Annotated in this window: 52 protein-coding genes (2 of these 52 only partly in view); 28 read left to right on the top strand and 24 right to left on the bottom strand. The window is 70.8% G+C overall.

What is annotated here, in order from left to right:
• A protein-coding gene (locus ACFYZA_RS10585) for a TolB family protein (RefSeq protein WP_388489178.1) crosses the window boundary here: on the top strand, positions 1–312 show its 3' end. The gene continues 714 nt to the left of window position 1, outside the view; only the last 312 of its 1,026 coding nucleotides appear in the window; the start codon falls outside the window, past its left edge; the stop codon is at positions 310–312.
• A gap of 71 nt (positions 313–383) precedes the next feature.
• On the opposite strand, the gene ACFYZA_RS10580 is transcribed toward ACFYZA_RS10585, so the two are convergent.
• On the bottom strand, positions 384–743 hold the full coding sequence (locus tag ACFYZA_RS10580) for a 5-carboxymethyl-2-hydroxymuconate Delta-isomerase (protein WP_388489175.1): 360 nt from the start codon (positions 741–743) through the stop codon (positions 384–386).
• Positions 673–1,245: an ABATE domain-containing protein gene (locus tag ACFYZA_RS10575; protein ID WP_388489439.1), complete on the bottom strand. Its 573-nt coding sequence runs from the start codon at positions 1,243–1,245 to the stop codon at positions 673–675. Before ACFYZA_RS10575 ends, ACFYZA_RS10580 begins: the two co-directional genes overlap by 71 nt.
• Before the next feature lie 144 nt (positions 1,246–1,389).
• Here ACFYZA_RS10575 and ACFYZA_RS10570 point away from each other — a divergent pair, with 144 nt between their 5' ends.
• From ACFYZA_RS10570 to ACFYZA_RS10560, 3 genes are all read left to right on the top strand, one after another.
• Positions 1,390–1,767, top strand: coding sequence for an aminotransferase class V-fold PLP-dependent enzyme (locus ACFYZA_RS10570; protein ID WP_388489172.1), 378 nt, complete (start codon positions 1,390–1,392; stop codon positions 1,765–1,767).
• A gap of 315 nt (positions 1,768–2,082) precedes the next feature.
• Positions 2,083–2,859: a serine/threonine protein kinase gene (locus ACFYZA_RS10565; protein ID WP_388489170.1), complete on the top strand. Its 777-nt coding sequence runs from the start codon at positions 2,083–2,085 to the stop codon at positions 2,857–2,859.
• A gap of 15 nt (positions 2,860–2,874) precedes the next feature.
• The gene (locus ACFYZA_RS10560) at positions 2,875–4,602 is read left to right on the top strand and encodes a DUF262 domain-containing protein (RefSeq protein WP_388489167.1); all 1,728 of its coding nucleotides are present in this window, start codon (positions 2,875–2,877) and stop codon (positions 4,600–4,602) included.
• Positions 4,603–5,779: 1,177 nt separating this feature from the next.
• Here the strand turns inward: ACFYZA_RS10560 and ACFYZA_RS10555 are convergent.
• From ACFYZA_RS10555 to ACFYZA_RS10540, 4 genes are all read right to left on the bottom strand, one after another.
• Entirely contained in the window at positions 5,780–6,022 is a 243-nt protein-coding gene (locus ACFYZA_RS10555) for a hypothetical protein (RefSeq protein ID WP_388489164.1), read from the bottom strand.
• 47 nt (positions 6,023–6,069) lie between these two features.
• On the bottom strand, positions 6,070–6,588 hold the full coding sequence (locus ACFYZA_RS10550) for a ParB N-terminal domain-containing protein (RefSeq protein WP_388489161.1): 519 nt from the start codon (positions 6,586–6,588) through the stop codon (positions 6,070–6,072).
• 402 nt (positions 6,589–6,990) lie between these two features.
• A complete protein-coding gene (locus ACFYZA_RS10545; RefSeq protein WP_388489158.1) occupies positions 6,991–7,383 on the bottom strand; it encodes a hypothetical protein in 393 nt (130 codons plus the stop codon).
• Between the two features lie 449 nt (positions 7,384–7,832).
• Complete coding sequence (locus ACFYZA_RS10540) at positions 7,833–9,194, bottom strand: glutamine synthetase family protein (RefSeq protein ID WP_382600025.1); 1,362 nt, start codon at positions 9,192–9,194, stop codon at positions 7,833–7,835.
• Between the two features lie 261 nt (positions 9,195–9,455).
• On the opposite strand from ACFYZA_RS10540, the gene ACFYZA_RS10535 reads away from it, so the two are divergent.
• The 5 genes from ACFYZA_RS10535 (at position 9,456) to ACFYZA_RS10515 (ending at position 15,390) form a co-directional block, all read left to right on the top strand.
• A complete protein-coding gene (locus ACFYZA_RS10535; RefSeq protein WP_388489155.1) occupies positions 9,456–11,432 on the top strand; it encodes an amino acid transporter in 1,977 nt (658 codons plus the stop codon).
• Between the two features lie 156 nt (positions 11,433–11,588).
• Complete coding sequence (locus tag ACFYZA_RS10530) at positions 11,589–11,909, top strand: hypothetical protein (RefSeq protein WP_388489152.1); 321 nt, start codon at positions 11,589–11,591, stop codon at positions 11,907–11,909.
• A 69-nt stretch (positions 11,910–11,978) separates the two neighbouring features.
• Positions 11,979–12,656 carry a DUF3105 domain-containing protein gene (locus tag ACFYZA_RS10525; protein WP_382600031.1) on the top strand — a complete coding sequence of 226 codons (678 nt, stop codon included), beginning with the start codon at positions 11,979–11,981 and terminating at the stop codon, positions 12,654–12,656.
• Positions 12,657–12,697: 41 nt separating this feature from the next.
• Positions 12,698–13,294 carry a DUF305 domain-containing protein gene (locus ACFYZA_RS10520; protein WP_388489436.1) on the top strand — a complete coding sequence of 199 codons (597 nt, stop codon included), beginning with the start codon at positions 12,698–12,700 and terminating at the stop codon, positions 13,292–13,294.
• Between the two features lie 176 nt (positions 13,295–13,470).
• Positions 13,471–15,390 carry a protease pro-enzyme activation domain-containing protein gene (locus ACFYZA_RS10515; RefSeq protein WP_388489149.1) on the top strand — a complete coding sequence of 640 codons (1,920 nt, stop codon included), beginning with the start codon at positions 13,471–13,473 and terminating at the stop codon, positions 15,388–15,390.
• A gap of 269 nt (positions 15,391–15,659) precedes the next feature.
• Here the strand turns inward: ACFYZA_RS10515 and ACFYZA_RS10510 are convergent, their stop codons facing one another.
• The 3 genes from ACFYZA_RS10510 to ACFYZA_RS10500 are packed head-to-tail and all read right to left on the bottom strand — an operon-like array spanning position 15,660 to position 18,638.
• Positions 15,660–16,487 (bottom strand): alpha/beta fold hydrolase, encoded by an 828-nt coding sequence (locus ACFYZA_RS10510; RefSeq protein ID WP_388489433.1) that lies wholly within the window; start codon positions 16,485–16,487, stop codon positions 15,660–15,662.
• Positions 16,478–17,170, bottom strand: a complete 693-nt coding sequence (locus tag ACFYZA_RS10505) for a DUF998 domain-containing protein (protein ID WP_382597873.1) — start codon at positions 17,168–17,170, stop codon at positions 16,478–16,480. Before ACFYZA_RS10505 ends, ACFYZA_RS10510 begins: the two co-directional genes overlap by 10 nt.
• 13 nt (positions 17,171–17,183) lie before the next feature.
• Complete coding sequence (locus tag ACFYZA_RS10500) at positions 17,184–18,638, bottom strand: APC family permease (protein WP_382597875.1); 1,455 nt, start codon at positions 18,636–18,638, stop codon at positions 17,184–17,186.
• 285 nt (positions 18,639–18,923) lie between these two features.
• On the opposite strand from ACFYZA_RS10500, the gene ACFYZA_RS10495 reads away from it, so the two are divergent.
• A complete protein-coding gene (locus ACFYZA_RS10495) occupies positions 18,924–20,675 on the top strand; it encodes an NAD+ synthase (RefSeq protein ID WP_382597878.1) in 1,752 nt (583 codons plus the stop codon).
• A 40-nt stretch (positions 20,676–20,715) separates the two neighbouring features.
• Here ACFYZA_RS10495 and ACFYZA_RS10490 read toward each other — a convergent pair whose 3' ends face one another.
• The 3 genes from ACFYZA_RS10490 to ACFYZA_RS10480 all read right to left on the bottom strand — a co-directional run bounded on the left by ACFYZA_RS10490 (position 20,716) and on the right by ACFYZA_RS10480 (position 24,202).
• Positions 20,716–21,738, bottom strand: coding sequence for an endonuclease/exonuclease/phosphatase family protein (locus tag ACFYZA_RS10490; protein ID WP_382597880.1), 1,023 nt, complete (start codon positions 21,736–21,738; stop codon positions 20,716–20,718).
• 183 nt (positions 21,739–21,921) lie between these two features.
• A complete protein-coding gene (locus ACFYZA_RS10485) occupies positions 21,922–22,533 on the bottom strand; it encodes a TetR/AcrR family transcriptional regulator (protein ID WP_382597968.1) in 612 nt (203 codons plus the stop codon).
• A 61-nt stretch (positions 22,534–22,594) separates the two neighbouring features.
• Positions 22,595–24,202, bottom strand: coding sequence for an MFS transporter (locus ACFYZA_RS10480; RefSeq protein ID WP_388489145.1), 1,608 nt, complete (start codon positions 24,200–24,202; stop codon positions 22,595–22,597).
• A 197-nt stretch (positions 24,203–24,399) separates the two neighbouring features.
• On the opposite strand from ACFYZA_RS10480, the gene panB reads away from it, so the two are divergent.
• From panB to ACFYZA_RS10465, 3 genes are all read left to right on the top strand, one after another.
• On the top strand, positions 24,400–25,272 hold the full coding sequence (gene panB, locus ACFYZA_RS10475; RefSeq protein WP_382597884.1) for a 3-methyl-2-oxobutanoate hydroxymethyltransferase: 873 nt from the start codon (positions 24,400–24,402) through the stop codon (positions 25,270–25,272).
• 233 nt (positions 25,273–25,505) lie between these two features.
• Positions 25,506–26,549: an ATP-binding cassette domain-containing protein gene (locus ACFYZA_RS10470; RefSeq protein ID WP_382597886.1), complete on the top strand. Its 1,044-nt coding sequence runs from the start codon at positions 25,506–25,508 to the stop codon at positions 26,547–26,549.
• A complete protein-coding gene (locus ACFYZA_RS10465; RefSeq protein WP_382597888.1) occupies positions 26,546–27,400 on the top strand; it encodes an ABC transporter permease in 855 nt (284 codons plus the stop codon). The genes ACFYZA_RS10470 and ACFYZA_RS10465 overlap by 4 nt, the downstream gene beginning before the upstream one ends.
• 13 nt (positions 27,401–27,413) lie before the next feature.
• Here the strand turns inward: ACFYZA_RS10465 and ACFYZA_RS10460 are convergent, their stop codons facing one another.
• Complete coding sequence (locus ACFYZA_RS10460) at positions 27,414–30,713, bottom strand: BTAD domain-containing putative transcriptional regulator (RefSeq protein WP_388489141.1); 3,300 nt, start codon at positions 30,711–30,713, stop codon at positions 27,414–27,416.
• A gap of 139 nt (positions 30,714–30,852) precedes the next feature.
• Here ACFYZA_RS10460 and ACFYZA_RS10455 point away from each other — a divergent pair, with 139 nt between their 5' ends.
• A complete protein-coding gene (locus ACFYZA_RS10455) occupies positions 30,853–31,656 on the top strand; it encodes a site-2 protease family protein (RefSeq protein ID WP_382597892.1) in 804 nt (267 codons plus the stop codon).
• Here ACFYZA_RS10455 and ACFYZA_RS10450 read toward each other — a convergent pair.
• Positions 31,640–31,828: a hypothetical protein gene (locus ACFYZA_RS10450; RefSeq protein ID WP_382597894.1), complete on the bottom strand. Its 189-nt coding sequence runs from the start codon at positions 31,826–31,828 to the stop codon at positions 31,640–31,642. The genes ACFYZA_RS10455 and ACFYZA_RS10450 overlap by 17 nt on opposite strands.
• Positions 31,829–32,014: 186 nt before the next feature.
• On the bottom strand, positions 32,015–32,728 hold the full coding sequence (gene npdG / locus ACFYZA_RS10445) for an NADPH-dependent F420 reductase (RefSeq protein WP_388489137.1): 714 nt from the start codon (positions 32,726–32,728) through the stop codon (positions 32,015–32,017).
• Positions 32,729–32,823: 95 nt separating this feature from the next.
• Here npdG and ACFYZA_RS10440 point away from each other — a divergent pair, with 95 nt between their 5' ends.
• Together ACFYZA_RS10440 and ACFYZA_RS10435 are read left to right on the top strand one after the other, a co-directional pair.
• Positions 32,824–33,426, top strand: coding sequence for a hypothetical protein (locus ACFYZA_RS10440; RefSeq protein ID WP_382597970.1), 603 nt, complete (start codon positions 32,824–32,826; stop codon positions 33,424–33,426).
• A 135-nt stretch (positions 33,427–33,561) separates the two neighbouring features.
• Positions 33,562–34,842: an MFS transporter gene (locus tag ACFYZA_RS10435; RefSeq protein WP_388489134.1), complete on the top strand. Its 1,281-nt coding sequence runs from the start codon at positions 33,562–33,564 to the stop codon at positions 34,840–34,842.
• A gap of 43 nt (positions 34,843–34,885) precedes the next feature.
• Here ACFYZA_RS10435 and ACFYZA_RS10430 read toward each other — a convergent pair whose 3' ends face one another.
• Positions 34,886–35,116: a hypothetical protein gene (locus ACFYZA_RS10430; protein WP_382597901.1), complete on the bottom strand. Its 231-nt coding sequence runs from the start codon at positions 35,114–35,116 to the stop codon at positions 34,886–34,888.
• 92 nt (positions 35,117–35,208) lie between these two features.
• On the opposite strand from ACFYZA_RS10430, the gene map reads away from it, so the two are divergent.
• Complete coding sequence (map, locus tag ACFYZA_RS10425) at positions 35,209–36,078, top strand: type I methionyl aminopeptidase (protein WP_382597903.1); 870 nt, start codon at positions 35,209–35,211, stop codon at positions 36,076–36,078.
• Between the two features lie 207 nt (positions 36,079–36,285).
• Complete coding sequence (locus tag ACFYZA_RS10420; RefSeq protein WP_388489130.1) at positions 36,286–36,948, top strand: heme oxygenase (biliverdin-producing); 663 nt, start codon at positions 36,286–36,288, stop codon at positions 36,946–36,948.
• A 192-nt stretch (positions 36,949–37,140) separates the two neighbouring features.
• Here the strand turns inward: ACFYZA_RS10420 and ACFYZA_RS10415 are convergent, their stop codons facing one another.
• The 3 genes from ACFYZA_RS10415 to ACFYZA_RS10405 all read right to left on the bottom strand — a co-directional run bounded on the left by ACFYZA_RS10415 (position 37,141) and on the right by ACFYZA_RS10405 (position 40,840).
• Entirely contained in the window at positions 37,141–37,809 is a 669-nt protein-coding gene (locus ACFYZA_RS10415; protein ID WP_388489127.1) for a PhzF family phenazine biosynthesis protein, read from the bottom strand.
• A 67-nt stretch (positions 37,810–37,876) separates the two neighbouring features.
• Positions 37,877–39,373 carry an HtaA domain-containing protein gene (locus ACFYZA_RS10410; protein WP_388489124.1) on the bottom strand — a complete coding sequence of 499 codons (1,497 nt, stop codon included), beginning with the start codon at positions 39,371–39,373 and terminating at the stop codon, positions 37,877–37,879.
• Between the two features lie 51 nt (positions 39,374–39,424).
• Positions 39,425–40,840, bottom strand: a complete 1,416-nt coding sequence (locus ACFYZA_RS10405; protein WP_388489121.1) for an HtaA domain-containing protein — start codon at positions 40,838–40,840, stop codon at positions 39,425–39,427.
• Positions 40,841–41,081: 241 nt separating this feature from the next.
• On the opposite strand from ACFYZA_RS10405, the gene ACFYZA_RS10400 reads away from it, so the two are divergent.
• From ACFYZA_RS10400 to ACFYZA_RS10370, 7 genes are all read left to right on the top strand, one after another.
• Positions 41,082–42,077: a hemin ABC transporter substrate-binding protein gene (locus ACFYZA_RS10400; protein ID WP_388489118.1), complete on the top strand. Its 996-nt coding sequence runs from the start codon at positions 41,082–41,084 to the stop codon at positions 42,075–42,077.
• Positions 42,074–43,165, top strand: a complete 1,092-nt coding sequence (locus ACFYZA_RS10395) for a FecCD family ABC transporter permease (protein ID WP_388489115.1) — start codon at positions 42,074–42,076, stop codon at positions 43,163–43,165. Before ACFYZA_RS10400 ends, ACFYZA_RS10395 begins: the two co-directional genes overlap by 4 nt.
• The gene (locus ACFYZA_RS10390) at positions 43,162–44,004 is read left to right on the top strand and encodes a heme ABC transporter ATP-binding protein (protein WP_388489112.1); all 843 of its coding nucleotides are present in this window, start codon (positions 43,162–43,164) and stop codon (positions 44,002–44,004) included. The genes ACFYZA_RS10395 and ACFYZA_RS10390 overlap by 4 nt, the downstream gene beginning before the upstream one ends.
• 183 nt (positions 44,005–44,187) lie before the next feature.
• The gene (gene efeO, locus ACFYZA_RS10385) at positions 44,188–45,333 is read left to right on the top strand and encodes an iron uptake system protein EfeO (RefSeq protein WP_382597919.1); all 1,146 of its coding nucleotides are present in this window, start codon (positions 44,188–44,190) and stop codon (positions 45,331–45,333) included.
• Between the two features lie 25 nt (positions 45,334–45,358).
• A complete protein-coding gene (efeB, locus tag ACFYZA_RS10380) occupies positions 45,359–46,621 on the top strand; it encodes an iron uptake transporter deferrochelatase/peroxidase subunit (protein ID WP_388489109.1) in 1,263 nt (420 codons plus the stop codon).
• A 9-nt stretch (positions 46,622–46,630) separates the two neighbouring features.
• On the top strand, positions 46,631–47,605 hold the full coding sequence (gene efeU, locus ACFYZA_RS10375; RefSeq protein ID WP_382597923.1) for an iron uptake transporter permease EfeU: 975 nt from the start codon (positions 46,631–46,633) through the stop codon (positions 47,603–47,605).
• A complete protein-coding gene (locus ACFYZA_RS10370; RefSeq protein WP_388489429.1) occupies positions 47,493–48,464 on the top strand; it encodes a hypothetical protein in 972 nt (323 codons plus the stop codon). Before efeU ends, ACFYZA_RS10370 begins: the two co-directional genes overlap by 113 nt.
• Positions 48,465–48,888: 424 nt before the next feature.
• On the opposite strand, the gene ACFYZA_RS10365 is transcribed toward ACFYZA_RS10370, so the two are convergent.
• Positions 48,889–49,626 carry a bifunctional DNA primase/polymerase gene (locus tag ACFYZA_RS10365; protein ID WP_382597925.1) on the bottom strand — a complete coding sequence of 246 codons (738 nt, stop codon included), beginning with the start codon at positions 49,624–49,626 and terminating at the stop codon, positions 48,889–48,891.
• Positions 49,627–49,863: 237 nt separating this feature from the next.
• Between ACFYZA_RS10365 and ddaH the strand changes: the two genes are divergently transcribed.
• Complete coding sequence (gene ddaH / locus ACFYZA_RS10360) at positions 49,864–50,763, top strand: dimethylargininase (RefSeq protein WP_388489105.1); 900 nt, start codon at positions 49,864–49,866, stop codon at positions 50,761–50,763.
• Between the two features lie 31 nt (positions 50,764–50,794).
• On the opposite strand, the gene ACFYZA_RS10355 is transcribed toward ddaH, so the two are convergent.
• Positions 50,795–51,814 carry a small ribosomal subunit Rsm22 family protein gene (locus ACFYZA_RS10355; protein WP_382597929.1) on the bottom strand — a complete coding sequence of 340 codons (1,020 nt, stop codon included), beginning with the start codon at positions 51,812–51,814 and terminating at the stop codon, positions 50,795–50,797.
• A 10-nt stretch (positions 51,815–51,824) separates the two neighbouring features.
• Positions 51,825–53,156 carry a Bcr/CflA family multidrug efflux MFS transporter gene (locus ACFYZA_RS10350; RefSeq protein ID WP_388489102.1) on the bottom strand — a complete coding sequence of 444 codons (1,332 nt, stop codon included), beginning with the start codon at positions 53,154–53,156 and terminating at the stop codon, positions 51,825–51,827.
• Positions 53,157–53,324: 168 nt separating this feature from the next.
• On the opposite strand from ACFYZA_RS10350, the gene ACFYZA_RS10345 reads away from it, so the two are divergent.
• Positions 53,325–54,086 carry an SDR family oxidoreductase gene (locus ACFYZA_RS10345; RefSeq protein WP_382597934.1) on the top strand — a complete coding sequence of 254 codons (762 nt, stop codon included), beginning with the start codon at positions 53,325–53,327 and terminating at the stop codon, positions 54,084–54,086.
• Between the two features lie 104 nt (positions 54,087–54,190).
• Positions 54,191–55,069 carry a PhzF family phenazine biosynthesis protein gene (locus tag ACFYZA_RS10340; RefSeq protein WP_388489099.1) on the top strand — a complete coding sequence of 293 codons (879 nt, stop codon included), beginning with the start codon at positions 54,191–54,193 and terminating at the stop codon, positions 55,067–55,069.
• A gap of 25 nt (positions 55,070–55,094) precedes the next feature.
• On the opposite strand, the gene ACFYZA_RS10335 is transcribed toward ACFYZA_RS10340, so the two are convergent.
• Together ACFYZA_RS10335 and ACFYZA_RS10330 are read right to left on the bottom strand one after the other, a co-directional pair.
• Positions 55,095–55,418, bottom strand: a complete 324-nt coding sequence (locus ACFYZA_RS10335) for a nuclear transport factor 2 family protein (RefSeq protein WP_382597938.1) — start codon at positions 55,416–55,418, stop codon at positions 55,095–55,097.
• Positions 55,419–55,556: 138 nt separating this feature from the next.
• A protein-coding gene (locus ACFYZA_RS10330) for a sensor histidine kinase (protein ID WP_388489095.1) crosses the window boundary here: on the bottom strand, positions 55,557–55,587 show its end. It continues 1,229 nt past the right edge of the window; 31 of the gene's 1,260 nt are visible here — the last part of the coding sequence; its start codon lies beyond the right edge, outside the window; the stop codon is at positions 55,557–55,559.

The raw sequence follows: 55,587 nt of genomic DNA, 5'->3' as shown, positions 1-55,587 counted from the left end.
GCGCTGCACACCAACGTCGAGTGCCCATCGCTCTCCCCCGACGGCACCCGGATCGTCTACAAGAAGCGGGTACCGGGCCTGTCGGCCGACGCGCCGTGGCGGCTGTACGCCCTGGACCTGGCGACGATGCGCGAGACCGCGCTCGCGGAGCCGCGCAGCGTCGACGACCAGGCGGTCTGGCAGGACGACGGCACCGTCGCCTACGCCCTGGCCGGCGACTACGGGACCGACCTGTACACCGTCCCCGCCGACGGCACGGGAAAGCCCCGCCGCCTCCTGACGGCGGGGCTCGCCCCGGCCTACCTGGGCTGACCTGCGCGGGACACCTCCGGGCCGGCCGGCACCGGACGCTCCGGCCCACCCGGGCTGACCGGCGCGGGGTATCAGTCCTTGTGCGCCCGGTAGAAGTCCCGCTCCATCTCGCGGGTCTCGACCAGGACGTGCAGGCGCCGCCCCTCGACCCCGGTCACATGCTTGCGGGCGATCTCCAGGACCGTCTCGCTCAGCACCTCGATGGCCTTCGGGGTGCGTCCGGAGAGGATGGCGACCTGGATGAAGACGGCGTCGATGTCGTCCTCGTCCGCGCCGAAGTACGACTCCTCGATCACCCGGAACCGGGTCTTGAAGGCCTCGGTGGAGGCGTTGATCCCCGTGGGCGCGACCTCGTGGACCTCACGGGCGAAGGCCCGCCGGTCGAACGTGTCGGCGAGCCGCTCGGAGTATTCGACGGTGACGAATGGCATGGCAATTCCCTTGCGTAGTGCGCTGGTTGCTGGTTGGACGACTCGGGGGAGGCGTAGCGACGGGCGGGCCGCACCCAGTGGCCGCACTTGATAGTGCACCAGCGGCGGGCCGCGTGGGATTGCACGAACCAGTGGGTGCAGCGCAGGACGCGAACCGGCTGGCGAACGCACCAGTGCACAGGACGACCGCATCCTCGGCGAGCGGCCAGAGGGCGGCGCCGACTGGATTCGCGGGACCGAGTTCGTCGGCGCGGCTCACGGCTGATCCAGACAAAGGCGGGGCGCGGCGGCCATCACAGCGTTCAGCACGTCCAGGCGCGCCACCGGGGACGCGTCCCCCCTCCGCCCGCGCGGCACACAACTCCCGCAAGGCCTCGCGCAGCGCCCGAAGACGCCCGGCCTGACGACCGCTCAACACCGCCTGGTGCGAATGCAGTTCACTGCGTACGACCCGCGCGGCGTCGGTGTCCTCGAGGAAGGTTAGCTGGCCGTGGCTGAGCATCAACCGGGTGTTCACGAGGGCGAGGGGGAGGAAGAGTTCCCATCGGGGACCCGTGACCGATGGAGGTAGGGGGCGCGTCATGATCCACGTGCCTCATGCTAACGCTTGGACCCTGTAAGAATTCCTACCGTCACCTGTCGGCGAATGAAACACGCATGGCACAGGGGTGCTGGGGGACGAGCACGACGACGGACGGCGACCGCACGGCGGCAATCGACACGGAACGGGTCCGCGAGGACTCTCTCCATCCTGGCCCGGACTTTGGACAGCGGGGCGTGCCTCGTCTATCTGGATTCGGCCGCCACCACAGATAAGCAGCTCCAAGTTCTGCACGCGAAGAGGGACTTCTACCTGAACCTCAACGCGGCCGTGCACCGGGGCTCCCATCAGTTCTCGTCGAGGCGACCGACCTGTACGAGGGCTCTCGGCACACGAGACGCCCCCACCCCCACGATCCTGTCGAAGCGGGCCGCCCCGGACGTCGACAGGTTGCGGGCAGCGCTGGACCGGCGCGCTGCGTAGGCCTTATGAGGCCGGCCGCTTTTCTAGTCGTGGAACACCCCGGAGCCGAATGTTCCGCCAGGTGTCGAGGCCCTGACCGCCACATCACGGCGTCGCAGACCTTCCGCAGTCCGGAGACTACCGGCCAGCAAAGCGGTGCACAGACTTCAAGATCGCCATCGCCGTCGTACCGCGCCCTCTCAAGTCTCCGTGACCTGCCACCTCTTGAGTGTTGGCACGAACCGGCTCTGATCTTTGGCCAGTGGAGGCGCCACGCCTTCCCGACCGTAGGTCGATCGAGGCTAGACTTCTGCGACCTACGGGCGAGAGGCTGGGATGGCACCGCAATACAGGAAGCTCGCACGCATCGCCGTTGGCGGGCAGGCCGTAGTCCATCGCGGCATGAACGTGGACACAGGACAGGAAGTCGCACTCAAGTACTTGAGTCCAGCAGGGAACAAGAAGACCAGCATAAATGAGGCCGAACAGGAACGAACCAGATTCCTGCGAGAGGTCCGCGAGCAGAGCCGCCTGAACCACGTCAACATTATGCCGATCCTCGGATCTTCGGGGCGCCCAAGACCCTGGTACGCCATGCCGCTCGCAAAAGCCTCCCTGCAGGACTTCCTGCAGTCCGACAGGAAGAGCATCGAATGGGCGCTGCACGTAGTCCATAAAATCCTCGATGGCATGGAGTATGCCCACGGAGAGGGCGTGATTCACCGCGACTTGAAGCCCAACAACATCCTCTTGGTAGAAGACGAGTGGGTAGTCTCCGACTTCGGATTCTGCAGGAACATCAACTCCGAGAGCCTTAGGATCACGCAGGCTGAAAGACTTGTAGGAACGCTGCTTTACGCCGCTCCAGAGCAATACGATGACGCGCACATCGTGGGCCCAACAGCGGACATCTATTCAATTGGCAAGATACTAGTACACTGCTTCACTTGGAGCACGCCGCCACCAGGCGGTAACCGACTCAGTGAAATACCTCTGGAATTCAAGCAGACTGTAATCAGGTGTGTAGCCGAGGAGCCCGGCGATCGATTTCAAAGCGTCGACGAGGTTCGGCGCTCACTCTTTTCCGCACTTAACCAAACAAGGAAAGGCTAGGGCACAATGTCGTCCATGTTCAAAGAAGACCCCGTGTTCAAAGCCCTACCCGAGTCAACGGGCTCCCTTGTCGTCGCAATCAAGAAAGGCGTAATCGCTCTACCAGACTTTCAGCGCAGCTTCGTTTGGGAGCCCAAGCGTACCGTCGAACTACTCAAGTCTATTATTTCTCGATACCCCGCAGGCACCTTGCTCACGTGGGCACAAAATGATCAATTGAGTTTCGGTTATAGATACTTTGATGGAGTAGCAGAATCGGACCATCGACCGAACCGTCTTGTGCTCGATGGCCAACAGCGCCTCACTTCCATCTATCAGGCACTAACCGGGACCGGCGACCACAAATTCTTTATTCGCGTCTGGCCTTTCATCGATCGAGAAGCGGGAACTCTGCGGTCACTCGACGAGGTTGAGTTGGACGATGCGATCTTCGCGCATGACTCCCGATCGCGTTCACGATTTAATCCGAATGACGAGCAGTGGCAAATCAGCAATGCTACCTTCCCGGTGTCAGAGTACGATCGACTTCGGCCATGGTTCAAAAAACTATCGAGAGCCGTGGAATCGGATCGGGACGCTTCGGATGAGCTGGAAGAGCTCCTCAACCAGTTCCGCGACAGCTACCTGCAGCCACTCGAGTCTTACGCCTTCCCCGTTGTTGACCTGCCCGCCAGTACGCCACTAGTAGCAGTCTGCAACATCTTTGAAACTCTGAACAGAACCGGCAAAGAGCTCACGCCATTTGACCTCCTCACGGCAAAATTCTACCCTCAGGGCGTGCATATGCGCGACCTATGGGAGGCGGCGTTGAGTCGCTATCCGTTGATCAGCGAGTTCGGGATCGACGCATACAGCCTTCTCCAAACAATCTCACTCCGGGCACACGGGACTGCGCAACGGGCAGACGTGCTGAATAAGCTGAGCTCTCAGCACATCCTCACCCACTGGGACGCTGCGGTTTCTGGAATGTCTGACACTCTTGACTACCTCAAGAGCCAGTGCGGCGTTGTATCGAGTTCGTGGCTGCCTTATAGCATGATCCTGGTACCCATGGCTGCCGTATTCTCGGAGATCGCCGACCTGCGCTCCAAAGCCAAAATGGAAGCCATAGAGAAAATGGGCCACTTCTACTGGTGTTCCGTCTTCTCCGAGAACTACGATCAAGGCGCCAATAGTCAAGCCGGTGCAGATTACCGCACGCTCAAGGATTGGCTATTCTCCGAGGACTCGAAGCGTCTTCCCGAGGCAGTTGGAAACTTCAACCTCGTGGATTACGATCTCTTGTTGGCCCGCGCGAATCGCAAGGCCCTATTTCGCGGCGTCATGACACTATTGATCCGATCAGGAGCTAAGGATTTCTCCTCCGCTCAGGCGATTTCGAGTATCGGATCGACGAATCTCGGCCACATTCGAGCATTTCCGAAGGATACAATTCCGGGATCTGCTCTCGAAGACGGCGAGCTCCGGGACCCGGATCTTATTTTGAATAGAGTTCTGGTAGACAAAGAGACTCGCCGCGTAGTGCGAGATCGCCACTTGGCGGATTATGTCGAGGGCCAGGAATCCGCATCGCAAAAGAAATTTGCCGAGGTCGTAGAGTCCCACCTCATCGAATCCAGTGCGGAGGGGGGCTTGATACAGCGCTCCTACGAGGCATTTCTGAGGGAACGACTGAACCTTCTTATCGACCTCATCGAAGAGGTCACAGGACGTTCAATCGTGTACGAAGCCGAGCGATTCTAGAAGCACTGCACTCGCCAGCTCGGGCACAGAGCCATTAGTGAGGGGCCACCCAGTCAACGACCTGGTGGCTCCCTTGATATGTGGCGATGCCAAACCTACGCAGACCGCCCGCCCCGCTACGGCACCGGCAGAGTTCTTCCGCAGCTCGCAGGCGGTCACCTCGGAGCGACACTCCTCTCACTCCTGCTTCTCGTTTCGCAGAAAACGGTGAGCCGTTCCGGCGGCCTCTACGTATGTCAGGTGCGGGACCGCTGAACAGCAAAAGCAGAGGCGCTGATGGTCGTTGCCAGGCGCTCTTTGACGGACCGCAGACGGCCCCTAGTTCGGGCTTTCACCTTGACCAACTCAGAAACGGACGGTACGGGCGGTGAGGTGCAACCCTCACCGCTCGCGCCGCCGTCCCTCAGCAACCTGGTGCCTGATGCTGTGCTGTCGGGAACACCACTCGCCCCAGTCCCGATATCGACGACCGCTGAGCGCTCTGGCATCTCCGCCCCCGAGAGGGCTGACCAGGCAGCAAAGACCAGTTGGGTCAGGCCCGGTGTGGATTGCGCATGGACGGCACCTCGGGAGCGGCTGTGTGCGAGGTTTCGCGGCTGCCAGTCGCCGGACATGTGCCGCCGGCGACTATTCAACGGCGGTGCTGCTGCCACCTGCAGGGCTGATCCAACGCGAGGCCGTACACAGTTCGGCCCATCTCCTCGGCCGACAACTGTTCGTCAGCGAGCGCTTCGGGGGGGGCAGCAGCGGCCAGCGGATCACAAGCACCCGCCCCAAGTTCGGGCGGCACCGTGTTGGCCAAGTGGTGACTCTCGCCCACTGGCAGGTCCCTCAGGCGGTGCTAGGTCTCCAGGGTCTGTCCTAAATAGCAAAGGCCTGCGCACCGGCGGCGAACACCCCGTAGGGGACAGGCGCTGTCAGAGCGGGGCAGTATCCATGCGCCTCAGGAAGAGCTCCAACTCGGTGAGCGAACCCAGAGCGGCCGCTCCCGCCACCGTGCAAGGAGCACGGGATCGCCCGTCAGGGTCGTCAGCGATGCTCGCCGACCGCGGTAGGCATGGTCGTACGTCTGATCATCCACACAGCGCAACGTAGACCTTGGTCATGACAGCGATCAGGAACGGATCTCAAGATCGTTCGTGGTCAGTGAGACACACTGGACTGATGCGCGTCAGGGTCAGACCCCGATGCGGTTCTCCTTGCGTCTACCCTTGTCCCACTCAGTGACGATCAGCGTGTAGCAAGTGCTGATCCGAGAGCCAGTACCACTGTGGCGCGTTCCGCCAGCCGACGCGAGGGCTGTGATGTTGGCCCTCCATCGGAAGGCGGGATCCTTCTTTCCGATCTTCTCGGAGAGCGCCCTGTCGTCGATGTCGTCCCCATGCTTGCCGATGAACATGCCGATGCCGCCGAGCAGCATGCCGTCCCAGGTCTCCTTGGTTCGCCCCCAGGCGTCCTCGGCAACCCTCAACGTTCGCTCGAGTGTCTCGGGACCATAGAGGTCGGTGATCCGAAGGACGCCGGCCACAGCGCCAACCATGTTCGTCCCCGTGGAACCCATCGCAAGGTTCCGCTTTCGCAGGCGGACTCCGTGTCGACGAATAGAGGGATTCCCGCCGTCAACCCGATCTTGTATTCGTCAAGTGGCGTCGGCTTGCTCGACTCGCGGTTCTTGATCAGGAAGAGGATCGCCTCTTCCTGCTGATCCAACCCATGGTGGACCTCAGCCACAATCTCCGGAATACCGGTGAGCTTGCAGACGTGCCACCGGTGCATGCCGTCGACAATATAATGATCGCCGTTGGTGCGTTGGGAGACAACGATGGCGCCAAGCGCCTCAGGCACCAGGTTGTTGGCCATGCTTCGCGCCCGGGGCTCGTTCAGTACCCGCTGCGCCTTCTCGTCAATCTTGAGGTCTTCGACGGGGATGCAGACACCGTGCTCCACCCGGTGCTCCGGCAGTTCGTACGCGTACTTCTTAGGCATGCCTCTCCCCATCTTGCATCGCGCTCAGGAGTGTTGGCGGGGTGCCAGATATGGGATGCGATGCAAGATCCAGAGGTACATGACCTCGCCGACTATTCCGATCAGAAGACGAGTACGAGCCAATCTCTGACCTGATTCCCACCGGAACCGCAGCGCGGTACGGTCGCCCTGACCCGACAACCGGCGCCTAGGGGTGCCTCCCGGCGGAAGCCAAAGCGCTGGGCTAAGCGGCAGCCCACTGGGTGGCCATACGTGTGGCGCACCATCGACGCCCTGAGTAGTCCTCACCGGACTCCGGCAGATAGCCGGCCCAGTCGCGTGCCGGATCGACCTGGGAACCACGGGGAATCGCGGACAAGCAAGCGTCGGCACCACTGCCCAGTTAGAACGCTCCCCCGCAGGTCAGACTCCTAACTTGCCGTGGGTCAAAGGTGCTTCCCACGCTGCGAGTCTCCTGCCATAGCTTCGTTGCAGAGCCTTCCGCGCCTCGTCGATCAAAGCTGCCCGAGTATGGCGGGCGGCTCGCCAAACACCGACGTACTCACGGGAGTCCGTCGTGTGGCCGGCAACCACCGCGTCATGAAAGTCGACCATGGAGAGAGTGGCGCGGCCGGCCTTGTCGACGAGCGTCCGATGCGCCACCAATTCCAGTTGCTGTCGCGCTGCGTAGACACCATGTTCACCAATCGCGATGTGTCCCTTGCCGACATCTTCAAAGGAGGGATCTGCCAGAGAGAACGCTTCCTTGGCTGCCGAAAGGGTCGTGAGGTACTCCGTGAAGGCAGCACGCAGCACGTCACGGTCCCGCTCCGAACGAGCGTGGCGAGTACCCCAAGCGCCGTGCCCACAGCTGTCGCTACAAAAGTCGACCACTGCATGCGTCCCCCTGAAGTCCTCTGCAATTGGCTGCACTTCACATGCAGCAGTACAGCAGTGAAGTCGCAACCAAAGCAGCCGTTAGGAACTTGTAGGTCTTCCGTTGGATCTTGATGCGGCCAATATGATCGCTGGTGACCGACCTACATAGAGTTACGGATCAAGAGGCGTTGAAGCCGCAGGCCCTACAGAAGTCAGGAGGCGTCGGGGCTGCCAGCACTGCCGGACGGCCGTCGCCCGCTCTTGGCTCAGCACCAGTTCCGACGTCGCACGGCCCTCAGACGGCCCAGGGCCAGCCACACACCAGGGGGCCGACGGTCAACCACCGTCGGCCCCCTGGTTTCTGACGACGCGTAACCCGGGCCGCCCTACAGCACCGGCAGGTTCTTCCGCAGTTCGAACGCGGTGACCTCGCTGCGGTACTCCTCCCACTCCTGCTTCTTGTTGCGCAGGAAGAAGTCGAAGACGTGCTCGCCCAGCGTCTCCGCGACCAGTTCGCTGCGTTCCATCAGGGCGATCGCCTCGCCGAGGTTCTGCGGGAGGGGCTCGATGCCCATCGCGCGGCGCTCGGCGTCGGTGAGGGCCCAGACGTCGTCGTCGGCGCCTTCGGGCAGTTCGTAGCCCTCCTCGATGCCCTTGAGGCCGGACGCCAGCAGGAGGGCGTAGGCGAGGTAGGGGTTGCAGCCCGAGTCGAGGGAGCGGACCTCCACGCGGGCGGAGCCGGTCTTGCCGGGCTTGTACATGGGGACGCGGATGAGGGCCGAGCGGTTGTTGTGGCCCCAGCAGATGTACGAGGGGGCCTCGCCGCCCGCGCCGGCCGTGCGCTCCGAGCCGCCCCAGATGCGCTTGTAGGAGTTGACCCACTGGTTGGTGACCGCGGCGATCTCGGCGGCGTGCTTCAGGAGGCCCGCGATGAAGGAGCGGCCCACCTTGGAGAGCTGGTACTCGGCGCCCGACTCGTAGAACGCGTTGCGGTCGCCCTCGAAGAGGGAGAGGTGGGTGTGCATGCCCGAACCGGGGTACTCCGAGAACGGCTTCGGCATGAACGTGGCCTGGACGCCCTGCTCCAGGGCGACCTGCTTCATGACCAGACGGAACGTCATGATGTTGTCGGCGGTGGAGAGCGCGTCCGCGTACCGCAGGTCGATCTCCTGCTGGCCCGGCGCACCCTCGTGGTGGCTGAACTCGACGGAGATGCCCATGGATTCGAGCATCGTGATCGCCTGGCGGCGGAAGTCCATGCCCACGTTCTGCGGGGTGTGGTCGAAGTAGCCCGAGTTGTCGGCCGGGACGGGGCGGGTGCCGTCCAGCGGCTTGTCCTTGAGGAGGAAGAACTCGATCTCGGGGTGGGTGTAGAAGGTGAACCCGAGGTCGGAGGTCTTGGCCAGGATGCGCTTGAGGACGAAGCGGGGGTCCGCGAAGGACGGGGAGCCGTCGGGCATCCGGATGTCGCAGAACATCCGGGCGGTGCCGGGGGCCTCCGCGCGCCAGGGCAGGATCTGGAAGGTGGACGGGTCCGGACGGGCGATCATGTCGGACTCGTAGACCCGGGCGAAGCCCTCGATGGCCGAGCCGTCGAAGCCGATGCCCTCGTCGAAGGCCTGCTCCAGCTCGGCCGGGGCGACCGCCACCGACTTCAGGAAGCCCAGCACATCGGTGAACCACAGGCGCACGAACCGGATGTCGCGCTCCTCGAGAGTCCGGAGCACGAACTCCTGCTGCTTGTCCATAGCCACATCCTTGCAGTTCAGACGGCCTGTGCACCGCTCCCCCGGCGGAGCCGGGGACGGCGGGGGAATCCTCAGTATCGAGGCGCGGGATTACCTCCACATTACGCACCCGGTATGACCTGCGGCACGTCCCCTCCCCGCGGGTGCCCCTGCGGGCTCCCGGTATGACGATGTGGTGGATACTCGCTCCTCGTTGCCCGCCGGGCGGCCGTACACAAGCACTCGGCGAACCCCCGCCAGAACGACTCAGGAGAACGTCGCATGACCGGCACCCAGGTGGATCCTCCGGATACCGCCGTCGTACCGCTGGGCCGGCGCCGCTGGCGCGGCTGGCTGCTCGACGGGCTGAGCGAGCGCTCGGCCCGCCATCCCGGACCGCACGGCACCCCGCCGGCCGAGCACAAGGGCCATCGCTGGTGGCGGGTCATGTGCCTGACGGGTGTCGACTACTTCTCCACGCTCGGCTACCAGCCCGGCATCGCGGCGCTCGCCGCCGGGCTGCTCTCGCCGCTGGCCACCCTGGTCCTGATCGCCCTGACGCTCGGCGGGGCGCTGCCGGTGTACCGGCGGGTCGCGAAGGAGTCGCCGAACGGCGAGGGCTCGATCGCCATGCTGGAGCGGCTGCTGCCCTGGTGGGCGGGGAAGATCTTCGTCCTGGTGCTGCTGGGCTTCGCCGCCACGGACTTCATGATCACGATCACCCTTTCGGCCGCTGACGCCTCCGCGCACGTCGTGGAGAACCCGTTCGCCCCCGGCTTCCTGCACGGCTCCAACCTCTGGATCACGCTCGCGCTCGTCGCGCTGCTCGGCGCGGTCTTCCTCAAGGGGTTCAAGGAGGCCATCGGGATCGCGGTGGCGCTCGTCGGCGTCTATCTGGTGCTGAACCTGGTGGTGCTCGCGACCGCCGTCTGGAAGATAGCCACCGAGCCGGTCGTCATCGGCGACTGGTGGGACGCGATGACCGCCGCGCACTCCTCGCCGCTCGCGATGATCGGCGTCTCGCTGCTCGTCTTCCCCAAGCTCGCGCTCGGCATGTCCGGGTTCGAGACGGGCGTGGCGGTCATGCCGCAGATCCAGGGCGACGCCTCGGACACGTACGACAAGCCGGCCGGCCGCATCCGGGACACCCGCAAGCTCCTGACCACGGCCGCGCTCATCATGAGCGGGTTCCTGCTGGTCTCCAGCCTGGCGACGACCATTCTGATCCCGGAATCCGAGTTCAAGCCCGGCGGCGGCGCCAACGGCCGCGCCCTCGCCTATCTCGCCCACCAGCACCTGGGCGAGGGCTTCGGGACGGTGTACGACATCTCGACCATCGCCATCCTCTGGTTCGCCGGGGCCTCGGCGACCGCGGGCCTGCTCAACCTCGTACCGCGCTATCTGCCGCGCTACGGCATGGCTCCCGAGTGGACGCGTGCGGTGCGGCCGCTGGTGCTGATCTTCATGGCGATCGCCTTCTTCATCACCTGGTGGTTCGACGCGAACGTGGACGCGCAGAGCGGCGCCTACGCCACCGGGGTCCTGGTCCTGATGCTGTCGGCCTCGTTCGCCTCGACGGTCGCGGTGCACCGGCGCGGGCGGCGGGCCGCGGCGGCCGGCTTCGGGGTGGTCACCGCCGTCTTCGCGTACACGCTGGTCACCAATGTGATCGAGCGGCCGGACGGCATCAAGATCGCGATGCTGTTCATCGTGGGCATCGTCGTGTCGTCGTTCGCCTCGCGGGTGCACCGCGCCTTCGAACTGCGGGCGACGGCCGTGACGTTCGACGCGTGCGCCGCCCGGTTCGTGGACGAGGCCGCGCGCGGCGGCCCGCTGCGGATCATCGCCAACGAGCCGCAGGAGCACTCGCGGCGGGAGTACCGCGCCAAGGAGTACAGCCAGCGCGAGGAGACCCACATCCCGGACGGGCGGCCGGTGCTGTTCCTGGAGGTCTTCATCCAGAACTCCTCCGACTTCACCACCGAACTCACCGTCCAGGGCGACGAGAAGCACGGGGTGCGCAGGCTGCGGGTCGAGGGCGCGGTCGTGCCCAACACCATCGCGGCCGTGATGATGGAACTGCGCGACCGCACCGGCGAGGTGCCGCACGCGTACTTCAACTGGACCGAGGGCCATCCGCTGAGCCATCTGCTGCGCTTCCTGGTGTTCGGCGACGGCGAGGTCGCGCCCGTCACCCGCGAGGTGCTGCGCCGGGCCGAACCGGACCTGGCCCGCAGGCCCCGGGTACACGTGGGCTGAGCCCAGGGCACGGGCCGAGCCCCGCCGGCCCCGGCCGCACACGGGCCGAGCCCGCTGTTTTCGGCCGGTACCCGACCCGGCCTGCCGCGAGCCGCACTCCCTCCCCTACGATCTGCGCCCATGGGGGGAGTGCGGCTCACACGCATCACGCGTCCCGTGGCGCTGCTCAGTGCCATGGCGACGCTGCTCGCCGCGCTCTTCATCTGCCTCGCGGCGGGCGGCGAGCACCCGGCCCGCCCCCACGGCCCGCCCACGAGCGGCGCCGCCCCGTACGTCTGCCCCTACGACCGGGGCGACTGCGGGCTGTTCCCGCACGACGTCCCGGCCGTGCTCACCGCGCCGCCCCAGGACGCCCCCGCCCCTGCCGCGGTCCAGGACGTCCACCCCGTATCGCTGCGCGCCGGGGCCGCGTCCGTATGGCCGGGGGCCCGGCCGCGCGCGCCGGATCTGCACGTCCTTCAGGTGCTGCGGACTTAGGGGGACCCGCGGCCGGAGCCCGGCCGCCCCGCCCCCAACTCCCCCTCAGCAGAAGGACGTCAGACACCCATGACCATCAACGAAGACCCCACCGCCGCCCGCAGAGCCCGGATGGAGGAGCTGCGCCGCGCCGAGCAGGCCCGGCAGCGGCGCGGCCGGCTCGTGGTGATCGCCTCGGTCACCGCCGGCGTGCTCGCGGTCGCGGGCCTGGTCGGCTTCGGCGTGTACGAGTTCGGCAAGTCGGACGGCGGCGGCAGTTCGGCCGACGCCAAGGCTCAGGGCAGCAGTGACCCCAACGCGTCGATCGCGGGCGAGAAGGACTGGGACGCCAAGAAGCTGACCCGCAACCACGTGACGACGAAGGTGAACTACCCGATGAAGCCGCCGGTGGGCGGCGACCACGACCAGGTGTGGATGAACTGCGGCGGCAACGTCTACCCGAAGCAGGTCCCGGACATGAACGCCGTGCACTCCCTGGAACATGGCGCGGTGTGGGTGACGTACACCGACAAGGCGTCCGCCGCCGACGTGAAGAAGCTCGCCGACAAGGTGTCTAAAACGCCGTACTCGCTGATGAGCCCGTACAAGGACCAGGCCGGGGCCATCATGCTGAGCGCCTGGGGCAAGCAGGTCACGGTGGACGGGGCGGACGACCCCCGGGTGAACCAGTTCTTCACCAAGTACGTCCAGGGCCCGCAGACGCCCGAGCCCGGCGCCGCGTGCACGGGCGGGCTGGACGCCCAGTGATCCGCAGGTACTGGGGCCCGGCCGCCGCCCTCGCGCTCCTGATGGTGTTCGCGGCGGCCGCGGTGCTCGTCTCCTCCGGCGGCGACGGCTCGACCGCCGAGGCCAAGTCCCGTACGCCGACGGCCACTTCGGCGGACGCGGGGTTCGCGCGCGACATGTCGACGCATCACCAGCAGGCGGTGGAGATGTCGTTCATCGTGCGCGACCGCACCTCGGACGAGGAGGTGCGCCGCCTCGCGTACGACATCGCCAACACCCAGGCCAACCAGCGCGGCATGATGCTCGGCTGGCTCGATCTGTGGGGGCTGCCGAAGAACGAGGCGTCCCAGCTGCCGATGGCGTGGATGGGCATGGGCATGGAGCCGGGCGCCGACGGCGCGCTGATGCCGGGCATGGCCACCAACAACGAGCTCGACCGGTTGCGAAAGCTCAGCGGCAAGGACGCCGAGGTGCTCTACCTCCAGCTGATGACCGAGCACCACAAGGGCGGCATCCACATGGCCGAGGGCTGTGTGCGGCGCTGCGCGGTGGGCCCGGAGAAGCAGCTGGCGCAGGGCATGGTCGACTCCCAGCAGTCCGAAATCGACCTGATGGCGCAAATGCTGAAGAAAAGGGGCGCCGCCCCGCGCGCCAACTGAGCACCGGTAAACGCTCTTTGGCCTTTCTTGGTGATCACATGCCCCCCGCATGAACCGTTCCTGACAAGAGTGACGCATTACATGCACGCATCAGACAGTGCATGTACAGCAGGCGAAGACCTCACGCAGGGGGTTACATGAGAACCAGCCGCGCCAGGCGGCGCGCCGGTGTGAGCATGGCAGCGACACTGCCACTGCTCGCCGGCGCGCTCGCCCTCGGCATACCGTCCGCCCAGGCGGCCGACCCGGTCCCGAGCGGACGGGCGGCCCTCGCGGGCACCCAGCCCGTCTGGGCCACCGGCTCCGCCGACCAGGGCGCCACGGCCGCATCCACGAAGGTCAACGCCCGGGTGTACCTCGCCGGGCGGGACGCGAAGGGCCTGGACGCGTACGCCGCGGCCGTGTCCGACCCGCAGTCGGCCTCGTACGGCAAGTACCTCAGCGCCGCTCAGGCGCAGCAGCGCTTCGGCGCGACCCAGGAGCAGATCGACGCGGTCACCCAGTGGCTGAAGTCGTCCGGACTGACCATCACGGGCTCCAACCAGCACTACATCTCGGTATCCGGTGACGCGGCCGCGGCGCAGAAGGCGTTCGCCACGCAGCTGCACAACTACCGCAAGGCGGGCCGGACTTACCACGCCCCGTCCAAGAACGCCTCCGCGCCGAACGCGCTCGTGGGCGCCGTTCTGACGGTGACGGGCCTGGACAACGCGCCGCACCAGTCGACGCACCAGGACACCCTTCCGGGTCCCGGCGCCGGCTTCCGCAACGCGGGCCCGTTCTCCACGTACTACGGCTCGAACGTCGCCAAGACGCTGCCGGACGCGTACGGCACGAAGATCCCGTACGCCGTGCACGGTTACACCGGCCAGCAGCTGCGGGCGGCGTACGGCGCGGGCAAGTACACCGGCAAGGGCGTGACGGTGGCGATCACCGACGCGTACGCCTCGCCGACCATGGCGTCGGACGCCGAGAAGTACGCCAAGCGCAACGGTGACAAGCCCTACAAGACGGGCCAGTACACCGAGGTGCTTCCGGCGGACTACAACAGCACGGAGGCGTGTGGCGCGTCCGGCTGGTACGGCGAGGAGTCCCTCGACGTCGAGGCCGTGCACGCGGTCGCCCCGGACGCGAACATCGTGTACGTGGGCGGCGCGTCCTGCAACGACCCGGATCTGCTCGACGCCCTCAACAAGGTCGTCGACCGGCACCTGGCCGACATCGTCTCCAACTCGTGGGGCGACATCGAGGCCAACGAGACGCCGGACGCCGCGGCCGCGTACGACCAGACGTTCAAGCTGGGCGCGATCGAGGGCATCGGCTTCTACTTCTCCTCGGGCGACGACGGCGACCAGGCCGCCGCGTCCGGCAAGAAGCAGGTCGACACCCCGGCCAACTCGGCGTGGGTGACGGCGGTCGGCGGCACCTCGCTCGCGGTCGGCAAGAACGACAAGTACCAGTTCGAGACCGGCTGGGGCACCGAGAAGGCGACCCTGTCCGCCGACGGCAAGAGCTGGGTGAACTTCCCGGGCGCCTTCACCAGTGGCGCGGGCGGCGGCACCAGCTCCACCGTGAAGCAGCCGTTCTACCAGCGCGGCGTCGTGCCGGACTCGCTGGCGAAGGCGAACGGCGCGACCCGGATGCGTACGGTTCCGGACATCGCGGCCGTGGCCGACCCCAACACCGGGTTCCTGGTGGGCCAGACGCAGACCTGGCCCGACAAGTCGGTGAGCTACGACGAGTACCGCATCGGCGGCACCTCGCTGGCCGCGCCGGTCACCGCGGGCATCCAGGCGCTGGCCCAGCAGGCCAAGCGCTCCCCGATCGGGTTCGCGAACCCGTCGATCTACGAGCGCTTCGACTCGCGGCTCTACCACGACGTGACGGACCACCCGCTGGGTGCGTCCCGTGACCTCGCGGTCGCCCGGGTCGACTTCGCCAACAGTGTGGACGCGTCCGCGGGGCTTCTGACCTCGGTGCGGACGCTCGGCAAGGACAGCTCGCTCGCGGCGACGCGCGGCTACGACGACGTGACGGGTGTGGGTTCGCCCGCCCCCGGCTACGTCGCCTCGTACGCCAACCCGTTCCGCCGCTGACCCCTTCCGGGGTTCCGCCCCGCCCTTCGGCCACGTACCGGCCGGGGGGCGGGGCGGTTTGCTTCTCCCCCACCCCGCCCCTTCCCGAGACCCTCCGGGGGCTGAAAGACCCTGGGGGCTCCGCCCCAGACCCCGTTCGCGCCTGAACGGCGCTCGTCCTCAAACGCCGGACGGGCTGAAGATGCCCATGCCGGACCACCTACAGGGGCGCGAGGAACTGCGCGAACGGCCCCTACGGTCCGCAGACGACGAACCCTCCCCCGGAGGGTCTAGGGAAGGGGCGGGGTGGGGGAGATCGCCCCCGCCACCACCCCCGGCGCATCCAGCATCACCAAGTGCCCCGCCCCAGAAGCCAGTTGGAAGCGCGCGCCCAGCGCGGACGCGAGGGCCCGCTGGCGGGCCGTCCAGGCGGGGCCGCCCGCACCGCCCGCCAGCACCGTCACCGGTACGGCTGGAAGCCCCAACTCACGCCGCAGGCAACGGAGTTCCGCCGCCACCGCCCCGTACGTGGCGTTCTCCAGGACCATCCCCCGCAACACCCGCGACGTGCGGTAGCACGACCGCACCAGATCCCGGGGCGCCGGATCCGCGCCCCCCGTGCGGGAGGCGCGGACGGTCGCCCGGCGCAGCGCGGGGCCGAGCGCGGCCGGCACTCCCGCGCGGCAGAGCGCGGCCGCGGCCGCCCGCGCGAGGGCGAGCCGGAGGGCCGGGGCGGCCGGGGGCCGGGCGTGCTCCTCGACGCTGGAGTCGACCAGGACGAGCCCCGCCGTACGGTCCGGGTACAGCCTCGCGAAGGCCTCCGCGTGGAACCCGGCGATGGAGTGGCCGACCACGGTGGCCGGACCGGCGACGCCCAGCGCGTCGAGGAGCCCGGCGATCCGGCCCGCCTCCCCCGCCGCGCTCGGCGGCACCGGCGCGGGCCCGGACAGACCGTGCCCGGGCCGGTCGAACCGTACGACCGTGCGGTGCGCGGCAAGCGACGGCACCACCGGGTCCCAGTCGAACCAGCTCATGCCCAGGCCCGCGCTGAGCACCACCACCGGACCCGTCCCCTCCACCACCACGTGGTGCGCGACCCCGCCCACGTTCAGGAACATCCGCACGCCCGCTCCTCCCGCGCCACGCTCCATGCGAGCACCCCAAGCCAGACCGCCACGAGCAGCACCTGGAGGCGCTGGCCCGCGCCCAGGGCCCAGGTGCCCCGGCCCGCCTGGAAGGCGGCGACCGAGGTCAACGTCCAGACGGTGGCGGCCAGTTCGAGGACCACGAGCGCCGGGCCGAGCCGGGCACCGAGCGGCGGCCACCAGCCGTAGCGGCGGGCCGCGACGGTCAGGGCGACGACTCCCACCAGCGCCCCCACCATCGCGAGGCTGCTGCTGACCGCGTGCGCGGTGTGCGTCGCGGGAACCAGGCCCGCCGTCTCGCGGGCCGCGCACACCGGGTCGGCGGTGGGGGCGCAGCTCAGCGGGAGCCGGGAGTCGAGGGCCGTGGCGGCGCCGAACAGCGCGAGCCCCGACCACCCGGCGAGCGACCAGCGGCGCCGGTCGCAGCGCGTCAGCGCGCACACGGCCGCCGCGAGCACGAGGAGCCCCGCCGTCAGGTCGGTCGCGCGGAAGAGGCCGCCGAGCGGCTGGTCGGCGGCGGCGAGTTCACTCACGTACGCCTGGATCGGGTCGAGGCCGGTCTGGAGGAGGAGCTCTAGCACCCACGCCGTGTACGCCAGCGCGCCGAGGGCGAGCAGGACGGCGACGGGCCGGGTTCGCACACCACTGCGGGACATAGTGGGGCCAATGCTACGGGGGTGACAGCGGCTGCTGGTGGTCCGGATGCACCCAGCCCGGCTTGCGGAACTTCAGGAAGGCGAGCGGCGCGAGCAGCCCGAGTACGAGCAGTCCGCCGCCGACGATGAGCAGATACCGCCACAGCGGCTGGTTGCCGAACTGGTCCGGCGGCACGAACCCGATGCACAGCGCGGCCACCGACGCCACGAACCCGATGCCCGCGACCCACGCCACGGCGGGCACCCGGAAGCCGCGCTCCACCTCGGGACGGGTCCTGCGCAGCCGGACCACCGCGACGAACATCAGCAGGTAGGCGATCAGGTAGATCTGCACGGTGATGACGGAGAACATCCAGTAGGCGCTCGACACATCGCCGCTGAAGGCGTAGAGGATGCCGATCAGGGTGGTGATGACGCCCTGCGTGACCATGATGTTCTGCGGGGTGCCGTACTTGTTCAACCGCTGGAGGAACGGCGGCAGATAGCCCTCCTGGCGCGAGAGCAGCACCAGGCCCTTGGCCGGTCCCGCGAGCCAGGTCAGCATGCCGCCGAGCGCGGCCGCCACCAGCATCACGCCGACCACCCGGGTCATCCAGCCGATGTGGAAGTGGTCGAAGAAGGCCTGGAAGGCCTGCATCAGACCGGCCGTGAGGCTCAGTTCCCTGGACGGCATCACCCAGGAGATGGCCAGGGCCGGAAGGATGAAGATCAGCAGGACCAGGCCGGTCGCCAGGAACATCGACCGCGGGTACTCGCGCCTGGGGTGGCGCAGCGAGGACACGTGGACGCCGTTCATCTCCATGCCGGCGTACGACAGGAAGTTGTTGACGATCAGGACGAGGCTGGCGAGCCCGGTCCACGGCGGCAGCCAGTGCGAGGCGCTCATGGGCGCCGCCGAGGGGTTGCCCTGGCCGAGGAAGACGAAGCCGAGGACGACCAGGACCACGCCGGGGACGAGCGTGCCGATGACGAGCCCGAGGGAGCTGAGCCCGGCGACGGTCCTGGTGCCGCGCGAGGAGATCCACACCCCGGTCCAGTAGATGACGACGATGACGATGGCGACGTAGAGCCCGTTCTCGGCCAGCCTCGGGTTGATGACGTACGCGAAGGTCGAGGCGACGTAGGCGAGCAGGCTCGGGTAGTACGCGATCGTCATGGCGAACTGGCACCACACGGCGAGGAAGCCGAGCGGCTTGCCGAGCGCCTCGCTCACCCAGCGGTAGATGCCGCCGGTCCAGCCGGAGGCGAGTTCCGCGCCGACCAGGGCGGTCGGGAGCAGGAAGACGATGGCGGGCAGGAGGTAGAGGAAGATCGCGGCCAGGCCGTAGATGGCCATGGAGGGCGAGGGGCGCAGGCTCGCGACGGATGCCGTCGTCATCAGGCCGAGGGTCACCCAGGAGACCAGCTGGCGGCCGCTCCCCCCTTCGTCCGCGACGAGCTCTTCATCGGAGGCGTCCGTGGTCGTCATGCGCCCATGATCGGTTCGACGGCCGCGTCCCGCATGTCGGCTGCCGCCGGTTCGACGAGAACGCGCCACGCGGATCCCGCACGTCGGCCCCGGCCGGTTCGAGATAACGCGTCGCGCGGGTTCCGCGTGCCGGCCGGGCCCGGTTCCGTAAGGAACGCGCCACCTCGCGATCCGGTTCGATCCCGTCGGGTCCGGGTCGGTCGCGGGCCGACGCAACCCCGCCACCGCGCGCCAGGCACCTTGCTCCACCCCCCATCGCGTCGCACTGACGATTAGAGTGGACGCGTGCCTCAACTACGTCTCGCCCTGAATCAGATCGACTCGGCCGTCGGCGACATCCCCGGCAACACCGAGGCGATCGTGCACTGGACACGGCACTGTGCCGAGCAGGGGGCGCACCTCGTGGCGTTCCCCGAGATGATGCTGACCGGCTACCCCGTCGAGGACCTCGCCCTCAGGTCGTCCTTCGTCGAGGCGTCCCGCCGGGCGCTCACCGCCCTCGCCGCGCGTCTGGCGGCGGAGGGGTTCGGGGAGATCCCGGTGGTGGTCGGCTATCTGGACCGCTCGCCGGTCGCGGTCCCCCGGCTCGGCCAGCCCGCGGGCGCCCCGCAGAACGCGGCGGCGGTGCTGCACGGCGGCCGGGTGGTGCTGGCCTTCGCCAAGCACCACCTGCCCAACTACGGCGTCTTCGACGAGTTCCGCTACTTCGTGCCGGGCGACACCCTGCCGGTGGTGCGGGTGCGCGGCATCGACGTGGCCCTCGCCATCTGCGAGGACCTGTGGCAGGACGGCGGCCGCGTGCCGGCCACCCGGTCGGCCGGGGCGGGTCTCCTCATCTCCGTCAACGCCTCGCCGTACGAGCAGAACAAGGACGACTCGCGGCTCGACCTGGTCCGCAAGCGGGCCCAGGAGGCGGGCTGCACGCTGGCGTACGTCGCGACCATCGGCGGCCAGGACGAGCTGGTCTTCGACGGCGACTCGATCGTCGTCGACGCGGACGGCGAAGTCGTGGCGCGGGCACCGCAGTTCAGCGAGGGCGCGGTGATCCTCGACCTGGAGCTGCCCGCCGCGGGCCCCGCCCCCTCCGGCGTGGTGGACGACGGGCTGCGCATCGACCACGTCGTGGTCTCCGAGGAGCCGCTCGCGGCGTACGAGCCGGAGCTCGCCGGCGGCTACGCCGAGCGCCTCGACGACGACGAGGAGGTCTACTCGGCGCTGGTCGTGGGCCTGCGCGCCTACATCGCGAAGAACGGCTTCCGCTCGGTCCTGGTCGGCCTGTCCGGCGGAATCGACTCGGCGCTGGTCGCCGCGATCGCCTGCGACGCGCTGGGCGCGGCCGACGTCTACGGCGTGTCCATGCCGTCGAAGTACTCCTCGGACCACTCCCGCGGCGACGCGGCCGAGCTCGCCCGGCGGACCGGGCTCAACTTCCGCACCGTGTCCATCGAGCCGATGTTCGACGCGTACATGGGCTCGCTCGCCCTGACCGGGCTCGCCGAGGAGAACCTCCAGTCGCGGCTGCGCGGCACCCTGCTGATGGCGCTGTCCAACCAGGAGGGGCACCTCGTGCTCGCCCCGGGCAACAAGTCCGAGCTGGCGGTGGGCTATTCGACGCTGTACGGGGATTCCGTGGGCGCGTACGGGCCGATCAAGGACGTGTACAAGACGGCGGTGTTCCGGCTCGCCAGGTGGCGCAACCGCGCGGCGGCCGAGCGCGGCCAGACGCCGCCGATCCCGGAGAACTCCATCTCCAAGCCCCCGAGCGCCGAACTCAGCCCCGGCCAGGTCGACACCGACTCGCTGCCCGACTACCCGGTCCTGGACGCGATCCTGTCGATGTACGTCGACCGCGACCAGGGTGCCGACGCGATCGTGGCCGCCGGGTACGACCGGGAGCTGGTGGCGAAGACGCTGCGGATGGTGGACACCGCGGAGTACAAGCGGCGCCAGTACCCGCCGGGCACGAAGATCTCCGCGAAGGGATTCGGGAAGGACCGCCGGCTGCCGATCACCAACCTCTGGCGCGAGTCGCTCTGACACCGGGCCCGGGCCGCCCCCGGGCCGGGGCGCCCCGGCCTCACACCTGGAGCCGGGCCGCGATCGGCAGGTGGTCGCTGTCCGTCTTCGGCAGTGTCCACGACGACTTGGGCTGGATGCCCTTGACCATGATCTGGTCGATGCGGGCCATCGGGAACGAGGCCGGCCAGCTGAACCCGAAGCCGCTGCCCGCGGCGCCCTGGGTGGAGCGCATCTGGGCGGTGATGTTGTTCAGGGAGCGGTCGTTCATCGTGCCGTTGAGGTCGCCGAGCAGGACCACCTTCTTGTTCGGCTCGGCGGAGATCGCCTCGCCCAGCAAATAGGCGCTGTTGTCACGCTGGTTGGCGGTGAACCCCGCGTTCAGCTTGACCCGGACCGACGGCATGTGGGCGACGTACACCGCGATGTCGCCGGTCGGGGTCTTCACCGTGGAGCGCATCGCGCGCGTCCAGCCCATGTTGATGTCGACGGGCCGGCTGTCGCTGAGCGGGTACTTGGACCACAGGCCGACCGTGCCCTGCACCGAGTGGTACGGGTAGATGTCGTCGAGCGCCTTCTTGTACGTGTCGGCCTTGTCGCTCGGGATCTCCTCCAGCGCGAGCACCTGCGCTCCGGAGGACGCGACCTGGCGGGCGGTGCCGACCGGGTCGGGGTTCTCCGCGTTCACGTTGTGGGTGGCCACCACCAGGTTGCCGCCCGAGCCCTGCTTGTCGGTGAGCAGTCCGCCGAACACGTTGAACCAGACGATCACCGGCAGAAGCAGCGCGACCAGCGCGCTCGCCGAGCGGCGCCACAGCGCGAGGCCGAGCAGCACCGGCAGGAACACCGCGAGCCAGGGCAGGAAGGTTTCGGAGAGCGAGCCGAGGTTGCCGATCGAGTTGGGGATCCGGCCGTGCACCAGCATCACCAGGGCGATCAGTACGGCGAGCCCCGCGAGCACCAGGCCGCGGCGCCAGATGCCGCGGTCGTTTCGCCAGCGGTCGACCTGGCGCCGGAATCGGGACCCGGTGCGCTCGCCCTCCGCGCTTCCGTCGCCCGTCTCCGTCATGTACGCCCGCGCCATACCGCTGTCCTCACTGCTGTTTCCGCACATCGTTTCGCGTGTTCGACCCTAGGCGAAAACGAGTGCGTTTCCCTGCCGCCGTACCTCTCGTACGACATTCCCTACGGCCAGCAGGACGACCGGGCGCGTTGCCGGGTTCCAGGACGGCGGCCCTGCGGGGGGCCTGTAACGAAATGCGCATATTCAGCGGGGCGGGCGCAGCCCTTCGAGGACGGCGTCCACGACGCGTTCGGCGAACTCGGGGCCGGGCAGTTCGGTGTCGGGCCGCATCATCGTGCGGACCAGCATGGGGGCGACGAAGAGGTCGCCGGCCATGTCGAGGTCGAGCCCGGCGCGGAGTTCGCCGTTGGCGATGCCCCGCCGCAGCACCTCGTCGAACAGCTCGCGGCGGGGGTCGATGACCAGGCTGTGGTACTTGCACCAGAGCTTGGGATAGCTCTGCATCTGCGCGAAGACGTTGTGCAGCAGCGCGGAGGACCGCTTCGCGGCTCCGCGCTGGCGCACGTTCTCCACCATGGCGATCAGGTCGCCGCGCAGCGAGTCGCCGGGCAGCGGCGGGGTGGGCGACTCCATGGACTGGACGACCTCGACGAACAGCTCCTCCTTGCCGGCCCAGCGCCGGTAGATGGTGGCCTTGCCGACGCCGGCGGTGCGGGCGACGCGTTCGATGGAGAGGTCGGCGAGCGATACGCCTTCCTCCAGCAGCTTGATCACGGCTTCCAGGATCTGCCGGTCCACGGCCTCGGAGCGGGGCCGCCCGCGCCGCGGTTCGCCGTTGCTGTGCCGCTTGTCCATCAGGGTCACGCCCGCTCCGCTTCTGTCGACCGACCCGCTGATTGTCCCGAAGGTCCGCCCGCTACTTGCGGGCGGCCTCCGCGGGCCGGTCCTGTGCCGTGGGCGCCTTGCCGGCGGGCGGCTTGCCGGGCAGGAACAGGGCGACGACGAGCGCGCCGAGCAGCGCGACGCCGGACGAGGCGAACGCGGTGATGTGCATGGCGTGGATGAACGCGTCGTCGGCCGGCCCGATCAGGGCCCTGCCCGCCGGGCCCATCCGCTCGGCGACGCCGAGGGTCGCCTCGATGGATTCGCCGGCCGCCTTGCGCGCCCCTTCGGGGACCGCGTCGAGGTGGCCCTCGATGTCGCCGCGGTAGACGGTGGAGAGCAGCGAGCCGAGCACCGCGACGCCGAGCGCGCCGCCGACCTGGCGGAAGGTGTTGTTGACCGCCGAGCCCGAGCCGGCCTTCTCACGCGGCAGGGACTGCATGATCGAGACGGTGACGGGCGGCATGATGTGGGCCATTCCGGTGCCCTGGATGAAGAAGACGACCTCCATGACCCAGATGGGGGTGTTCGCGTCGAACAGGCCGAAGGCGGCGAGGCCGACGGCCACCAGGATCAGTCCCGCGGCGCAGACCGCTCGCGCGCCGAACCGGTCGACGACGAGCCGGGCGCGCGGCGCGAAGATCATCTGGGCGGCGGCGAGCGGCAGGATGAGCAGCCCGGACTGCAAGGCGCTGTAGCCGCGCACGCTCTGCATGTAGAAGACCGAGAAGAAGGTCACGCCCATCAGCGCGAAGAAGGTCAGCGCGATGGCGACGACGGCCGCCGAGAACGCGGGCTTCTTGAAGTAGTTGATGTCGATGGCGGGGTGGTCGCAGCGCTTCTCGTACACGACGAAGCCCACCAGGACCGCGATGCCGCCGAGGATCGTGGCGAGGACGGTGGGATCGGTGAAGTCCGCCAGTTCGCCGCCGTGGATGATGCCGTACACGAGCAGGACCAGGCCCACCACGGAGAGCAGCACGCCGACCGGGTCGAGCTTGCCGGGGCTGGGGTCCTTGGAGTCCGGTACGAGGACGACCATGGCGATCAGGGCGATGATCACGACGGGCACGTTCACCAGGAAGACCGAGCCCCACCAGAAGTGCTGGAGCAGGACGCCGCCGGTGATCGGGCCGATCGCGATGGCGAGGCCGACGCCGCCGGCCCAGATGCCGATCGCCTTGGGCTGCTCGTCGCGCTCGAAGACGTTCATGAGGACCGCGAGGGTGGCGGGCATGACGAACGCGCCGCCCAGACCCATCAGGGCGCGGAAGGCGATGAGCTGGTCCGGGGAGTTGGAGAACGCGGCGAGCACCGAGCCGAGGCCGAAGACCGTGATGCCGAAGAGCAGGATCTTCTTGCGGCCGAGCCGGTCGCCGAGCAGGCCGGAGGTGAAGAGGAGCCCGGCGAAGACGAGGGTGTAGGCGTTGATCGCCCACTCCAGCTCGCTCTGGGTGGCGCCGAGGCCGGTGGGGGCGGGGCTCGCGATCGTCTTGACGGCGACGTTCAGGATCGAGTTGTCGAGGACGACGATCAGGAGGCTGAGCATCAGGACGGCGAGGATCGCCCAGCGTCGACGGTGGACGGCTTCGGGTATCCGAGGTGCGGCCGGGGCACCGGACGCGGCAGGCGTGGTTGACATGTCGTCCAGCCTAGATGCATTTCGATACGAGACCGTCTCGTATAGAAAGCTCTTTGCTTTTCGGACACCGGTTCGTTTCGTGGCGCATTTACCTTCCCGGCACACCCACTTCCCGGGGGAGGGCACGGGATGCCACCATGGATGTGGTCCGGAGACGCCGTGAGGGCGCTTCGAGATGACGAACAGGAGCCGTTGCGATGACGCAACAACTTCAGGCTGCCCAGAAGACCCCCGACAGCAGCGATCCCAAGGCGCTGTACGGAGGCAAGGGCACCCGGCGCATCACCGTGCACGACATCGCCGGCGCCAAGGCGCGCGGCGAGAAGTGGCCCATGCTCACCGCGTACGACGCGATGACCGCGTCCGTCTTCGACGAGGCCGGGATCCCGGTCCTGCTCGTGGGCGACTCGATGGGCAACTGCCACCTCGGTTACGAGACGACCGTTCCGGTCACCCTTGACGAGATCACCATGCTGTCCGCCGCCGTCGTGCGGGGCACCTCGCGCGCCCTGATCGTCGGCGACCTCCCCTTCGGCTCCTACCAGGAGGGCCCGGTACAGGCCCTGCGCACCGCGATGCGCCTGGTCAAGGACGCGGGCGTCGGGGCGGTGAAGCTGGAGGGCGGCGAGCGCAGCCACGAGCAGATCCGGCTGCTCGTCGACTCCGGCATCCCGGTCATGGGGCACATCGGGCTCACCCCGCAGTCCGTGAACACGCTGGGCTACCGGGTGCAGGGCCGCGGCGACGAGGCGGCGCACCAGCTGCTGCGCGACGCCAAGGCCGTGCAGGACGCGGGCGCCTTCGCGATCGTCCTCGAACTGGTCCCGGCCGAGCTCGCGGCCGAGGTCACGCGGACCCTGCACATCCCGACGGTCGGCATCGGCGCGGGGGCCGAGTGCGATGCCCAAGTGCTCGTCTACACCGACATGGTGGGCCTGACGCCGGGCAAGACCCCGCGCTTCACCAAGCAGTACATGAACCTGCGCGAGTCCCTCGGGGACGCGGCGAAGGCGTTCGCGGGCGAGGTCGTCGGCGGGGCCTTCCCCGCCGAGGAGCACACCTTCCACTGACCCGTTTCCTCTTCGCTCATCACCTGATCACCGCTGGTCACCGCCGTCCTCAAAGCCACTGCGGTCACGACGACAGTCCGCCGACTTCCCCCATCGGCGGGCTGTCCGTCGTTGCGGCGCACACGGTGGCACTCCTCGGGCGCGCGCCTGCCGGGGGCTCCCGTCGGCGGTTGTCCACAGGCTGTCGGCGGTCTGTCGGTGGCTTGTCGGTGGGGCCTGGCACCTTGGTGGGCATGACGCGAATCGACAAGAAGCCCATGATCAACGGGGACGGCGCGGCCGGCACGGCCGGCATCGCCGTCTCCGTGCGGGGGCTGGTGAAGCACTTCGGCGACACCAAGGCGCTGGACGGCGTCGACCTGGACGTCCGCGAAGGCACCGTGCTCGGTGTCCTCGGACCGAACGGCGCCGGCAAGACCACCCTCGTCCGCTGCCTGTCCACCCTGCTCGTGCCGGACGCCGGCACGGCCGTGGTCGCCGGGTACGACGTGGTGACGCAGCCCCGCCAGCTGCGCCGCACCATCGGCCTGACCGGGCAGTACGCCTCGGTCGACGAGAAGCTGTCCGGCCGCGAGAACCTGTACATGATCGGCCGGCTGCTCGATCTGTCCCGCAAGGACGCCCGCTCCCGCGCCGACGAGCTCCTGGAGCGCTTCTCGCTCACGGACGCCGGCAAACGGCTCACGGCGACCTACTCCGGCGGCATGCGGCGCCGGCTCGACCTGGCCGCCTCCATGATCGGCCACCCGGCCGTGCTGTACCTGGACGAGCCGACCACGGGCCTCGACCCGCGCACCCGCAACGAGGTGTGGGACGAGGTGCGCCGGATGGTCGCCGAGGGCGCCACCGTGCTGCTGACCACGCAGTACATGGAGGAGGCCGAGCAGCTCGCGAGCGAGCTGACGGTCATCGACCGCGGCAAGGTCATCGCCAACGGCGAGGTCGACGAGCTGAAGGCCCGGGTCGGCGGCCGCACCCTGCAGATCCGGCCCACCGACCCGGAGCAGCTGGGCGCGATGGCGCGGGCCGTGACCGAGGCGGGCCTGGACGGCGTCGCGGGCACCCAGGTGGTGCCGGACGAGGGCGTGCTCAACGTGCCGATCCTCAGCGACGAGCAACTGACCGCCGTGGTGGGCCTGTTGGGCTCGCGCGGCTACGGCATCGCCCACATAGGCACCCACCTTCCCAGCCTGGACGAGGTGTTCCTGGCCATCACCGGCCAGAAGACCGCCGACTCCCAGGACGCCCACCGTGAGATCGAGGAGGTCGCGGCATGAGCGCCACCACCACCGTCAACGCGCCTGCCCAGCAGGCCCCTTCGCCGCCGCGGGCGGCCGTCGGATCCGACGACGTACGGATCGGCCTGCGCGCGAACCTGCGCCACATCGGCGCCCTGGCGCGCCGCAACATGCTCCAGATCAAGGCCGACCCGGAGTCGATGTTCGACGCCGTGCTGATGCCGATCATCTTCGTGCTGCTCTTCGTCTACGTCTTCGGCGGCGCGATGTTCGGCGACGGCAACCGGGGCCAGTACGTCAACTACCTGGTGCCCGGCCTGATGGCGATGATGGGCCTCAACATCGCGATGGCGGTCGGCACCGGCGTCAACGACGACTTCAAGAAGGGGGTGATGGACCGCTTCCGGACGATGCCCATCGCCCGGTCGTCCGTCCTCATCGCCAAGATGGTCGTCGAGGTCGGCCGCATGCTGGTGGCCACCACGATCCTGCTGATCATGGGCTTCATCCTGGGCCTCAGCGTCAGCACCTCGGTGTTCGGCCTGCTCGCCGCCATCGGTCTGTCCCTGGTGTTCGGCGCGTCCCTCATGTGGATCTTCATCTTGCTCGGACTCACCATGAAGACGGTCCAGGCCGTCCAGGGAGTGGCCATGCTCGTGCTGATGCCGCTGCAGTTCGGCTCGTCCATCTTCGCCAAGCCGACCACGATGCCGGGCTGGCTGCAGTCCTTCACCGACTACAACCCGCTGTCCAACCTGGCGGACGCGGCCCGCGGCCTGATCACCGGTGGCCCGGTCGCCCACTCCGCGCTGATGACCCTCGCCTGGTCGGCGGGCATCACGCTGGTGACGGCCCCGCTGGCGGTCGCCAAGTTCCGCAAGCGCACCTGAGTCCGACGGTACGTCAGTCCGGCACGTCCTCGCGATCGCGTCGCACCAGGGCGGTGGCCTCCACCACGGAGAGGCCGCCGCCCTCGGCGTACGCGGCCCCGTAGGCGGCGTCGTCGAGCAGGGCGCGCGTGGTGCGTTCGGCCACGGCACGCTGCTCGGCCTCCACGGGCGGGGAGAAGTGGCCGACCGGAAGCAGGGCGTCGTGGGCGCCGATCAGGCGCGCCGCGTCCAGGCCGTTGCCGGTGCCGCCGAGCCCGGCGACCGCCCAGGCCGCGGTGAGCAGATGCACGGCGATCATCTCCGGCGCGACCATCCGCGCCAGCGGCTCCTGGGCCCGGCCAAGGGCGACGAAGGCCCCGGCCAGGGCGTCGGCGAAGTGGCCCTCCTCGTTGTCCAGCCAGGCCCGCACGCCGATCACGAAGCCCTCGAAGAGCATGAGGTTGGCGGAGCGGAACTCCCGCAGCATGATGTCGATCTGCTCGCGCGCCTCGTCGAACCTGCGGGTGCGGCCCAGCCACATGGTGAGGAAGAGCCGGGCCGCGGGCCGCGCCTCGACGCCCGCGCCGTGGCCGTCGGCCAGGATCTCGCGCAGCATCGCCTCGCCGCGCTCCACCTCCCCCGTCTCCAGGAGCAGGGCGGCCAGACGGGCCCTGAGCAGGGCCACCTGGGCCTGCGCCCCGAGCTGCTCGGCGTAGTCGAGCGCGGCGGCGAAGTCCTCGGCCGCCGGGCCGAACTCGCCCCGCTTCTCGCGCGCCTCGCCCCTGGCCCCCAGCGCCTCGGCCGCGCCCCAGGCGTCCCCCAGGCGCCGGAACATCCGCAGGCTCGCATCGGCGTCCGCCGTCGCGTCGCCCGACCATTCGGCCCGGTTGGCCCGGACGTTGGCGCGCATCTGGAGGGCGGCCGCCAGCTCCCAGGCGTAGCCGAGCTCCTCGCAGGCCGTCACGGTCGCGTCGAGGACCTCCTGGAGGAGTTCCTGGTCGCCGGTGAGCACCACGGGGAAGAACCAGAGCGAGCCCGGCATCCGGCAGGTCTGCGGAAGACCCGGCCGGTAGGCGGACACGATCGCGCGCAGCCGCTCCAGCGCGTCCGGGGTGGTCCAGAGGTCCAAGTCGTGGTCCATGGACGCCAGTTGGACCAGGTGCACACCCCGCCGCGCCTCCTGAAGCACCTCGTCGCCGTACGGGGGCGGGGCGTCCGTGCAGCGGGTGTGGACCGGTGGCGCGGGTGCCACGGGTGGCGCGAACGGATCGGGGCCGAGGGCCGCCACCTCCCGCCCCCAGTACCGTGAATCGACCCGCAGGTCGCGCATCTGCCAGTACCAGAGCAGGGCGTGCACCAGGCACAGCGCCTCCTGCTCGTCGCGCAGCGCGACCGCGCGGCGCAGCGCGGTCCGCAGGTTCTCGTACTCCCGCTCGAAGGTGTCGATCGCGGCCCGCTGGCCGGGGCCGCGCAGTTCGACGTCGGTGCGCCGGGCCAGCTCGCGGTAGTGGGTGAGGTGGCGCCGCTCGGCGGCGGCCCGGTCGCCGGCGTCCGCGAGGCGCCCGGCGGCGTATTCGGCGACGGTCTCCAGGAGCCGGTAGCGCATCTCGCCGGTGGCGTCGGGGGCGGCCACCACGAGCGACTTGTCGACGAGCGAGCCGAGGACGGCGGCCACGTCCGGGCCGGTTGGCGCGGCGCCCTGGGCGCACACGGCCTCCGCCGCCGCCAGGTCGCAGCCGCCCGCGAAGACGGCGAGCCGACCGAGCACCGCGCGTTCGGATCCCTCCAGGAGGTCCCAGGACCAGTCGACGACGGCCCGCAGGGTCTGCTGCCTCGGCAGCACGGTACGGCTGCCGCTGGTGAGCAGCCGGAAGCGGTCGTCGAGCCGGTCCGCGATCTGACGAGGCGTCAACATGCGGAGGCGGGCGGCGGCCAGTTCGATGGCGAGCGGCAGCCCGTCCAGGCGGCGGCAGATCTCGGCGGCGGCCTCCGGATCGTCCTCGACGCGGAAGCCGGGCCGGGCCGCCGCCCCCCGCTCGGCGAACAGACGGAGGGCGAACGGCGCGGGCAGCGGCTCGACCGGCCGCACCAACTCCCCGGGCACACCGAGCGGTTCGCGGCTGGTGGCGAGGACGGCCAGCTGGGGGCAGCGGGCCAGGAGGTACTCGGCGAGTTCGGCGGCGGCGCCGATCACGTGCTCGCAGTTGTCCAGGAGCAGCAGCATCCGGCGCGGCCCGCAGTGCTCGGCGAGCCGGACCACGGGGTCGTCCGCGTACGGGTCGGCGGCCCTGAGCTCCTCGGCGCCCGCCGCGTGCAGCACCGTCTTGCGGGCGCCGACGGCGGTGAGCACGGCGGCCGGCACCCCCGACGGATCGTCCACGGGGGCGAGTTCGGCCAGCCACACCCCGTCCGGCCAGCAGGCCGCGACGCCGTCGGCGGCCTCCTGCGAGAGCCGGGTCTTGCCCGCCCCGCCGGGCCCGAGCAGGGTGACCAGGCGGGCGCCTTCGAGATCGCCGCGGATGTCCGCGAGGTCGGCCTCGCGCCCGACGAACGACGTGAGCCGGGCCCGCAGGTTGCCGCGCACCGGGGCGGCCGGGGGCGAAGGCTCGGCGTCCGGATTGAGCAACTCGCCATATATAAGGCGTAGTTCGGCCCCGGGGTCGGCGCCGAGTTCATCGGCGAGGGTGACGCGCACGCTCTCGTACGCGGCGAGCGCCTCGGCCGGGCGGCCCGCGGCACGCAGTGCCTTGATGCGCAGCGCGTGCAGCGGCTCGTCCAGCGGATGGTCCGCGCACAGCACGGCGAGCTCGGCCAGCGTCTCGTCGGCGCGGCCGAGCGCGAGGGTGGCGGCGAGCCGCAGCCGGCGGGCGTCCAGCCTGCGGGCCTCGGCGCGGGCGGCGAGCGGGCCGGGGTCGGGCAGGTCGGCGAGCGCGGGTCCGGCCCACAGCGCGAGCGCGTCGTCGAGCAGGGTCGTGGCCTTCGCCGCGTCGCCCTCCTCCAGGGCGCGGGCGCCGTCGGCGGTGAGCCGCTCGAAGCGGTGCAGATCGATGTCGTCGGCCTCGGCGGCGAGCCCGTAGCCACCGCTCTCCGCCGAGAAGACCGCGCCATGGCCGAGCGCCCGGCGCAGCCGGCCGACCAGTGCCTGGAGCGCGGCCGGCGCGTCGGCGGGCGGCCGGTCCCCCCACACCTCGTCGACGAGGACACCCACCGGGGCGGCCCGGCCCGGCCGCAGCGCGAGCACCGTCAGGAGCGCGCGCAGCCGGGCGCCGCCGAGGGCGACGGGGCTGCCGTCGGGGTGGTGGACCTGGGTATTGCCGAGAATCCGGTAGCGCACGCCCCCATTCTCATCGACCCGGCCCCGGCCCGGCCCCCCGCCATGGAACTCCCACCGGTTCCCGAGACGTTCGACGCTTGCCCCCTGTACGGTCAGGCGCGTTCCGCCCGACCGCCCCACCAGCACTGGAGCCGACCGCATGGCCACCGCAACCTCCCGCCACCACGACCGGCGGATCAGCCCGGTCTTCCTCGGGATCGTCGCCGTCATGGCGGTCTCCGGGTGGGCGGTGTGGACGAGTTACGCCGCCTCGCGCGGCCTCGCCGTGTTCCTGTTCGTGACGTCGGCATGGGTGGTGTCGCTGTGCCTGCACGAGTACGCGCACGCCCGCACCGCGCTGCACGGCGGGGACATCACCGTCGGCGCCAAGGGCTACCTCACGCTCAACCCGCTGAAGTACACGCACGCGCTGCTGTCGATCGTGCTGCCGGTGGTCTTCGTGATCATGGGCGGCATCGGCCTGCCCGGTGGCGCGGTCTTCATCGAGCGCGGCCGGATCCGGGGCCGCTGGCGGCACAGCCTGATCTCGGCGGCGGGCCCGCTCACCAACGTGCTGTTCGCCGTGGTGTGCACGGCCCCGTTCTGGCTGCACGCGCTGGACGGGGTGCCCGACGACTTCCGTTACGCGCTGGCGTTCCTCGCGCTGCTCCAGGTGTCGGCGGCGCTCCTGAACTTCCTGCCGGTGCCGGGCCTCGACGGGTACGGGATCATCGAGCCGTGGCTCTCGCACGCGGCCCGGCGCCAGGTCGAGCCGTTCGCCCCGTTCGGCCTGCTCGCGGTGTTCGGGCTGCTGTGGATCCCCGAGGTCAACCAGGAGTTCTTCCGGCTGATCTACGCGATCCTGGGCGGGCTCGGGGTGCCGGACTGGGCCGCGGCGACCGGCCGCGGCCTCTACCAGTTCTGGCCGGACCTCGGCAGCCTCTCGATCACTCCGCGGGGCTAGCGGCCGCCCGCTCGGCGCGGCCCCGGCGCAGGTAGTACCAGCACATGTTGGACGAGAGCCCGACGAGCAGCACCCAGATGATTCCGAGCCAGCTGCCCTGGGCGAAGGAGACCACGGCCGCGACGACGGCGAGGACACAGACGACGAGGGCGTACAGAGCGAGGCGGGGCATGGAGGTCGGCTCCTGTCGGGTACTTCGGACGCTTCGGCTGCTTTTCGGCACCGCTGTCCAGCGGGACGAAAGGGACGGACGGGCGCTCGGCGCCCGCCCGTCCAGTGTCCCCCATGCCCCTCGGCCGCCCGCACATCGGGCACGGGGGTGCGCCGGAGCGAACGTCCCCCTGGGCGGAAAGCGGGCTCAGACGTCGGTGACGCGCAGCCCGGCGTGAGCCTTGTAGCGGCGGTTGACCGAGATCAGGTTGGCGACGAGCGACTCGACCTGGTGGGCGTTGCGAAGCCGCCCGGCGAAGACCCCGCGCATGCCGGGGATGCGTCCGGCGAGGGCCTGCACGAGGTCGGTGTCGGCGCGGGCCTCGCCGAGCACCATCACGTCCGTGTCGATCTCCTCGACGGAGGCGTCCTGGAGCAGCACCGCCGACAGGTGGTGGAAGGCCGCGGTCACCCGGGAGTCGGGCAGCAGGGCGGCGGCCTGCTGGGCGGCGCTGCCCTCCTCGGGCTTCAGGGCGTACGCGCCCTGCTTGTCGAAGCCGAGCGGGTTGACGCAGTCGACGACGAGCTTGCCCGACAGCTCCTCGCGCAGCGATTCGAGCGTCTTGGCGTGGCCGTCCCACGGCACCGCCACGATCACGATGTCGCTGCGCCGCGCGCACTCCGCGTTGTCGGCGCCCTCGACGCCGAGCCCGAGCTCCTCGGCAGCGGTCCTGGCGCGCTCGGCGGCCCGGGAGCCGATGATCACCTTCTGGCCGGCCCGGGCGAGCCGGTAGGCGAGGCCGCGGCCCTGGTCGCCGGTGCCGCCGAGCACGCCGACGACGAGACCCGAGACGTCCGGAAGCTCCCAGGGGTCCCTCGCGGCGGGCTTCGCGGCGTTCCCAGCGTTGTCAGTGGAAGTCATGAGGGCGACCTTACTCGGCCGTAGCCGAAGGCTTCGTTCGGATGAGGAAGCCGCGTTCCGGCCCGTGGGAGCGCCGGATGCGGCAGTCTTCCGGCATGGATGCCGTACGGGTCGCACTGCTGCGGGAAGTGCTCGCCGGGACGGAGTGGCTGCGGGCCACCCGCCGCTTCGCGGGCGTCCTCCGCTCCTCGGTCGTGCCGCACGGCGGCGGGCTCCTCCTGGTCGGCACCGAGTCGTACGAGCCCTGGCACCTGGCCGCCCACCTCACCGACGAGGCCGCCTGGTCGGGGCTTCCCGAGCTGAGCCCCACCCTGGTGCGCCACCGCACCGAGCCGGGCGGCCCGCCGCACCTGTCGGTCGGGCTCGGCCGCCTGGAGGCGGCGCGGCGCGGCGAGACCCTGCTCGTGGTGGCGCCCGAGCGGCCCGCCGAGGGGCTGCTCGAACGCGTCCATGACGCGCGCCGGGCGGGCGCGACGGTGCTCGCCCTGGACGGCGGCGACCGTGAAGTGCGGGGCCTGGTGCACGAGTCGCTGACCGTGGCCCCGGACGCCGAACTCGACCTGGACACCGTGCAGCACCTGGTCAGCGCCGCGGCGGGCGAGAACACCCTGCCCCCGCAGCGCGGGCCGCGCCGCTTCCGCGACCGCCTCGGCCGTCTGGCCGACCAGCTGACGGCCCCGCCGCCGGGACGCTGGTGACGGGCCGTCAGTGAGGTGCCGGCCCCCGGCAGGGCCGCCGGGGCGCGCGTCCCACCCGGCGGGCCCGTCCGGTAATTCGTTTGCGTCCCGCGCCCCGGGCCCGGAGCATGGCCGCTCGTGCCCGAACAACCTCCCGTGTCCCGACTCCGCGCGATCCTGCCCGACCTCGCCCCCTGGCGGGCCTCGGCCGACTTCCGGCTGCTGTGGGTACAGGGCCTGATCACCAACTTCGGCAGCTTCATGGCGATGGTCGCGCTGCCGTTGCAGATCAAGGAGCTGACCGACTCACCGCTCGCGGTGGGCGCGATGGGCGCGGTGGAACTGGTCCCGCTCGTCGTGTTCGGCCTGTACGGCGGCGCCCTCGCGGACGCGGTCGACCGCCGCAAGGTGATCCTCGCCACCGAGGCGGGACTCGGCATCCTCGCACTGATCCTGCTGGTCAACGCGCTGCTCCCGAACCCCCTGCTCTGGCCGCTGTACGTGGTGGCCGCGGGCGTCTCGGCGCTCGCCGGCCTCCAGCGCCCGGCGCTCGACTCCCTGATGGCCCGGATCGTCCCGCACGACCAGCTGACCGCGGCCGCCGCGCTCAACGCCCTGCGCTGGCAGCTCGGCGCGATCGCGGGACCCTCGCTCGCCGGCCTGGTCGTGGCGTACGCGGGCACGGCCACGGCGTACGCCACGACCATCGGCACGTTCACCGTGTCGGTGGTGATGTGCGCCCGGCTGACCCCGGCCCCGCCCGCCCACGACGCCCGCAAGCCCTCGCTGCGCGGCATCGCGGAAGGCGCGCGGTACGCCTGGTCGCGGCCGGTGCTGCTCGGGACCTACGCCGTCGACCTGGCCGCGATGTTCTTCGCCTTCCCGAACGCGATCTTCCCGTTCCTCGCCGAGAGCCTGCACGCCGACTGGTCGCTGGGCCTGATGTACGCGGCGGGCTCGGCCGGTTCGGTGCTGCTCAGCCTCACCAGCGGCTGGACCTCACGGGTACGGCGGCACGGCCTGTTCGTGGTGATCGGGGCGATCGTGTGGGGCGCGGCGATGGCCGGGGCGGGACTGCTCGGCAATGTGTGGCTGGTGCTCGGCTGCCTCGCGGTGGCGGGCGCCGGCGACATGCTGAGCGGGCTCGGCCGCTCGACGATCTGGAACCAGACGATCCCGGAGGAGCTGCGCGGCCGTCTGGCCGGCATAGAGGTGCTCTCGTACAGCGTCGGCCCGCAGCTCGGCCAGGTCCGGGCGGGCGCGATGGCCGGCTGGACCGGGACCAGGGCGGCGGTGTGGTCGGGCGGGGTGGCCTGCGTGGCGGCGGTGGGGCTGCTCGCCGCGGTGCTGCCCAAGCTGATCACCTACGACTCGGCGACCGACGAGGACGCGGCCCGCCGCAGGGCGGCCAAGCAGCCCACCACCACGGCGGTGTAGCCGGTGCCGCCCCGGGCTCCGGCCGGTCCGCCCGCGCGGCGTCTCAGTCGGTGCCGTCCGTCGGGGCGGACTTGTCGTGCCACTTCGGGTCGTTCTCCCACTCCAGGTTCCGCTCCTGCGCGTTCTGCATCGCGTGCTCGGCCTCCTCGCGGCTGGCGTAGGGACCGAAGCGGTCCTTGGCCGGGCAGTCGGGGCCCTCTTCGACCTTCTGGTGGACCAGGCAGTAGTACCACTCGCCGGGTTTGCCGACGGTGCGCTTCTTGAACAGAGCCATGGGTGCCTCTTCCTGTGACGGTGGTTCCCCGTGACGGTGGCCCGGAGCCTCAAGGCCATGCTGCCCCACACCCGCTCGATAGACTCGCCGGCATGTCTGGCCAGCCGAAGTCGCAGTCCCTGCTCGTGCCCGGGGAGATCTCTCCGGCCCGTTCCGTCCCGGGTCGCATCCGGCGACCCGAGTACGTCGGGAAGCCCATGCCCACGCCGTACACGGGCCCCGAAGTGCAGACCCCCGAAACCATCGAGCTGATGCGGACCGCCGGGCGGATCGCGGCGCGGGCGATGGAGGAGGCGGCCAAGCACATCGCGCCGGGGGTGACGACGGACGAGCTCGACCGGGTCGCGCACGAGTTCATGTGCGACCACGGCGCCTACCCGTCGACCCTGGGCTACCGCGGCTTCCCCAAGTCGCTGTGCTCCTCGGTGAACGAGGTCATCTGCCACGGCATCCCCGACTCGACCGTCCTGAAGGACGGCGACATCGTGAACCTGGACGTCACCGCGTACATCGGCGGGGTGCACGGCGACAACAACGCCACGTACTTCTGCGGTGACGTCGACGAGGAGTCCAGGCTGCTCGTCGAGCGGACCCGTGAGTCCCTGAACCGGGCGATCAAGGCGGTCAGGCCCGGCCGGCAGATCAACATCATCGGCCGCGTCATCGAGTCGTACGCCAAGCGCTTCGGCTACGGCGTCGTACGGGACTTCACGGGCCATGGCATCAGCACGGCCTTCCACTCCGGCCTGATCGTGCCGCACTACGACGCCCCGCACGCCACGACGGTGATCAAGCCGGGCATGACGTTCACGATCGAGCCGATGCTGACCCTGGGCACCCACGAGTACGACATGTGGGAGGACGGCTGGACGGTCGTCACCAAGGACCGCAAGCGGACCGCCCAGTTCGAGCACACCCTGGTGGTCACGGAGACCGGCACGGAGATCCTCACCCTGCCGTAGCCGTCCGGCGGGGCGGGCCCGGTCCGCCCGGTCCGCCCAGCGCGGCCCGGCCCCGCCGCCGGGGCCGGGATTTTTCGATCATGTGTCTCGTCGTGGCACAGCGGGTACATTTTTACCGACAGGACGTCGGGAACCGATTGACTTAGGTAAGCCTAACCTGAGACGATCCAGCTGGTTCCCGCTCCCCACGGTCCCCGGAGGCCCGCCTTGACCACCAGCGCGACCACGCCGTTCTCCACGCTCATCCGCACTGCCTCGCACGAGCAGCACACGGAGGCGGAGACCTCGACGTTCATGGGGGACCTGCTCGGCGGCCGGCTGGGCGTCGACGCCTACGCCCGCTACACCGAGCAGCTCTGGTTCGTGTACCGGGCCCTGGAGGAGGGCGCCTCCGCGCTCGCCGTCGACCCGGTCGCGGGGCCGTTCATCCAGCCGGAGCTGATGCGGACGGCCGAGCTGGAGCGGGATCTCGCGCATCTGCGCGGCGCGGACTGGCGGCGCACCGCGTCCCCGCTGCCCGCGACGGCCGCGTACACGGAGCGTGTCGCCCTCTGCGCCCGGACCTGGCCGGCGGGCTATGTGGCCCACCACTACACGCGCTACCTCGGCGACCTCTCGGGCGGCCAGATCATCCGCGACAAGGCGGAGCGCACGTGGGGCTTCGCCCGCAAGGGCGACGGGGTGCGGTTCTACGTCTTCGACGGGATCGGCAATCCGGCCGCGTTCAAGCGGGGGTACCGCGAGCGGTTGGACGGGCTGGGGGTGGATGACCTGGAGAAGCGGCGGGTCGTCGACGAGTGCAAGCGGGCGTTTGCCTTGAACACGGCCGTGTTCAAGGAGCTGGGTGAGGAGTTCCCGCTCAGCGCGTAGCGCTCCGCGAGGGGGCGGCTGTTTTGGTGCGGGTCCGCCGTGGGTTTTTTGCGCAGTTCCCCGCGCCCCTTGATCCGCTCGGCTTTCGGGTGCGGGCCATGTGTGGTTGCTCGCGCAGTTCCCCGCGCCCCTCTATGTGACCCGGGGTCCGTTGCTCGCGCACGCTGCGGTGGACCAGAGCTGTTGCTCCCCTCAGCGGGGTTGGGGTGGGGTCAGGGTTACTCGGCCGCCCAGTTCGATCTCGCCGTTCGGGCCGGGGGCTGTCAGGAGTTGGGAGCCGGCTCCCTGGGTGATGTTCAGGGCTCGGCCCAGGCTCTGGGTGAGGAGGAGCGCGGCCGCTCCCGTCGCCTCGTCCTCCTCGATGCCGTCGCCACGGCCGGGGAAGGCCCTCGCGCGGACGCGGCCGGCCGCCTCGTCCTGCCACCCCCAGGCGTACACCCACTCCCCCGGCTCCGGCACCGCGAGCGCGTCGACCTCGGCGGCCGAGGCGTACTGGCGCAGGGTGCGCGGCGGGGCCCACTCGGCGCGGGCCGTGATCCAGGTGAACTCGCCGTCCTGGCGGGCCAGTACGTCTCCCACCGGCAGTTCCAGGACGTCCAGGTCGAGCAGCCAGGCGGCGCCGACCAGCGGGTGGCCGGCGAACGGAAGGCGCAGCCCCGGGGTGTAGATGTCGACGGTGCCGCGCTCGGGGTCGTCCACGAACACGGTCTCGCTGAAGCCGAGTTGACGCGCCAGCTCCTGCCGGGCCGCCTCGCCCGGCACGTCCGCGCCCTCGCGCACCACTCCGAGCGCGTTGCCGTGGCCGCCGTCGGGGCCGCAGAAGACCCTGAGCACGTCGATCAGTACGTCCTGTTCACTCACGTACGCATTGAAGCAGCAGCCGGGGCCGCACCCCCGGTTCGGGGGTGCGGCCCCGGGGCCTACGGGCTCAGGCCCTGCGGCGGCGGACGGCGAACAGCAGGGCCGCACCCGCGGCGGCGACCGCGCCCGCCGCGCCGAGCAGCGCGCCCACCGGGGCGCCGGTGCCGGTGGCGGCGAGCGCGGCGGTTCCGCCCACGGAGGAGCCGACCGTGCCGGACGGCGTGGTGGTGTCGGACACCGGGACCGTGCCGGAGCCCTGCGGCAGCGCGGCGCCGTCCCGCACCGTGAAGGCGAGGTCGAGCGGGTCGATGGCCTCGCCCGCCTTGTACATCGAGCCCGTGGTGTCGTTGGCGAAGGCGGCCGCGCCCTCGGCGGTGAAGGCGGCCGGTACGGCGGCGAGGCGCACCACGTCGTTCTTCACCGTGTAGTCGGCCCGGGAGAGGTCGAGCGTCGCGAAGGCGATGTCGTCCCTCTTGCCCTTGGGGGTGGTGACGTCGAGGGTCAGCGTGCCCTTGTCCCCGGTGGCCTTGACCTTGAGGTCGCTGAACGTCATGTCCAACTGGTGTGCCGCATAACTGAAGTTGACGCTGCCTTTGAAGGCCGCGTCCAGCGTGCGGGCCTTGGCGTCGAGGTCGGCCTTGCCGAGGGAGAAGTCGAAGAGGTCGCCCTGCTTCTTCGCCCCGTCGGCCGCCTTGGTGCCGCCGCCGCTGTTGACGTACCGGCGGAAGGACTCCTTCAGGCCCCAGGTGAGCCTCCCGTCGGAGACCCTGCCCTGGCCGGCCTGCTCGGGGGCGGGAGCGGTCGGCGGCTTGGGATGGCCGGCCGGCTCGGGGTTGCCGGAGGGCTTCGGGTTGCCGGAGGGCGCGGGCTTGTCCGGGGGCTTCGGCCTGTCCGACGGCTTGGGCTTGGGCGGTGTGGTCACGGGAGTGACCGTCAAGGTCGCCGGGTCCAGCGGGTCGCCCTCCTTGTACTGGCCGTTGAAGGCCGCGGCCCCGGCCTTGGTGAGGGCGGCCGGTATGTCCTTGAACACCATCGCGCCGCCCGCGCCGGAGCCCGGCCGTACCTTCGACAGGTCGAGGCCGGCGAGCGGGACGTCGTCCTTGACCTGGTCCTTGCCCGCCTGGTCCTTGGTCGTGATGTCGGCGGTGATCGCCCCCTTGGTCCCGGCGGTGGCGACCTTCAGGTCGGACAGCCTGATGTCCAGAACGCCGCCGTGCGCCTCGAAGCGGACGCTGCCCTTGAACGCGTTGGCGGTCGCGTGCGTCGCCGTGTCGTAGGTGCCCGTACCGCCGGTGAAGGTGAACACCCCGTTGGCGGCCGCCTGCTTCGCCCCGTCCGCGACGGTGATGCGGCCGGCCGCCGCGATGTACTTGCGGAAGCTCTCGCGGAAGCCCCAGTCGAGGGTGCCGTCCTTCAACTCCAGCTTGGGAGCGGCCCCTTCGGGCGCGGGCGCCGCGAAGGCCGGGGCGGTCGCGCCCAGCGAGGCGGCGGTGGCGGCGGCCGCCAGCGCGAAGGACCGTCGACGACGGTGGGTGCGGGAAGGGGAGGAGGGGGTTGCGGGCATGGGCCGGGTCTCCTTGGTCGGTCACGGGGAGGGGAAGGAAAAGGGGGCGGGTCAGTCTTCGGTGGGGGGTTCGTGGGTCGCCGACGCGGTCCGGCGCCTGCGCGCCAGGACGAACGCGCCGCCCGCCACGGCCATCAGGGCCGCGCCGATCGCCACGGGGACGAGCGCGCCCGGGCCCGAGCCGGACGAGGCCTCGGCGGTCGGCTCCGCCCCCAGCGCGGACGGGCCGGGCGAGGGAACCGCCGAGGGTGTGGTGTTCGCGCCGGTGCCGAGGTCGGGCAGGGCGGGCAGGCTCGCCTTCGGGTCGACGGCGACGGCGAGCGAGACCGGGTCCATGTCGGTGCCCGCCGGATACATGCCGCCGAACAGCGCGGCCCCCTCGGCGGTCAGCTTGGCGGGCGACTCGGCGATGCTCACCAGGCCGTCCTTCAGGGCGAGTCGGGCCGGGAAGGTGATGATCGGGCGGCCCTGCGCCGAGAGCGTGCCGGTGCGGTCGGCGACCTTCACCGCGACCCGGTCGAGGGTGAGGTCGAGCTGCTTGCCCGTGAAGCGGACGGCCCCGGCGAACGTCGCGTCCAGGGTGGCCGCCCGCCCGTCGTACGTGCCTTTGCCGCCGGGGAAGCGGAACAGCGCGCCGCCGTCCCGGGCCCCGGCCGACACCGTCCACCTGCCCTGGGCGACGGGTCCGCCGACGTACTCGCGGAACGTGCGGCGCACTCCCCAGTCGACGGCCGCGTCGGCGAAGCCGGCGGACGGGCCGGCCGACGCCTCGGCGGGTGTCGCCGAACTGGCGCTCGGGGAAGGCGAGTTGACGGCCTTCGGCGCCTCGGTGTCCACCGACAGGCTCACCGGGTCGAGTGCCGTGCCCGCCGTGTAGTACCCGGCGAAGGCCTCGGCGCCCTGGGAGGTCAGCGTCGCCGGGACGTTCTGGAGGGCGATGGGGGTGGAACCGCCCTTCAGGCCGATCCCGGCGAGCGCCAGCGCGGCGAGCGGCACCTGGGACTTGGTGGTGACCTTCCCGCTGCCCTTCGCCTTGCTGGTCATGTCGGCGTAGAGGGTGCCCCTGCCGTTCTCGATCCGCACCGACGGGCGCGCGACCGTGAGGTCGAGTTCATGGGTGCCGTCCGGTTTCGGATGGCCCGTGAAGTGGACGCCGCCGGAGAACGCGGCCCGGAAGTCACCGCTGTCCGGGCCGTAGGAGCCGGTCGCCGAGTGGAAGCGGAACTGGCTGCCGCCGACGGTGGCGGCGCCGCCCGTCAGGGCCCAACTGCCGTGCGCCACCGGGCCGGTGACGTAGCTCTGGAAGGACGACTTGATCCCCCAGTCGAGCCGGCCGCCCCGCACCGCCCGGTCCGCCGGGCCTCCGGCGTGCGCGGACGCCGCCGGGAGCAGCGCCCCCAGCACGGCCCCCAGCACCGCCGCGAGCAGCGCGAGGACGGGCGTCCGGGCGGGTCTGGACGACGACATGGGGATCCCTCCGGTAGGGGGCGCGGGGCCCGGCCCTGGGTGACCCAGGAGCGGGCAGGGGGCAGCCCGGAGACGGGCCGTACGGCAGGCTCACGATCGCGGCCTGGCGACTTAGGTAAGGCTAACCTAAGCTACGACCTGGCGGTGCGGAAGTCCCCTGCACCGCCGACCCCGACCGACAGGACGGCGCCGGAAGTCCCGTGCGCCGCCGACCCCGACCGAGCCAAGGACGGTGCACCCGGTGCGCAGACCAGGACTTCTCGCGGGCGCGCTGCTCTCCGCGCTCGCCCTCACCCTCACCGGCTGCGGCAGCGGTACGCGCACGAGCGAGCCCGCCGGGGCGGCCCCCGCCGCCGACCGGGTCGAGCCGCTCGCCTCGGCTCCCGCGCCCCGCCTGCCCGTCACCGTGCGGTCCGCGGACGGCAGAAGCGTCGAAGTGCGGTCCGGCGAGCGGATCGTGCCGCTCACCGGCTCCCTCAGCGAGATCGTGTTCACGCTCGGGCGCGGCCGGCAGGTGGTGGCCCGGGACATCACGGCCACCTTCGAACAGGCCGCGCGGCTCCCGGTGGTGACCCGGGCCCATGACGTCTCGGCCGAGAGCGTGCTCTCGCTGAAGCCGACGCTCGTACTCGCCGACACCACGACGGGACCGGCCGAGGCGGTCGAACAGATCAGGGCCGCCGGGATACCCCTGGTCGTGGTCGAGCCCGCGAAGAGCCTCGCCGACGTGGACCGCAGGATCGACGCGGTGGCCGCCGCCCTCGGCGTGCCCGGCGCCGGCGGCGAGCTCAAGTCCCGTACCGACAAGCGCATCGCGGCGGCACGGACCACCGCGGCGAGGAACGGGACGCGGCCCCGGGTCGCCTTCCTCTATCTGCGCGGCTCGGCGTCCGTCTATCTGCTCGGCGGGGCCGGCTCCGGCGCCTCCTCCCTCATCGAGGCGGCGGGCGCCGTGGACGCGGGCAAGGAGTCCGGCCTGTCGAAGGACTTCACCGCCATCACCAGCGAGGCCCTCGCGAAGGCCGCCCCGGACGCCATCCTGGTGATGAGCAAGGGGCTCGCGTCCGTGGGCGGCGTCGACGGCCTCCTGAAGGTGCCGGGCGTCGCCGAGACCCCGGCGGGCCTGGACCGCAGGGTCGTCTCCATCGACGACGGCGTGCTGCTCAACTACGGCCCGCGCACCGACCAGGTCCTCAAGTCCCTCGTGGACCAGCTGTACGCGGAGCCGAAGAAGTGACCACGACGACCGAGGCCCCCGAGGTGACGGCCCCGGCCGGACCGGCACCGTCGAAGCCGCGACGCTCAACTCCCTTCGTCCTCACGGCCGTTCTGCTCGCCGCGCTGCTCCTGCTCGCCCTCCTGTCCGCCGGGCTCGGGGCGTACCACCTGCCGCTCGGCCACGTGCTCGGCTCGGTGCGCCACCGCGCGGGGCTCGGCGGCCAGGCGCTCGACCGGGTCGGCGAGAGCGTGCTGTGGAACGTGCGGCTCCCCCGGGTCGTGCTCGCGCTGCTCGTCGGCGCCTCGCTCGGCTGCGCGGGCGCGCTCATGCAGGGCGTATTCGGCAATCCGCTCGCCGAGCCCGGCGTGATCGGGATCTCGGCGGGCGCCGCGGCCGGCGCGGTCGGCTCCATCGCCCTCGGGCTGAGCTTCTTCGGCAACTGGACCATCACGTTCTGCGCGTTCACCGCCGGCCTGGTCACGGTCCTGCTCGTGTACGCCATGTCCCGCTCGGGCGGCCGCACCGAGGTCGTCACCCTCATCCTCACCGGCATCGCGGTGAACGCCTTCGCGGGCGCCCTGATCGGCCTGTTCATCTTCTTCGCGGACAACGCCCAGATCTCCCAGATCACCTTCTGGCAGCTGGGCTCCCTCGCCCAGGCGACCTGGCCCAAGGTCCTCGCCGTGCTGCCGTGCGCGCTGGCGGGCCTGATCGCCGCCCCGCTGTACGCGCGCAGGCTCGACCTCCTCGCGCTCGGCGAACGGCCCGCCCGGCACCTGGGCGTCGACGTCGAGCGGCTGCGCGTCACGCTCGTGCTCGTCGTCGCCCTGCTCACCGCGGCCGCCGTGGCGGTGGCCGGGATCATCACCTTCGTCGGGCTCCTGGTGCCGCACCTGCTGCGCATGGCGGCCGGCCCCGGGCACCGCTTCCTGGTCCCCGGCAGCGCGCTCGGCGGCGCCGTCGTCCTGATGGCGGGCGATCTCGCGGCCCGCACCGTGGCCGCCCCCGCCGAACTGCCGCTGGGCGTCCTGACCGCCCTGTTCGGCAGCCCGTTCTTCTTCTGGCTCCTGCGCAGGACCCGGCGCAAGCAAGGTGGTTGGGCATGAACGCCCTGAAGTCCCTCTTCTCCGTACGCGGCCCGCGCGAGCTCCCCGTACCACTCACGATCGGTGAAGTGGCCCTGGCAGCGGATGAGTTGAGGGTGTCGCTCGGTGGCCGTCCCGTTCTGGACGGGGTCGGGCTCCGGGTGCGCACCGGTGAGGTCGTGGCACTCGTCGGGCCCAACGGGGCGGGCAAGTCCACGCTGCTCGCCGCGCTCGCGGGCGATGTGGCCGCCGCCTCCGGGACGGTACGGATCGACGGGCGGACGCCCGCCGAGTGGCCCGCGCCCGAACTCGCGCTGCGCCGGGCCGTACTGCCGCAGCAGGCCGCGCTCTCCTTCCCCTTCCCGGTCGAGGAGGTCGTGCGGATGGGCCGGGCGCCCTGGGCCGGGACCGTGCGCGAGGACGAGGACGAGGCGGTGGTCGCCGACGCGATGGCCGCCACCGAGGTCGCCGGCTTCGCGGGGCGGCCCTTCGGCTCGCTGTCCGGCGGCGAGCGGGCCCGGGTGGCCCTGGCCCGGGTGCTCGCCCAGCGCGCCCCGGTGCTGCTGCTCGACGAGCCGACCGCCGCGCTCGACCTGCGCCACCAGGAACTGGTCCTGCGGATCTGCCGCGAGCGCGCCCGCGCCGGGGACGCCGTCGTGGTGGTGCTGCACGACCTCGCGCTGGCGGCCGCGTACGCGGACCGGGTCGCCGTGCTGCACGAAGGACGGCTCGCGGCCGAGGGGCCGCCCCGCGAGGTGCTGACCGAGGAGCTGATCGGCCGTGTCTACCGGCAGCCCGTGGACGTGCTCAGGCACCCGCGCACGGGCGCTCCGGTGGTGGTGCCGCGACGTGATCCTTGACCCGGGCTTGACCTTCGGGACGCGGTTCTTGACCCGGCCGTGACCGGTGAGCCGTGATCCGTGACCGAGCCGTGACCGGTGAGAGCTGAATCACGCACCCAGTGGGTATCGGTCAGGTAAGGCTCGGTTAAGTTAGGTCCGCCTCAGTCGACCTGTCGACCCTGAACCCAGCGTGGAGCCCGCATGCGACCCGTCCGTACCTCCGTCGTCACCGCCGCCGTGGCCGTCGCGGCCCTGACCGCCGTCACGGGCTGCGCCAACAAGAGCGACGCCAAGGCCGACGGCGGCGACGGTTCGGTCCAGGTGACCGCCACCGACAGCTCCTGCAAGCTGTCGAAGACCGACTTCCCGGCCGGACACGTCAAGTTCGACATCGAGAACAAGGGCTCCAAGGTCACCGAGGTCTACCTGCTCTTCCCGGACGACCGCATCGTCGCCGAGCGCGAGAACATAGGCCCCGGCCTCAAGCAGCAGCTCACCGCCGAGGTCAAGGCCGGCTCGTACGAGGTCGCCTGCAAGCCCGGCATGAAGGGCGACGGCATCCGCCAGAAGGTCACCGTCACCGGCGGCACCGCCGCCAAGCGCGACCCGCAGCTGGACACGGCCGTGGCCGAGTACCGCAAGTACGCGCAGGAGCAGGCCGACGAGACGCTGCCCAAGGTGAAGGTCTTCACCGACGCGGTGCGGGCCGGCGACGTGGAGGCCGCCAAGAAGGCGTTCGCGCCCTCGCGCCTCGGCTGGGAGCGCACCGAGCCGGTCGCGGAGTCCTTCGGTGACATCGACCCGAAGACCGACACCCGCGAGGACGGCCTGGAGAAGGGCCAGAAGTGGACCGGCTGGCACCGTCTGGAGAAGTCCCTCTGGGCCGACGGCAAGATCGGCCAGGACGAGAAGGACCTCGCCACCGAGCTGGACAAGGACCTGACCGACTGGCAGAAGCGGGTCGGCACCGCCGAGATCACCCCGACCTCGATGGCCAACGGCGCCAAGGAGCTCCTCGACGAGGTCGCCACCGGGAAGATCACCGGCGAGGAGGACCGCTACAGCCACACCGACCTGTCCGACTTCAAGGGCAACGTCGAGGGCGCGCAGAAGGCGTACGAGCTGCTCAAGCCGGTCGCCTCGAAGAACGACGCGGCGCTCACCACCGAGCTGGACAAGCAGTTCGGCGCCCTGAACACGCTGCTCGACAAGTACCGCACGGACAAGACCTCCTACGATTTCACCTCGTACGACAAGGTCGGCGAGGGTGACCGCAAGCAGCTCTCGGACACGGTGAACGCGCTGGCCGAGCCGCTGTCGAAGCTCGCCGCCGCCGTCGCGAAGTAATTCCAGGAGCCAGGAGGAGTCCGTCATGAGCGACACGAGCGAGGTCACCGGGCCGGGCAGGTCCCCCTCCCGCCGGGCGCTGCTCGGGTGGGGCGGAGCGGGCCTCGCGCTCGGCGCGGCCGCGGCCGGCGGCACGGTGGCCGTCGTCAACGGCGGCGGGAGCGACGCGGTGCCGGCCGCCGACACGGGCGCCGCGGTGCCGTTCCACGGCGACCACCAGGCCGGCATAGCCACGGCGGTCCAGGACCGCCTCCACTTCGCCTCGTTCGACGTGACGACGAAGGACCGTGCCGAACTGGTCCAGCTGCTCAAGGACTGGACGGTGGCCGCGGCCGCGATGACCGAGGGCAAGACGGTCGGCGAGGGCGCCTACGGCGGGCTCGCCGAGGCGCCGCCGGACGACACCGGCGAGGCGCTCGGCCTCAAGCCGTGCCGGCTGACCCTGACCTTCGGCGTCGGCCCCTCGCTCTTCGCCAAGGACCGCTTCGGCCTGGAGGGCAGGCGGCCCGAGGCGCTGGTCGACATCGAGCAGTTCCCCGGCGACAACCTCGAACCGGCGCGCAGCGGCGGCGACTTGTGCGTCCAGGCCTGCGCGGACGACCCGCAGGTGGCGGTGCACGCGATCCGCAACCTGGCCCGCATCGGCATGGGCAAGGTCGCCATCCGCTGGTCGCAGCTCGGCTTCGGCAAGACGTCCTCGACGACGCCGGACGCGCAGACCCCGCGCAACATGATGGGCTTCAAGGACGGCACTCGGAACGTCTCGGGCACCGACACCAAGGCGCTCGACGACCACGTCTGGGTCGGCGCCAAGGACGGCTCCGACTGGATGACCGGCGGCTCCTACCTGGTGGCCCGCCGCATCCGGATGCACATCGAGACCTGGGACCGCACCTCGCTCCAGGAGCAGGAGGACGTCTTCGGCCGCGACAAGGGCGAGGGCGCTCCGGTCGGCAAGGCCAAGGAGCGCGACGAGCCGTTCCTGAAGGCGATGAAGCCGACCGCGCACGTCCGCCTCGCGCACCCCGACTCCAACGACGGGGCACGGATCCTGCGCCGCGGCTACTCCTTCACGGACGGCACGGACGGCCTCGGCCGCCTGGACGCGGGCCTCTTCTTCCTGGCCTACCAGCGCGACGTGCGCAAGGGCTTCCTGCCCGTCCAGCGGGCCCTGGCCCGCCATGACGCGCTCAACGAATACATCCAGCACGTGGGTTCGGCGATTTTCGCGGTCCCGCCGGGCGTCCGTGACAAGGGCGACTGGTGGGGCCGGGGACTCTTCGGCTGAGAGGGAGACATGTTCGCCAACTATCTGATCGGCCTGCGCGAGGGTCTCGAAGCGAGCCTGGTCGTCTGCATCCTGGTCGCCTACCTGGTGAAGACCGGGCGGCGTGACGCGCTCAAGCCCGTGTGGACCGGCGTCGCGGTGGCCGTGGTCGTCGCGTTCGCGTTCGGCGCCGGGCTCGAATTCGGCTCGCAGGAAATGACCTTCAAGGCCCAGGAGGCGCTCGGCGGTTCGCTGTCGATCATCGCCGTCGGCCTGGTCACCTGGATGGTGTTCTGGATGCGGCGCACCGCGCGGCACCTGAAGACCGAGCTCCACGGCAAGCTCGACTCGGCCCTGCGGATGGGCACCGGCGCCCTGGTGGCGACCGCGTTCCTCGCGGTGGGCCGCGAGGGCCTGGAGACGGCCCTGTTCGTGTGGACGTCGGTGCACGCGGCCGGCTCCGAGAACGGCACCTTCCAGCCGATGATCGGCGCCCTGCTCGGCCTCGCCACCGCGGTGTTCCTCGGCTGGCTGTTCTACCGCGGCGCCCTGCGGATCAACCTGGCGAAGTTCTTCACGTGGACCGGCGGCATGCTGGTGGTCGTCGCGGCGGGCGTCCTCGCGTACGGGGTGCACGACCTCCAGGAGGCCGACTTCCTGCCGGGCATCAACTCCCGCGCCTTCGACATCAGTTCGACGATCGCGCCGGACAGCTGGTACGGCACCCTCCTCAAGGGCGTCTTCAACTTCCAGCCCGACCCGACCGTCGTCCAGGTCGTCGTGTGGGCCCTGTACCTGATCCCCACGCTCGTGTTCTTCTTCGCCCCGGTAGGGTTCCGGAAGTCCGAGGGGACGACGAGGGTCGAGGGGCAGAAGGCGGTCCATGAGCAGGGTGAGTCGGCTGACGGCGGGGCTCGCGACGGTGACCGTACTGACGGTGACCGCGAGCGGCTGCGTGACGGTGCACGGGGAACGGGAAGTCGTACCGTCGGCGACGAAGGCTGAGGCCGCGAAGGCGCTCACCGACTTCCTCGACGCCTACAACAAGGCCGACAAGGCCTACGACCCGGCCCTCGACGCGGGCCGGGTCACCGGCTCCTTCGGGGCCACGACCCAGGCGGGCTTCACGGTCCGCCATGTGACGAGTCCGGGCGGCAACCCCCAGCACTCGCCGCTGGCGCTGAGCGACGCCGCGTACACGATCCCCAAGCGGGCGGGCTGGCCGCGCTGGTTCGTCGCCGACGCGGACTCCAACCGCGACCAGGACGACAAGGGTCCGGGCGACACCCGCTGGCTGCTGCTCTTCATACGCTCCGGCCCCGAACAGGTGTGGAAGCTGGCCTACTTGTCGATCCTGGGCGCCAAGGAGGTGCCCGCCTTCAAGACCGACAAGGACGGCTGGGCGGAGCCGGTGAGCCCCGACGACAGCTCGCTCGCGGTCGCCCCGAAGGACCTGAGCGCGGACTACGCCGCGTACCTCCAGAACGGCAAGCCGCCGGTGTTCGCGCCCGGGGACCACACCAGCGCCTGGCGCGAGGCCCGCCGGAAGAACGCGGTGCGGTCCGGCCGCATCAGCCAGTTCATCGACCAGCCCCTGAACGAGGGCGACTTCGCCCCGCTCGGCCTGCGCACCGCCGACGGCCGCGCCCTGGTCTTCTTCTCCGCCCGCCACTTCGAGCGCCAGACCGCCGCGAAGGGCGTCCGCCTCGACATCTCGCCCGACGAGAAGGCCCTGCTCAGCGGCCAGATCAACACCTCCCTGACCAGGGAGTGGATCTCCAACGAGCTGGCCCTGGTGCCGGCCAAGGGCCAGGTCGTGGTGACGAACCGGATCCAGGGCCTGGTGGCGACGAAGGGGGAGTAGCTGTCCGGGGGTGCCCCGGTCCCCGGGCCCGCCTGGGGTCGACTTTCGGCCGCGGACCGTGCGTGGGTTGCTCGCGCCCCTGAACCCCGTTCTCGCTGCGGTCGTGCGTGGCCGGTCGCGCCCGCGCGGCAGAGCCGCAAATGTCACAGCCCCGCGCCCCTAGGAAAACCCGCTTTCGGCCTCGCGCCGTGCGTGGTTGCTCGCGCAGTTCCCCGCGTCCCTGTAGGTGACCCAGGACCCCAGCTCGGCTGCCGGGAGCGTGCTGGGCGGCAGCGGCATCTTCAGCCCGTCATGGGGGTCCCCCCTGGCCCTTAAGGCCTTGGGGGAGTTTGAGGACAAGCGCCGTTCAGGCGCGAACGGGGTCCGGGGCGGAGCCCCGAGGAGGGGTGCGGGGGACGAAGTCCCCGCCGGGGGGCCTCGGGGGCTAGCGGCCCAGGGGCCAGGCGACTGCCGGGGACCCCGACGTCCCCGCATACCGCGCACACGCGTCGGTCAGCGCCTCAAGCAGCGTGAGCGGGTCCGGGAGCGGGAGCTCCGGGCCCTGGACCCACCCCACGCCGAGCTCCCCCGGCAGCCGCGCGGGCGGTACGAGCACATAGCTCCCCCGGCAGTGCCACCGCAGGCCCGGATGCTCGTCCATCGTCTCGGGGTGGCAGTCCAGCTCGCAGGGCCACCACTCGTCCTCGTCCTCGGGAGTACCCCGCGTCGCGGTGAAGAACAGCATCCGCCCGTGATCGCCGTCACCGGCCGCCTCGGCGACCGGCCCGACGTCGATCCCCTCGGAGAGCAGCCGGGCCAGGGCCTCGCGCCCCGCTTCGAGCGGCACGTCTAGGACGTCGTGGACCATTCCGGTCGCGGTGATGAAGTTCGCCTCGGGCTGCCCGAGCGCCCAGCGCTCGATCTGCGCGGGGTCGGTGGTCGACTGGGTCTGCCAGGCGAAGGAGACGGGGTGGCGGGCGGGCGTGGGACACCCGACGCGCTCGCAGGAACACCGGTAGCCGACGGGGTACGCGGCGGGCGCCAGGGGCAGACCGGCGGCGGCCACCGCCAGCAGCAGCGAGAGCCGGCCCTCGTCCGCACCCGGAGCGTCCTTGGGCCGCCTGCGCAGCCAGCGGGACAGTTTGCTCTCCTCGCCGCGGGAACGGCCGAACTCAGCGCCCATATATCCCCTCACCTCACCGTCGACCCCAGGACTCACGTCCTGGAGAACATCGTCCCACCATCCTGCTCCCCGGGTGACCGCACCGGACATCCGGGGTGTGTGACATGACCCGCCCGTGACCAACGGCCCACTTCCGCGTGATCGGCGGGGAACGGTTCCGCGCGGCGCCCGCTCCCGGGCGGGCCAGGTGAAAAACACCCGGACGGTGCACTGCGCACGGGCCCCGCACGGCGGACCATGGGCTGCACGCGGCCGCGCTCCCGTGCGGCCCAAGTCGCCCGTGAGGAGCCCTCATTGCCTCGTGAAGCCCGTGACCCCGTCACCCGGAGAACCGCCCGACCCCGGCGCTATCTGATGTGCCCACCGGCACACTTCAAGGTCACGTACTCCATCAACCCCTGGATGGACCCCGAGAAGCCGGTCGACCTGCCGCTGGCCCTGGCCCAGTGGGAGGACCTGCGCGACCGGTACCGCTCGCTCGGCCACACCGTGGAGCTGCTCGACCCGCGCCCCGACCTGCCCGACATGGTCTTCGCCGCCAACGGAGCCACCGTGATCGACAGCCGGGTGCTCGGTGCCCGCTTCGCGTATCCGGAGCGCGCGGCGGAGGCCGAGGTGCACCTGGAATGGTTCCGTGCGCACGGCTTCACCACCGTCCACGAGCCGGCCCACATCAACGAGGGCGAGGGAGACTTCGCCGTCACCGACTCCTATCTCCTCGCCGGGCGCGGCTTCCGCTCCAGCCCGCTCTCGCACGACGAGGCCCAGGAGTTCTTCGGCCGCCCGGTCATCGGCCTCGACCTGATCGACCCGCGTTACTACCACCTGGACACGGCCCTGTGCGTCCTGGACGACGCGGCCGACGAGATCATGTACTACCCGCCGGCGTTCTCGCCCGGCAGCCGGGCCGTCCTGTCCAGGCTGTTCCCGCACGCCTTGATCGCCGAGGAGCCGGACGCGGCCGCCCTCGGGCTCAACGCCGTGAGCGACGGCCACCACGTGCTGCTCCCCCAGGGTGCGATCGGCCTCTTCGACCCGCTGCGCGCGCGGGGCTACGAGCCGATTGGCATGGACCTGGGCGAGCTGCTCAAGGGAGGCGGCAGCGTGAAGTGCTGCACCCAGGAACTGCGCCCCTGACCGGGGCCCGGATCAGGCCCTCGACCAGGCCCTAGGAGGCCGGCTCTGCGGGGTGGGACGGCCAGGGGTCGCCCCACTCGGCATCCCGGGCGGCGCGGTACAGCGCGCCGTGCCGCTTGCTGACCGTCTCGCGGCGCAGCTGCTCCTGCGCCGTGCACAGGTCGAGCAGCACCTGGCCCTTGCGGATCTGGGGCCGCCGGACGACCCGCGCCGTGGCGGGCTCGGGGCCGAACCGGGTGGCGGCGACATAGCTGAACTTCTCGTCCTCGTACGCCAGTGAGCCGCCCTTGACCTGGCGGTGCAGGGAGGAGCGGCTGACCCGGGCCGAGAAGTGGCACCAGTCGGTGCCGGGCTCGATGGGGCAGGCGGCGCTGTGCGGGCAGGGCGCGGCGATGTGCAGGCCGGCCGCGATGAGCCGGTCCCGCGCCTCGATGACGCGGGCGTAGCCGTCGGGGGTGCCGGGCTCCACGATGACGACCGCGCCGGTCGCTGCGGCGGCGGCCGCGTCCACCAGGGAGCGGCGGTCCTCGGGGGTGAGCTCGTTCAGGACGTAGGAGACGGTGACGAGGCCGGTGCTCTCCAGGGCGAGGGCCGAGCCGATGCGGGCGCGTTCCCAGCGGGCGGTGCGCAGGCCGGGAAGGCCGGAGGCCTCGGCGAGTTCGCGGCCGACGGCGAGCGCGGGCTCCGCCCAGTCCAGGACGGTCGTGGCGACGGGGGTCTCCGCGTCCTCCCAGGCCTCGGCGACCGCCCAGCTCGCCGAGCCCGTGCCGCCGCCGATGTCGGTGTGCGTGGCGGGCGTCCAGGGCCCGGCCGCCTCCCGCAACGCGTCGAGCGCGGAGCGCACCGCCTCGAAGGTGGCGGGCATCCGGTACGCGGCGTAGGCCGCGACGTCGGAGCGGTCCCGCAGCACCGGGGCGTGGGTGGGGATGACGCCGCGGTAGTGGCTGATCAGCCGGTCGACGGCGCCTGCGGCCTGCGAGGGCGGCAGCCCGTCGAGCAGTCCGGCCAGGGCCGAGCGCAGGACGTCCGGGGCGGGGAGCGAGTGGTTCACCGGCAGGAGTCTACTTTTGCGGCGCCGCGTCCCCGGCCGTCCCGGTGGGCGCCTGGTGCCGCTCCCGCTGCCAGGGGCGGCAGAGCAGCAGGAAGCAGAGCAGTGCGGCGAGGGCCGAGGCGAGCTGGACGACGGCCATGGGCACGGCGGTCGCCTCGCCGGCGATGCCGACCAGTGGGGAGGCGACCGCGCCGACCAGGAAGGAGGAGGTGCCGAGCAGGGCGGAGGCGGAACCGGCGGCGTTCGGGGTCCGCATCAGGGCCTGGGCGTTGGTGTTCGGCATGGCGAGGCCCATCGCCGACATCAGCACGAACAGGCCGGCCGCGATCGGCGCGAGGCCCACCTCGCCGAAGACTCCGGAGGTCATCAGGAGCAGAGCCGTCGCCGCCAGGGTGATGACGGCGAGGCCGAAGCCGAGCGCCTTGTCCAGGCTGACCCGGCCGATGAGGAGCTTGCCGTTGATCTGCCCGACGACGACCAGGCCCACGGAGTTGAGGCCGAACAGCAGGGAGAAGGTCTGCGGGGAGGCGCCGTAAATTTCCTGCACCACGAAGGGGGACGCGGATATGTAGGCGAACAGCGCGGCGAAGGCGAGGCCGCCGGCGAGCATGTAGCCGGTGAAGACCCGGTCCTTGAGGAGGCCGCCCATGGTGCGCAGGGCCTCTCCGACGCCGCCGGAGTGGCGCCGTTCCACCGGGAGCGTCTCGTGCAGCCACTTGAACACCACGGCGGTGAGCAGCACGCCGATCACGGTCAGCACGACGAAGACGCCGCGCCAGTCGGTCAGCCGCAGCACCTGGCCGCCGATCAGCGGGGCGACCACGGGGGCGACGCCGGAGATCAGCATCAGGGTGGAGAAGAAGCGGGCCATCTCCACGCCGTCGTAGAGGTCGCGCACCACGGCCCGCGCGATCACGATGCCCGCGGCTCCGGCCAGACCCTGCAACAGGCGGAAGGCGATGAGGAGTTCGACATCGGGGGCGAAGGCGCAGACCGCGGTGGCCAGGACGTAGACGACCATGCCGATGAGGAGGGGGCGGCGCCGGCCCCACTTGTCACTCATCGGCCCGACGACGAGCTGTCCGAGCGCCATGCCGGCGAGGCACGCGGTGAGGGTGAGCTGGACGGTCGCGGCCGGTGAGCGCAGCGCGTCGGTGACCTCGGGCAGCGCCGGCAGGTACATGTCCATGGAGAGCGGCGGCAGCGCGGTGAGTCCGCCGAGGACGAGCGTGACCAGCAGGCTGGTGCGGCGCAGCGCAGCGGTGGCGGTCGTCGTGGGGGCCTTCGCGTCGGCCGTGGTCGGTATCGGGCCCTGGGTGTTCTGGCCGCCGCGCTCCGGCATCGGTTTCTCTCCTGAAGGTTGAATCGAATAACCATGCTCTCAGCCGGTGGCGGCGCGGGGCACCACTCGGGACGCACGGGAAGGGAGGAACGGGTCACACCGGCGCGACGCTCCCACATCGCGGACGCGCGGTCTCACCCAGCGGCCGCTCCCGTACGCTCCGGGCCCATGGACATCACCTCGCAGAAGTCTGCCGTCGTGACCGGTGCCGGGTCCGGCATCGGCCGTTCCGTGGCGCTGGCGCTGGCCGGCGCGGGCTGGTCGGTGGCGCTGGCGGGCCGCCGCGCGGAGGCCCTTGAGGAGACCGCGGCGCTGGCCGGGCCGGACGCCGCGGTGCTGTGCGTCCCCACGGACGTGACCTCGCCCGACGAGGTCGCCGCGCTGTTCGCGGCGGCCAAGGGCGCTTACGGCGGGGTGGACCTGCTGTTCAACAACGCGGGGACGTTCGGGCCGGGCGGGGTGCCGGTGGAGGACCTGTCGTACGAGGCCTGGCGTTCGGTGGTCGAGGTGAACCTGACCGGCGCGTTCCTGTGCGCTCAGGCCGCGTTCCGGGCGATGAAGGGGCAGACACCGCAGGGCGGCCGGATCATCAACAACGGGTCGATCTCGGCGCACGCCCCGAGGCCGAACTCGGTGGCGTACACGGCGACGAAGCACGCGATGACCGGGCTCACCAAGTCGCTGTCCCTGGACGGGCGGCCGTACCGGATCGCGGTCGGGCAGATCGACATCGGCAACGCGGCCACCGAGATGACCCAGCGCATGCAGACCGGCATCCCGCAGGCCAACGGGGAGCTGGCGGTGGAGCCGGTGATGGACGCGCAGGACGTGGCGCGCACCGTGCTGCACATGGCGGAGCTGCCGCTGGAGGCGAACATCCAGTTCGTCACCGTGCTCGCCACCGCCATGCCCTACATCGGCCGGGGCTGAGCCCGCGGGCCGCCCGTCACCGGCCGCCACCGCCGCTCCCCCATGCCCCGCCCACCGGCCACGGCGGCCGGAATAGGCACGCCCGTGCGGGAGTTGGGGTGATCATGACGAACGACGACCGGCCCGAGATCCTCCGCTACACCGCCTTCTCCAGCGACCCCGCCGGGGGCAACCCGGCCGGGGTGGTCCTGGACGCGTCGGCGCTCGACGACGCCGCGATGCTGGCCATCGCCGCCGAGCTCGGCTACAGCGAGTCGGCGTTCCTGACGGCGCCGCCGGAGGGGCTCGGGGAGCCGGGGCGGGCGTTCACGCTGCGGTACTTCAGCCCGAAGGCCGAGGTCCCGTTCTGCGGGCACGCCACGGTGGCGACCGCCATCGCGCTCGGCGAGCGGATCGGCACCGGGGACCTGACGTTCGCGACCCGGGCCGGCACGGTCCCGGTGACCGTCGCCGACGACCCGGCCACGGGCGGCCTGCGCGCGACGCTGACCAGCGTGGAGCCGCACTCCGAGCCCGTCGGCGAGAAGGACCTCGCCGAGGCGCTGGCCGCACTCGGCTGGCCGGCCGAGGACCTCGACGCCGCGATCCCGCCCCGGATCGCGTTCGGCGGCGCTCGCCACCTCGTGCTCGGCGCGGCCACCCGCGAGCGCCTCGCGGACCTCTCCTACGACTTCGACCGGCTCACCGCGCTGATGCACCGGCTCGACCTCGTCACCGTCCAACTGGTGTGGCGCGCCTCGGAGTCGGTCTTCCACGTCCGCGATCCGTTCCCGGTCGGCGGGGTCGTCGAGGACCCCGCCACGGGCGCGGCGGCGGCCGCGTTCGGGGCGTACGCGCGCGAACTGGGCCTGGTTGCGCCCGAGTCGGAGCTGACGCTGCATCAGGGTGAGGACCTGGGCCGCCCCGGGGTGCTCACCGTGACGCTGCGCGCGGGCGACGCGCGGGTGCGGGTGAGCGGCGCCGGGGCACGCATCCCGGCGTGAGCGGCCGGTGCGGGGCCGGCCGGGCTCAGGCCTGGCCGGTCTCGAAGCGGCTGACCTTGCCTCCGTCGACGGTGAAACGCCAGGCGGTGCGCATCTCGCCCCACGTGTCGTTGCGGTAGTTGGCGATCAGGCCGAGCCCGTCGTGCGCCTGGCTCTCGATGTCCATGTGGCCGCTGGAGGAGAAGACCTCGCGCTCGGTCCAGTCGGCGATGTCACGGTCCGCGCCGTCGTCGGACATGGTGGCCCCGGGCGTCAGGGCGGCCGCGAAGGCCGCGCGGTCACCGGAGTTGAGGGCGCCGACGAAGGCGCGGACGGCGGGATCGGTCAGCTTGTCGAGGGCGATGGTCACGGTCTCTCCCGGTCGGTGCGGAACGATTCACCCCCAGAACACCTCAGGTCGCCCCGGCCCGCCACCGGTGCGCTGCCGGATGGCACCGCGGACGGCCCGCGGGGACGGCGCTCCCCGGGAACTCCCCCTGGCCCACGGTCACGCGGCCGGCAGGCGCAACGTCGTCACG

Origin of the sequence: Streptomyces sp. NPDC001828 (assembly GCF_042892175.1) — a bacterium.
GTDB lineage: Bacteria > Actinomycetota > Actinomycetes > Streptomycetales > Streptomycetaceae > Streptomyces.
This window is presented reverse-complemented; position numbering and strand designations above follow the sequence as displayed.

Coding starts and splice junctions, on each gene's coding strand:
- ddaH (WP_388489105.1), top strand. CDS start 49,864: ATGGGCTGCACGCGGCCGCGCTCCCGTGCGGCCCAAGTCGCCCGTGAG.
- ACFYZA_RS10535 (WP_388489155.1), top strand. CDS start 9,456: ATGACCGGCACCCAGGTGGATCCTCCGGATACCGCCGTCGTACCGCTG.
- ACFYZA_RS10390 (WP_388489112.1), top strand. CDS start 43,162: ATGAACGCCCTGAAGTCCCTCTTCTCCGTACGCGGCCCGCGCGAGCTC.
- ACFYZA_RS10455 (WP_382597892.1), top strand. CDS start 30,853: ATGGCCACCGCAACCTCCCGCCACCACGACCGGCGGATCAGCCCGGTC.
- ACFYZA_RS10410 (WP_388489124.1), bottom strand. CDS start 39,373: ATGCCCGCAACCCCCTCCTCCCCTTCCCGCACCCACCGTCGTCGACGG.
- ACFYZA_RS10575 (WP_388489439.1), bottom strand. CDS start 1,245: ATGCTCAGCCACGGCCAGCTAACCTTCCTCGAGGACACCGACGCCGCG.
- ACFYZA_RS10350 (WP_388489102.1), bottom strand. CDS start 53,156: ATGCCGGAGCGCGGCGGCCAGAACACCCAGGGCCCGATACCGACCACG.
- ACFYZA_RS10470 (WP_382597886.1), top strand. CDS start 25,506: ATGACGCGAATCGACAAGAAGCCCATGATCAACGGGGACGGCGCGGCC.
- efeU (WP_382597923.1), top strand. CDS start 46,631: ATGTTCGCCAACTATCTGATCGGCCTGCGCGAGGGTCTCGAAGCGAGC.
- map (WP_382597903.1), top strand. CDS start 35,209: ATGTCTGGCCAGCCGAAGTCGCAGTCCCTGCTCGTGCCCGGGGAGATC.
- ACFYZA_RS10365 (WP_382597925.1), bottom strand. CDS start 49,626: ATGGGCGCTGAGTTCGGCCGTTCCCGCGGCGAGGAGAGCAAACTGTCC.
- efeB (WP_388489109.1), top strand. CDS start 45,359: ATGAGCGACACGAGCGAGGTCACCGGGCCGGGCAGGTCCCCCTCCCGC.
- ACFYZA_RS10510 (WP_388489433.1), bottom strand. CDS start 16,487: ATGTTCCTGAACGTGGGCGGGGTCGCGCACCACGTGGTGGTGGAGGGG.
- ACFYZA_RS10500 (WP_382597875.1), bottom strand. CDS start 18,638: ATGACGACCACGGACGCCTCCGATGAAGAGCTCGTCGCGGACGAAGGG.
- ACFYZA_RS10480 (WP_388489145.1), bottom strand. CDS start 24,202: ATGTCAACCACGCCTGCCGCGTCCGGTGCCCCGGCCGCACCTCGGATA.
- ACFYZA_RS10525 (WP_382600031.1), top strand. CDS start 11,979: ATGACCATCAACGAAGACCCCACCGCCGCCCGCAGAGCCCGGATGGAG.
- ACFYZA_RS10565 (WP_388489170.1), top strand. CDS start 2,083: ATGGCACCGCAATACAGGAAGCTCGCACGCATCGCCGTTGGCGGGCAG.
- ACFYZA_RS10345 (WP_382597934.1), top strand. CDS start 53,325: ATGGACATCACCTCGCAGAAGTCTGCCGTCGTGACCGGTGCCGGGTCC.
- npdG (WP_388489137.1), bottom strand. CDS start 32,728: ATGACTTCCACTGACAACGCTGGGAACGCCGCGAAGCCCGCCGCGAGG.
- ACFYZA_RS10555 (WP_388489164.1), bottom strand. CDS start 6,022: ATGCTGCTCGGCGGCATCGGCATGTTCATCGGCAAGCATGGGGACGAC.
- ACFYZA_RS10450 (WP_382597894.1), bottom strand. CDS start 31,828: ATGCCCCGCCTCGCTCTGTACGCCCTCGTCGTCTGTGTCCTCGCCGTC.
- ACFYZA_RS10560 (WP_388489167.1), top strand. CDS start 2,875: ATGTTCAAAGAAGACCCCGTGTTCAAAGCCCTACCCGAGTCAACGGGC.
- ACFYZA_RS10430 (WP_382597901.1), bottom strand. CDS start 35,116: ATGGCTCTGTTCAAGAAGCGCACCGTCGGCAAACCCGGCGAGTGGTAC.
- efeO (WP_382597919.1), top strand. CDS start 44,188: ATGCGACCCGTCCGTACCTCCGTCGTCACCGCCGCCGTGGCCGTCGCG.
- ACFYZA_RS10570 (WP_388489172.1), top strand. CDS start 1,390: ATGAAACACGCATGGCACAGGGGTGCTGGGGGACGAGCACGACGACGG.
- ACFYZA_RS10485 (WP_382597968.1), bottom strand. CDS start 22,533: ATGGACAAGCGGCACAGCAACGGCGAACCGCGGCGCGGGCGGCCCCGC.
- ACFYZA_RS10520 (WP_388489436.1), top strand. CDS start 12,698: ATGGTGTTCGCGGCGGCCGCGGTGCTCGTCTCCTCCGGCGGCGACGGC.
- panB (WP_382597884.1), top strand. CDS start 24,400: ATGACGCAACAACTTCAGGCTGCCCAGAAGACCCCCGACAGCAGCGAT.
- ACFYZA_RS10540 (WP_382600025.1), bottom strand. CDS start 9,194: ATGGACAAGCAGCAGGAGTTCGTGCTCCGGACTCTCGAGGAGCGCGAC.
- ACFYZA_RS10505 (WP_382597873.1), bottom strand. CDS start 17,170: ATGTCCCGCAGTGGTGTGCGAACCCGGCCCGTCGCCGTCCTGCTCGCC.
- ACFYZA_RS10580 (WP_388489175.1), bottom strand. CDS start 743: ATGCCATTCGTCACCGTCGAATACTCCGAGCGGCTCGCCGACACGTTC.
- ACFYZA_RS10550 (WP_388489161.1), bottom strand. CDS start 6,588: ATGCCTAAGAAGTACGCGTACGAACTGCCGGAGCACCGGGTGGAGCAC.
- ACFYZA_RS10405 (WP_388489121.1), bottom strand. CDS start 40,840: ATGTCGTCGTCCAGACCCGCCCGGACGCCCGTCCTCGCGCTGCTCGCG.
- ACFYZA_RS10515 (WP_388489149.1), top strand. CDS start 13,471: ATGGCAGCGACACTGCCACTGCTCGCCGGCGCGCTCGCCCTCGGCATA.
- ACFYZA_RS10490 (WP_382597880.1), bottom strand. CDS start 21,738: ATGGCGCGGGCGTACATGACGGAGACGGGCGACGGAAGCGCGGAGGGC.
- ACFYZA_RS10340 (WP_388489099.1), top strand. CDS start 54,191: ATGACGAACGACGACCGGCCCGAGATCCTCCGCTACACCGCCTTCTCC.
- ACFYZA_RS10440 (WP_382597970.1), top strand. CDS start 32,824: ATGGATGCCGTACGGGTCGCACTGCTGCGGGAAGTGCTCGCCGGGACG.
- ACFYZA_RS10465 (WP_382597888.1), top strand. CDS start 26,546: ATGAGCGCCACCACCACCGTCAACGCGCCTGCCCAGCAGGCCCCTTCG.